The organism is Paraburkholderia sp. BR13439, from assembly GCF_040948805.1.
Lineage (GTDB): Bacteria > Pseudomonadota > Gammaproteobacteria > Burkholderiales > Burkholderiaceae > Paraburkholderia > Paraburkholderia youngii.
In genome coordinates, this window is the sequence record NZ_JBFPKN010000010.1 from 230,687 (window position 1) to 286,644 (window position 55,958).

Here is a 55,958-nt window from a genome sequence, read left to right on the forward strand (position 1 = left end):
ACGCCGGCAAGTTCAGCGGCCTCGCTGACGCGCACGCCAGGGCAACCCATGCCCGCCGCGATCGTCACGAAGTCGAGCCCCGGCAAATCCGTGCCCTGCACGGTCTCGTTCGGCGCGAAACCGAACACCGGCGCGAAATCCTGCAGCGCCGCGTAGCGCGTGTTGTTCAGAACCACGAACGTGATCGGCAGTTGCATCTGCACCGCGCTCCAGATCGCCTGGATCGAGTACATGCTCGAACCGTCGCCGATCAGCGCGATCACGCGCTCGCCCGGGCGCGCCAGCGCGACGCCGACAGCAGCCGGCATGCCGTAGCCGAGGCCGCCGCTGTCCATCGTCATGAAAGTGCCGGGGCGCGCGATCGGCAGATAGGTCTGCATGATCGGCCGCGAACTCGGCGCTTCCTCGACGAGGATGCCATCGGGATCGCGCACTTCCGCGAGTGTCTGCAACGCGAATGCGACCGACATCCGCTCGCCTTGCGCCGGCGGCAGCGCGCGCGGCGCCGCCGCGCGCGGCGCGGGCAACTCGCGCGCTTTGGGTGCGGCGCGTGCGAGCAGGTCCTGCATACCGAGCCGCAGATTGCCGACCGCAGCGATGCCTTGCGGCGTCCATGCCGCGACGTCCGGATCGTCGGTCAACTGACACAGCCGCGCGCCCGGCGGCACATGCGGACCGCTGCCTTCGACGTGATACGTGAACGCGGGCGCGCCCATCACGAAGATCGCGTCGTGCGCGCCGAGCAGCTCGACGATGCGCTCGCGCATCGCCGGCAAAAAGCCCGCGAACAGCCGATGCGTTTCGGGGAAGCTGCAACGCCCGGTCATCGGCGCGACGTAGACGCGCGCCGCGTGCCGCTCCGCGAGCCGTACCACGTCTGTCGCGGCATTCGCGCGATCGACCGCGCCGCCCACCACGAATGCGGGCCGTTCGCACGCGTCTAGCACCGCGCCGATGCGCTCCAGCATCGCCGGATCGGGACGCATGATGTGCGCGACCTCGCGATCTGCCACCCGTTCGGCCGGCTGATCCCAGTCGTCGGCGGGGATCGATACGAACACCGGGCCGCGCGGCTCCTGCATCGCGATCGCGTACGCACGCGCGATCGCGAGCGGCACGTCCTGCGCGCGGGCCGGCTCGATGCTCCATTTCACGTAGGGCTTTGGCAATTCGGTCGCCTGTGTCGCGGCAAGGAACGGGTCGAACGGCAGGATCGAGCGGGCCTGCTGCCCCGCGGTGACGACGAGCGGCGTGCGGTTGCGAAACGCGGTGAAGATATTGCCCATCGCGTTGCCGACGCCCGCCGCCGAATGCAGGTTCACGAGCGCCGCGTTGCCGGTGGCCTGCGCGTAGCCGTCGGCCATGCCGACCACGACCGCTTCCTGAAGACCGAGCACGTAGCGGAAATCCGCGGGGAAATTGCGGAACATCGGCAGTTCGGTCGAGCCGGGGTTCGCGAAGATCGACGTCATGCCGGCGCGGCGCGCAAAGTCGATGACCGCGTCGCGTACGGTCCATTGGGTGCCCTGCTCTTTCGTGTGGGCTGGCTTGTGCTGCGGCGCGCTGCCTGTCATGCGAGGCCTCCTGTGTGATGAGCGCGAAAAATCGACAGGCCATTATCACGGCCGCCGGGGTAACCGAAAATTGCCTAATTCGCTAAAAGGCATTACCTTTTGGCATGACTTACAACCTTCAACAACTGCAGGCGTTCGCGGTGACAGTCGAGAGCGGCAGCCTCGGACGCGCCGCCGAAGCGCTGCACATCACTCAGCCGGCGCTGAGCCGGACCATCCGCCGTCTCGAGGAACAGGTCGGCGCGCCATTGTTCGAGCGGCACTCGCGCGGCATGCATCTGACCGCGGTCGGCGAAGCACTGCTGCCGCACGCGATCCTGTTGCAACGCGAAGCCGAACAGGCGCGCGAGGAAATCGACGCGATGCGCGGCCTTGCGCGCGGCACGATCCGGGTCGGCGCGGTGGGCAGCATCGCGAGCCTGTTGTTGCCGCTTGCGGTCAGCGGCGTGTTGACGAAGTGGCCGAACCTGCGCGTGGAGATCATCGAGGGCGTGTGGGACCGGCTCGCCGATGCGCTCGTCAAACGTCAGATCGATCTCGCGCTCAGCATGGCCGTGCCCGATACCGACGAGATCACCGCGATCGCCGATTGCCGCTGGGAAGACGCGAGCTACGTGGTCGCCGCGCTCGATCATCCGCTGCGCAGCAAGTCCGGCCTCACGCTCGCCGACACGCTGGGCGAGCGCTGGGCGATTCCGCCGCGCGGCACCGGGCCGTTCGAGCACATGCAGAGCGTGTTTGCGGAGCGCGGGCTGGGACTGCCGAACGTCGTCGTCGAAACGCGCTCGGTCACGGCGCTGAAGAGTCTGGTCGCGCGCTCGGGCTTTCTGAGCTGGATGGCGTCGACGATGTACGTGACCGAGAGCAAGGCCGGCGTGTTCGATACGCTCGGCGTGCCGGGCGTGGTCGGGCGGCGCACGTTGACCGCGTTCCGGCGGCGCCAAGGCATCCTGCCGAGTCCGGCGGTCAAACTGCTGGAGCAGTTGCGGCAGTTGACGTCGGAGGGAATCAACACGGGCTGAGCGCTTCCGGCACGCGCCGCCGATCGTGCATCAGTTCAACGGCAACCCAGCGATTCTCGGCGAGTCTCGGCGTGATCGGCGCGATCAAGCCGCAATGGCCGACCGCTTTACTATTGCCGATCGTCAACACCATACTGTCGTACCTGTTCGTATTGCGCTTCTGAGGAGCCGCCGATGACCATCCAGCTCACCCGCGAATTCGCGTCGAAATTCGCCAATGTCGCACTCGCTCACCTCACGCGCGAATACCCGAACAAGCTTACGCACTCGCTCGCAGGGCCTCAGGACGTGCAGGGTCCGCGCGCCCTGCATCCGATCTTCTACGGCAGCTACGACTGGCATTCGTGTGTGCACGGCTACTGGTTGATCCTGTATCTGCTCGAACGCTTCCCCGATCTGCCCGAGGCCGCGCGCATCGTCGCGGTGGTCGACGAGCATTTCACCGAGGCGAACGTCGCCGGCGAACTCGCGTATCTGGACCTGCCGCACAACCGCGGCTTCGAGAGGCCGTATGGCTGGGCATGGCTGCTCGCGCTCAGCACGCAGTTGCAGTCGATGAAAATCTCCGAAGCCGCGCGCTGGTCGAAGACGTTCGCGCCGCTCACCGAGACGTTCGTCGAACGTTTCGAGGAGTTCCTGCCGAAAGCGACCTATCCGCTGCGGGTCGGCACGCACTTCAACATGGCGTTCGCACTCGCACTGACACTCGACTTCGCGCGGCATACCTCGCGCGAATCGCTCGAAGCGCTGATCGTCAGCACCGCGGAGCGCTGGTATCTGGACGACGTCGCGTGTCAGGCGTGGGAGCCGGCCGGCGACGAGTTCCTGTCGCCGTCGCTGATGGAAGCGGAGTTGATGCGGCGCGTGTTGCCGTCCGCGCAGTTCGCCGACTGGTTCGGACGATTCCTGCCGGACCTCGGCGCGAAAAAGCCGGCGACGCTGTTCGAACCGGTCACCGTCACCGATCGCAGCGACGGCAAGATTGCGCATCTGGACGGCCTCAATCTGAGCCGGGCGTGGTGCCAGCGTGCGCTCGCGCGTGCGCTACCCGCCGGCGACGTGCGGCGCACCCTGTTGTTCGATGCGGCCGAGCGTCATCTGCGCTGCGCGCTGCCGCATGTGGCGGGCGACTACATGGGCGAGCACTGGCTCGCCACGTTCGCGACACTCGCGCTCGAAGCCTGAGCGACCGGAAGCGAACTGAACCGGCTTTAAAGAAATAAAGCCGTGTTGCTTGGGGCGCTTCAATGCGAAGCGCCCTTTTCTTTGCCCGCTCAAAGTCGTTGCCCGCGGCGGTAAAATCTCGCAAGGCGATTGCGCCGCTTAAAAGGTGGAAGTTTGACTGAGTTCGAGCAGGGTTTCATTTTGACCCGGCATTGGCGGGACACGGCCGCCGGCACGGAAATCGAGTTCTGGCTGGCGACGGACAGCGGGCCGCGCCACATCCGTCTGCGCCCTCAGCCGTCCGTTGCCTTCATTCCGGCCGAACATCGCGAACGCGCCGAAACGATCCTGCGCCGCGACGCGCCGCTCGATCTGCGTCCGCTCGAATTGCACGACTTCCAGCATCGGCCGGTCAGCGGGCTTTACTGTGCGCAATACCGGCAATTGAAGGGCTTCGAAAAGCGCTTGCGAGAAGGCGGCGTCGATGTCTACGAGGCCGATATCCAGCCGCCCGAGCGCTACATGATGGAGCGCTTCATCACCGCGCCGGTGTGGTTCAGCGGCGAGCCGCAGAACCAGGGCCCGTGGCTCGATGGCGAGCTCAAACCGGCCAACGGATATCGTCCGCCGTTGAAGCTCGTATCGCTCGACATCGAAACGAGCGCGCATGCCGAGCTTTATTCGATCGCGCTCGAAGGCTGCGGCGAGCGGCAGGTGTATATGCTCGGACCGCCGAATGGCAACCCCGCCGACGCCCTCGACTTCAAGCTCGAATACTGCGAAACCCGCGCGCAACTGCTCGAAAAACTGATCGAGTGGATGAAGCGGCACGATCCCGATGCGATCATCGGCTGGAACCTGGTGCAGTTCGATCTGAAGGTGCTGCAACAGCATGCCGAGCAGTATCGCGTGCCGCTGCGCCTCGGCCGCGGCGGCGCGGTGATGGAGTGGCGCGAACATGGCGTGACACGCAATCATTTTTTCGCGGGTGTGGCGGGTCGTTGGATCATCGACGGTATCGAGGCATTGCGGTCGGCGACGTGGAGCTTTCCATCGTTCAGCCTCGAATATGTGTCGCGTTCGGTGCTGGGCGAAGGCAAGGCGATCGACAATCCGTATCAGCGGATGGACGAAATCCAGCGCCGCTTCGACGAAGACAAGCCTGCGCTCGCGCGCTACAACCTGAAGGACTGCGAGCTCGTCACGCGCATCTTCGCGAAGACCGAGCTGCTGCCGTTCCTGCTCGAACGCGCGACCGTGACCGGCCTGCCCGCCGATCGCAGCGGCGGCTCGGTCGCGGCATTCACGCATCTGTACATGCCGCGCATGCATCGGCAGGGCTATGTCGCGCCGAATCTCGGCGACGTGGCCGGCGCCGCGAGCCCCGGCGGCTTCGTGATGGATTCGCGGCCCGGCCTCTACGACTCGGTGCTCGTGCTCGACTACAAGAGCCTGTACCCGTCGATCATTCGCACATTTCTGATCGACCCGCTCGGCCTCGTCGAAGGCATGCTGCATCCCGACGACGCGCACTCGGTGCCGGGCTTTCTCGGCGCGCGCTTCTCACGCACGCGTCACTGCTTGCCGTCGATCGTCGCCCAGGTCTGGCAGGCACGCGAAGCGGCCAAGCGCGAGCACAACAAGCCGCTGTCGCAGGCGCTGAAGATCATCATGAACGCGTTCTACGGCGTGCTCGGCTCGACCGGCTGCCGCTTCTTCGATCCGCGGCTGGCGTCGTCGATCACGATGCGCGGCCACGAGATCATGCATACGACGCGCGAGCTGATCGAGGCGCAAGGCTACGAAGTGATTTATGGCGACACCGACTCGACCTTCGTCTGGCTCAGGCACGCGCACGACGAGGAAGACGCCGCGCGCATCGGCCGCGCGCTCGTCGAACGTATCAACGCGGCGTGGCGGCAGAAGCTGCAGGCGCGCTTCGGTATCGACAGTGCGTTGGAACTGCAATTCGAGCGGCACTACCGGCGCTTTTTCATGCCGACGGTGCGCGGTGCCGAGGAAGGCAGCAAGAAACGCTACGCAGGCCTTACGGTATTGCCTGACGGGCGCGAGGACGTGGTCTACAAAGGTCTCGAAACCGTGCGCACTGATTGGACGCCGCTTGCGCAGCAATTTCAGCAGGAACTGTATCGGCGCATCTTCAAGCAGCAGCCGTATCAGGATTACGTGCGCGACTACGTGCGCGATACGCTCGCGGGCCGGCTCGACGATCAGCTGGTTTATCGCAAGCAGCTGCGCAGACCGATCGACGCCTACGAGCGCAACGTGCCGCCGCATGTGCGCGCGGCACGCGTCGCCGATGAGTTCAATCGCCAGCAGGGACGTCCGCTGCAATATCAGAACGGCGGCTGGATCAGCTACGTGATTACGGTGGCCGGCCCCGAGCCGCTCGAAACGCTGCGCTCGGCGATCGACTACGAGCACTATGTGACGCGGCAATTGCAGCCGGTCGCCGACGCGATTCTGCCGTTGCTGCGCGACGATTTCACGACGCTGATGTCGGGCCAGAAACAGTTGTTCTGATCGTGGCGGCGAGCGCGCGGCTGCGACCATGGACGAATTGCCTACTTCACCACGGACGGCGGCTCAGCCTCTTCATCGAAGGGCGCTTTTATGCCGGAGTTGTAACCGTGCCGCCACATCCGGGATGGCTAAATATGTCAATCAGGCATAGGTGATCCATGATTAAAGGCGGAAAAAAACTAATCCTTGGTTTTGATTTGCAATCCTATCAGCGGAATTGCGCCATCATAATTCGAAGTATTCTAAATCGTCGCTTGTCCGTGCAATTGACTGGATTTGCATTGTTTCTTGACCTAACCCTTTATTGTCCTATAGTGCCATTTGATCCGCCCCGGAAAGATTGCGGGGACGCTGTGCGATATACCTGAGCCTGTAGCCCAACGATCTGCAACGACAGGAGAAGATGCATGAAAGCAATCCAAGCCGTCAGACTGGTCAGTACCGCCCTTCTGATTTCGGGTTCGATTCACGCCTATGCGCAGGCGAGCAACGCTAACGCCCCTGAGTCTGCACCGACCACGACGCCTGAAGCCCGATCGCATTACAAGTCGATGAAAGCAGCGAACCGGGCGCTACAACGTCAGGTTCGAAATGCGCTGGTGAAAGACAGGAGTATCTCGACGGCCAATATTACGGTTCGCGCCCGCGATGGTGCTGTCACGCTGCAGGGCAGCGTACCGCTCCAGGCCCAGAGCGACCGGGCAACCGAGGTGGCGAAAGGGGTACCCGGCGTAACTTCGGTCAGGAACGCGCTGTCGATCCGTCCAGTCGGGACCTGAAGCGGCCCTGGACCGCACCTTGCAGGAAGATCGACTTTCTGACTGCGTATTCCATCGACCGTATAAGCCAACGCGGCACATGGCGGCGGGCCGGCTCAAAAGCCGGCCGTCGCCATGTCGATATCTGCTCGATTTCGAGCCCTTTCGTCTTCAGCCCCCGTCAACCCAATCGGCAGCATCGCGATCAGCATCGCGCCCGGACTCTACTGTGCTGCGGCGCAACAAGCCCTGTCTTTGGCAGGCGAAGCCTTCAATTGCGTCGCAGTGGTGAGAGTCGCGTGGCCATTATCGTGCTGGTGCCCGGCATGGCCTTCAGGCGCAGAAGCATCCGGATTCGTGTGGCGATCATGGGAACATTGGGTTGGAGACCGCGTCCTTACTGCCCTGTCATGTCGCTTGACCTTCCAACGATGGCAATGTGTACGCTCGGAACTCCATTTCAACGGGAGTTCTCCATGCAGTTCCACCTCGATAACATGACCTGCGGCGGTTGTGCACGCGCCGTGAGCCGCGCGATTCAGTCGATCGATCCGAGCGCGATCATCACGGCGGATCCGCCAACCCGGCTCGTGCATGTCCAAACCTCCGCGCCGCAAGAACAGATCGGTTCTGCGCTGCGCGAGGCGGGCTTCCCTCCGCGTGCGGGCAAGCCGGAAAGGGGGATTCGATGATGTTCAAGTCAATGCTTGCTGCCGCCGGTCTGTTGCTTGCCCTGGTGACTTCCACTGCGCTGGCCCACGGAAATGATGAAGCCTTATCCGTCGGCAAACCTGCCCACCCGAAGGACGCTACGCGAACGGTCACCGTCACGATGCTCGACTCCATGCGCTTCGAGCCGCCGACGATCGCTGTGAAGAAAGACGACACGATCCGCTTCGTTGTCAAGAACGTCGGCAACGTACGTCACGAGATGACGCTGGGCTCGAAACAGGAACTGAAGGAGCACGCCGACATGATGCGTGCGATGCCAGACATGATGGATCACGACGCCAATAGCGTGACGGTCGAACCCGGACAAACCGGTGATCTGACGTGGCGATTTTCCCACGCTGGCGTCTTCGATTTTGCCTGCCTGCAACCCGGGCATTTCGAGGCGGGGATGAAGGGGACGGTCACCGTCAAGTGACGCAACCGGCGGAAAGAGCGTCGTCTGAAAAGCGGAAGTATCCGGTGCGGTCGCTCGACTATGCCGCCGAGCGACCCTGTGCTGAGAGATCTTCTTGCCCTTCTATCTCGAGATTTTTTCCAGCTCAAGCCCTTTTGTACGCGGTCCCATCAAACCGATCGCCAGCATCACGATCAACATCGCACCCGCGATGAACACGAACACGCCGGTCGTCCCGAAGTAGCGCAACACGGCCGCGATCAGAAAGGCCGTGAAAATCGCGGAAAAACGGCTCCACGAGTAGACGAAGCCGACCGCGCGCGCCCGGATGCTGGTCGGAAACAGTTCCGTCTGATACGCGTGGTAAGTGTACGAAATGATGTTGCCGGCCAGTGTCAGGCACACCCCCAAGCTCACCAGTAGCACCGCACCCGATGCCTGACTGAACCACAACCCGCACACGATATTGACGCCGGCCATCACGACGATCACCGTCTTGCGCTCGAAGCGATCGCCGATAAAGAGCCCGATGATCGGACCGATCGGCGCAGCCAACGCGATCACGCTCGAATACATCAGGCTCGTCGTGATCGTGATGCCCTGCTTGATCAGCAGCGTCGGCACCCAGTTCGCGAAGCCATAGAAACCGACCGTCTGGAAGACATTGAAGATCGTCATCATCAGCGTGCGGCTGCGGTACGGCGGCACCCACATGTCGCGGAAGCTGCCGCGCGGTGCGACCGCCACCGGCGGCGCCGGCGGCGGCAACTCGCGGCCGTATTCGTGGCGTACCTTCGCCTCGAGCGCGTTCATTACGCGGTCGGCTTCGGCGAGACGTCCTTGCTGCGCGAGCCAACGCGGGCTTTCCGGCAACGCGCGGCGAATCCACCAGACGAATAGCGCGCCGTGCGCGCCGATCAGCACGACCCAGCGCCAGCCGTCCAGACCGAACAGCGTGCGCGGCACCAGCAGAAACGACAGAAACGCGACCACCGGCACCGCCGTGAAGCCGACCGCCTGCTCGCACGCGAACGCGCGGCCGCGAATCTGCTTGGGCACCAGCTCGGAGATGTAAGTGCCGATCGTCACCAGCTCGACGCCGATGCCGACACCGGCGACGAAGCGCCAGAAATTGAGGCCCGCCGCGGTCTCCTGGAACGCCATCACCACGTTCGCCGCGGTATACCAAAGCAGCGACCAGGTGAACACCGCGCGCCGCCCGAAGCGATCCGCGAGGAAACCGCACGCGATGGTGCCGATAAACAGGCCGCTAAACAGCGCGGCGATGAAACTCGCGACGCCGGTCGAGCCGAACAGGCCGCGCGTGGTCGCGCTCAGCAGGCCGCTTTTCACGAGGCCCGGCGCGACATAGCCGGAGTACAGCAGATCGTAGAGTTCAAAGAAGAAGCCAAGGCTCAGCAGCACCACGAGGTTCCAGATGGAGCGCGTGGCGGGCAAGCGGTCGAGGCGCGCCGAAATGCTGCCGGCGTCGAGCGCTGCATGGCCCGCCGCCTGAGCGGCGGTGCTGCGGGCGGCGCTGCCGGCCGCGTCGGTGGAATGCGCCGCGTTGCCGCCGCTGCGCGCGACGGACTCCGCTTGATCGGGGGATGCCATGTTGCCTGTCTCCTTCTGTTGCGACTGCTTTTGCGGCAACGCTGATCGCTCGCCGCGGCCGGTCCGATGCCGGCCTTGCGTTTGGTCGCGCGTCGCACGCGCCACGATGCCCCGGCCGGAGTTCGGCCAGCATTCTAGCCGTGCGCGTGCTGCAATTGTTCGAACGTGGTGATTTTCCCGGCCAGCGCGCTCGCCGCGACCGTATACGGGCTCGCGAGCCACACGTCGCCCGGCCCCGAACGGCCGGGGAAATTACGGTTGATCGCGCTGATCGTCACATCGTTCGCGTTGGCCGATTGTCCCGGTCCGCAGTTCGCACACGAGCCGCAGCCAGGCATCACGAGCGTCACGCCCGCGCGCTCGAACACCGGCAGATAGCCCTGCTCCTCGCAATACGCGCGCACCGCCATCGTGCCGAATTGCAGATACAGACGCGTGCGCTCGGGCACGCGCAGGCCGTGCTCGACGCCCCAGCGCAGCACCTCGTGATAGAAATCGAAGTCCTCGCGCTTGCCCGCGGTGCACGAGCCGCCGTACGCGATATCGATAGCGACGTCCTGTTCGAGCCGCGGCGCCGGCACGCCGTTGCCGGGGTCGCCCGGCCGCGCGAGCATCGGTTCGATCGTGTTCGCATCGATATGAATCGTGTCGCGATAGGTCGCGCCGGCATCGCTTTTCATCCAGTCTTCCAGCACGAAATCGACGCCGCGCCGCTCCTTCAGGAACGCGACCGTGTGCTCGTCCGGCTCGACGATACCGGCGAAGCCGCCGAGCTCCGCGACCATGTTGGTCAGCGTCGCGCGTTCGTCGATCGACATCGCGCGCACCGCCGCGCCGCCGTATTCGAATACGAGGCCGATCGCGCCGCCCGAGCGGATCGCGTCCATCCGCAGCAGATGCAGCACGACGTCCTTCGCGGTCACGCCGTCGCGCAACTGGCCGTCGATTTCGATGCGCAGCGTCTCCGGCACCTTGCAGCGCACGTAGCCGGTGACCCAGCTATTGGCGATTTCGGTCGCGCCCGCGCCGAACGCGAGGCAGCCGAGCGCGCCCGAATGCGGCGTGTGCGAATCGGTGCCGCACGCGACCTGCCCCGGCAGCGCGTATTGCTCGGCCATCAACGCATGACAGATGCCCTCGGAGCCGGGCACGCCATCGAGCGCGCCGTGCGAGCGCACCGGGTAGTCGCGTGAAAACGACGTGTGGCCTTCCATCAGATCCGCGACGCCCGGCAGCAGACCGTCGCGCACGTGCGGGATGCTCTGCGGCGCGAGCACCAGATGGTCCTGGAACGCGATGATGTAATCGGGCGCATGCAGCGGCGCGGGCTTGCCGAACGCGCGATGCATCAGATGCGCGCACATGCCGGTGAAATAGTCGTGGCTGAAGCGCCAGTCGGCTGCGATGAACACGCCGTCGCCGCGCTGCGCGCTGGCGGTACCGGGGTGCAGATGACGGTCGATGATTTTCTCGACCAGCGTTTTCGGCTCGGCGCACGGCGCGTCGTTCGGGGCAGCGCTCGCACGCTCTGCCGGCGCGGGCCAGTCCGCGAACTTGCTATACGCGAGCAAGCCGCCGCTGCGGATGATTTGCTGGGTGAGCGCGTCGCGGCCCTTCAGGAATTCGTCGATCGGCACCGCTTCGCCCGCTAGCAGGCGATCCAGCACGGAAAAATCCGTCGTGGTCAGAATGCCGATGTTGTCGCAGTTCTGCTGATAGATACGCTCGAAGCTTTCGGCAACGATAAGGCGAATACCTGCGGACAATTCCGCGAGCGGGCTCGATTCGCGCGACGAGCCCTTGCCGTAGCGCTTGCCCGCCACCGTCACGCGAAAGCCGCCGTCCTTCACCGCGTTGCGGCCGATCGGCAGACGTTCGCCCGCCTTGAAGCCGACGTACGGGTACCGGCCAAGGCGCTCGTCGTAGGTGAGCATCACGGTGACGGGCGTGATCTCGTCGGTCGACACGTTGTCGCGCAACGGTCCCGCCGTCTCGCGCGTGAAGTTTTCGCCGGCCAGTTGCGCCTCGATCACGGCCGGGTCTTGCGACAGGTACAGCACGCGGCCGTCCAAACGAATCGTATCGCTCATCACTGCATTCTCCTTGCGCCCACTATACGGCGCGCAAGGCCGCCGCCGAAGTGCCGGTGCGGCAACGCTGCCGTCTCGTTTCGCGAATGCTCGACTGTGAGCCGCGGCGCGGCGTGCGTGCGTGCGTGCGTGCGAGGGATTGTCTAAGGCTGATTGCCGAGGAACGACACCAGCGCGGCCGCGCTCGCGCTCAACTGCTCGCGCGCCTTGAAGATGATGATCAGATGACGCTCGGCCCAAGCATCGGCAAGCGGCAGCAGCCGCACGTCGAGCGTGTTCACGTAGAGCAGGCCGACTGGCTCGGGCACGATCGCGATGCCGAGCCCCGCATGCACCATGCGGCACAGCGCATCGAGACTGCTCACGCGCATCCGCACGTCGAGCTGCCGGCCCGCGCTCGCCGCCTGCTGCGCGAGCAAGCGTGTGAGCGCGCTTTCGCTGCGCAGGCCGACGAAGCTGTCGTGCAACAGATCGTCGAAGCTCACCCGTGCGGCGCTAGCGAGCCGATGCCCGCCCGGCACGAGCACCGCGAGCCGGTCCTGCCGGTACGGCACCTGCTCGAACGCCTCGCTGCCCGCGACCGGATTGCAGATGCCGAAGTCCGCGCCATGTTCGTCGACGATACGCAGCACGTCCGCGCTGTTTTCTTCTTCGAGTTCGATCGATACATCCGGGAACGCGCGGCCGAACGCGGCGACGTCTTCGGGCAGAAACTGCACGATCGACGACAGATTCGCGACCACCCTCACGCGCCCTTTGACGCCCGTCGAAAAGCGCGACAACTCCGCGCTCATCTGCTCGATATTGCCAATGATCGCGAGCGCGTAGCGCAGCACGGTCTCGCCGACCGGCGTCACGGTAATGCCGCGCGACTGCCGCTGAATCACCGGCAGGCCGATCAGCGCCTCGATCTCGGCGATGCGCCGGCTCACCGCCGACGACGCGATGAACTCGCGCTCCGCCGCGCGCGCGATATTGCGCTCGTGGCAAACGGCGACGAACAGACGCAGCGAAGTGAGATCGAGTTTCTTGAGCAGGTTTTCCATGGGACGAGATGACGGGCCTGACGACAATGGCGGCGGATCGCTGGAATCGTGGACCTTATCGTCTCACGGCGCGCAGTGTTGCGCCATTGCGCCGGCCTCGATCCTCACAGCGCATCATGAAAGATGATGCCGACCGTATGCCGATGCCCCGAACGCAAGCGGCTAACGCCATGCCGCAGATTCACGCGATACGGCCCGCGCGTGCCCTGCACCGGCCGGCTGTTCACGGTGAACACGACCGCGTCGCCCTTCGCGAGCGGCACGACTTCGGCGCGCGACTGCATGCGCGGACGCTGCTCGGTCATCACGAACTCGCCGCCCGTGAAGTCGCGCCCCGGCTCCGACAGCAGCACCGCGACCTGTAGCGGGAACACGTGTTCGCCGTACAAATCCTGATGCAGGCAGTTGTAATCGCCCTCGCCGTATTGCAGGATCAGCGGCGTCGGACGCACCTGGCCGGCGTCATGGCAGCGTCGAATGAATTCCGCGTGCTTCGGCGGATAGCGCACGTCGATGCCCATCGCCCTATTCCAGCGGTTCGCGACCGGCACGAGGTGCGGATACAGCGCGCCGCGCAAGCCGTCGACGAGCGGCGGCAGCGGATATGCGAAGTACTTGTATTCGCCGCGGCCGAAGCCGTGGCGCGCCATTACGATGCGGCTGCGAAACAGCGCATCGCGCGGATAAAGCGCGCTCAGCGCGTCGCATTCGCGCGGAGTCAACAGTTGCGGCACGGCGGCGCAGCCGTACTGATCCAGATCGTGTTCGATCCGCGGCCAGTCGAGGGCGTCGACGCGTTGGTCGATCGTTTGGGTGGGAGCGATTGCGTTCATCGTCGATGAGTGCGCGGCGGGGCTCGTTACCCGCGCCGTGAAAGTAGATAGCTCGATGAGCTTAGTGTACGAGCGTGGCGGCGGGAAAACACTCCGGGTCTTGCGGTCAAATTCGGCAGCACTGCACGGGGGCACGATTCACGCTACGCTGTCGGTATCGTTGCAGCCGCATTCGCACGGCCGCAACACGATTCGTTATCTCCAGGGACAACCATGAAACAGCAGCTCACCATCGATTTTGTTTCCGACATCGCCTGCCCGTGGTGCGCGATCGGCCTGTCGTCGCTGCAACTCGCGCTCGCGCGGCTTCAGGACAAGATCGATGCGCGCATCGTCGTGCATCCGTTCGAATTGAATCCGCAGATGGGACCGGACGGCGAAGACATCGTCGAGTATCTCGGCAAGAAATACGGCCGCACGGCCGCGCAGATCGCCGAAACGCAAGCGATGATCCGCGAACGCGGCGCGAGCGTCGGCTTCGATTTCGGTCCGCGCACCCGTACCTACAACACGTTCGATGCGCACCGCCTGCTGCATTGGGCCGGCCTGAAAGGCCAACAGTTGCCGCTGAAGCTCGCGCTATTGCGCGCGTATCACGCCGACGGCAAGAATCCGGGCAATCATGACGTGCTGGTCGAGGCGGCACAGTCGGTCGGACTCGACGCCAGTGAGGCGCGCGAAGTGCTGACGAGCGGCGCGTATGCCACTGAAGTGCGTGAAGCGGAAAAGAACAATCAGGAAATGGGCATTCAATCGGTGCCGTCGATCATTTTCAACCGCCGCTATCTGGTGACGGGCGGCCAACCGGTCGAGCAATTCGTGCAGGTGATCGAGGAGATTCTGGCAAAAGAGACGGCCTGAGACCCTGCCAATTGCGAATGGAGCCCACATTGCACGCGCTGACGGCTTTAACAAAAAGAAGCTGGAACGAGGTGCCCCGATGGGGGCTGATAATCGGCGGCGCGGCAATCATGTTTTTCGGGCAGATCGCGCTGGTATTGGCTCAATACGCGCTGTGGGGCGCGCCGGCGCCGCATAAAATCCCGCTCGCCGATAAACCGATCCTGGTTCAGCTGTTTTTTATCGTGATCCTGATGCCGTTGCTGGAGACGATCGTCGGACAATGGCTGCCCATTCGGCTCATTAACGGCGTTTTTCGTTGGTCGTGGCGGGTTGCCGCGGTGGGGTCGATTGCGTTGTTCACGCTGATGCACGGTTACGTCGATCGTACGGTCGTGTCGATTCTATTGGGTGCGGTGGTGCTGGCGGCGGTGTTCATCGTCGAAGCGAAGCGTAAGGGACGGCCCGTTCTGTGCACCTGGCTCACGCATGCACTCGCGAATGCTTGCGTGTTGTCGCTTCAACACATTTGAGCAGGGATGGCTCAGGCCCATTGCCCGAGCCATCACGCGCGCCTTAAACCGTTTACAGATAGCTGCAAACGTAGTCGAGCGTTTCGACCACATCGATATCGAAGCGGCTCTTGCCCGGCACCGAGAACGATTCGCCCGCGCCATAGGTCTTCCACTCGTCGCTGCCGTCGAGACGGATACGGCACTTGCCCGCCTGCACTTCCATCAGTTCCGGCGCGTCGGTGCCGAAGTTCAGCGTGCCGGGCAGGATCACGCCGAGCGTCTTACGCGTGCCGTCGGCGAACAGCACGGTGTGCGACACGCACTTGCCGTCGAAGTACACATTGGCTCGTTTGACAACAGAAACCTGATCGAATTGCGTTGCAGCCGTCATGGCGGTCTTCCTCTGGGTCATCGTGAATGGATGCGTTGCGGCCGACTGGGCGCGGCAGACGGCGCGCGGTCCGCGCAAGCCGCCCGCGCGAGGCTCCGGTCCGGGCGCGAGCCCGCCATCATACAGGCTATTGATGGCGCCAATACGGTAAAGTCTGCCAGAAGCATATCGACACCTACACAGACTCATTCGACCGATGCGCTCTTCCGCTCCTTCCGCCGGCGCCGTACTGTTGCTGATCGATCTGCAACGCGCGATCGATCATCCGAGTTGGGGCGAACGCAACAATCCCGCAGCCGAAAAGCAGGTGAGCCGCCTGCTCGAGCATTGGTGCAGCCGGAGTTGGCCGGTGTGGCATGTGCGGCACGACTCGACGGAGCCTGGGTCGCACTATTGGCCGGGTCAGCCGGGACACGAATTCAAGGCGTCGAACGTGCCGTTGCCCGGCGAGCCGGTGATCGCGAAACGCACCAATAACGCGTTCATCGGCACCGGATTGGAAGACCGCCTGCACGCCGCCGGCCACACGACCCTTGTCGTGGCGGGTGTCATCACCAACAACTCGGTTGAGGCCACGGTGCGGATGGCCGGCAATCTCGGCTTCGATACCTATCTCGTGGCCGACGGATGTTTCACTTTTGCACGGGCCGACTGGAACGGAACGCTGCGCAGTGCCGACGACGTCCATGCGATGTCGCTGGCGAATCTCGATCAAGAGTACTGCACGGTCGTCACCACGGACGCGCTATTGGACAACCGGCAACCGCATTAGCCGGAACCCATATACGGCCAATTTCCGGTACAGGAGGAGATGTGAGTAAAGTCAGCGTGAACAACATAATGGGCGCAATTGCCGCGGCAGCGATTGCGATCGGCACTGCGACCGGTGCGAATGCACAAACTGGTGGCGGCATGCCGAACGAGGCTTCCGCGCAAGGCCAATCCATCGCGGCGTCGCCGGCTCGCAACAGGCCCGATAGCGAACTCGCGCGCGACGTGCGGCGCGCTCTCGCACGCACACCGAACCTGCATGCGACGGCGATTCACGTGCAAGCCCGCCGCGGTATCGTGACGCTGACCGGTTGGGTGCCGCAGCGCGCCCAGGTGCAACGCGCGGGCAGTGTCGCGAGATCGGTGCGCGGAGTCCGGCAGGTGATCAACCATCTGAATGTGCGCACCAGAGGAGCCAGCGGTCACTAGCACAAAGCGAATAAAAGAAAGTACTCAGCCCGGCACGAATGCGCCGGGCTGAGTACTTTGTATCGACCATTCAATCGATGCGCGAGTATTCGCCGCAATACCTCAACGCCACATACGATAGCCATACACCGGCGGCGCGCGATACGCATAAACGCGCGGCTGCGCCCAATAGACCGGCGGATGATAAACCTGATAAGCGACAGGCGCGACTGGTTGAATCACCGTTTCCACGACCTGCGGCATTTCTTCGTATTGCGCCTGCGGATAAACCGGCACGTACTGCACGGGTGGCTGCGGGTAGTCCTGCCGCACATACACCGGCTGGTTGTCGTAGACCGGTTGCATCTGCGCGTAGGCCGGCGCCTGCTGGTATTGCATTGGCGGCGGCGCGTATTGCGGCTGCTGGTAGACCTGCTGATATTGCTGTTGCGGCGGCGGCGGTTGCGGCACCTGACGCTGCGCGTACGGGAGCGGCTGCGGCTTCTGAGGCTGCGGCGGAATGCTCGTGTACTTCGAGTTGTCGTCTTCGGGGACGCCCGGCGGCAGCGGCGGCACGTCGACCCGCGCGACGTCGGTCTTCGCGGGTTGCCGCTGACCATGATTGTGCGAATCGATCATTGCCTGGTAGTCGGCCTGATCCTGCTTGCCGCGATTGATATAGCCGTTGCGATATGCGCGGGCCACGTCAGACATCTTCGCATTCGGATCTTCTTTCATGCCGTCCGCATTGACCTTGTACTCGTTCGGACTGAGCGAGCCGGCCGGCACCGCGTCGTCGGACGCATACGCCGCTTCGGGTCCGTCGGCCCACGCTGGATAACACTGCAGCGTTAGCACCGAAGCGACCGTCGTCACCCCGAGCCCCCAAAGCGCACTTGTTCTCATGATCCACCTCGCGGCCGATTAAGAGTGTATTGAAAGCCGAATTTATACTTGCAGGCGTGGCTATTTCTCTGCGCGTGCAATTGTTATTTTCTAGCACATTCCTTTGACGCCGGCATTATTTTTTCTTTGCAAATGAGCGGTGTAGCGCACGACTGACACGGCGGGTCCCAATGCGAGGCAGGACAAACCCTGAGGGTCAAAGTTGCCGAAATGGACTGCCTGCTACGGCGACTCCGCCTGCTGCCGCGAAGCAATTCTTTTTGCCATGAATCACGTGGCACCTACACGGTCTTTTAACGCGCCAGCCCGCATCGAGCACTGCGCGACAACTCGGCTTTCCCTATTGCGCGACCTGCCATTCTCTGCTCGCGCGAAACTCAAACAATATGCATAAAGAACGCTCCGCAAATTCAAGTTGAATACCTTCCGAAAGATTCGCGGATTACGATCTACTTTATCGTTGCACGCGGCATTCGCTTTGCTGAGTACGGACATTTCCACTCTGCCCGGGAGGCAGCCCATGAAAGACTCCGTCACGCCACCCGCCGCGGATCGGGTTCCGCTGACCGCCGCGCCTGCATCGAGCACCGGTGACGAGGGCTCGCGGCCGCATCTACGCGAGATTGCGTCGTTCGGGCATCAGGTGACCGGGGTGGCCGTCGCCGCGGACGGACGCATCTTCGTCAACTTCCCGCGCTGGACCGAAGACACGCCGATCTCCGTCGGCGTACTCACGCCCGATGGCGACGTTCGTCCTTACCCCGACGATCGCTGGAACGGCTGGCGCAACGCCAGGCGTGACGAGTTGAACCCGCAGGATCGCTGGGTCTGCGTGCAGGCAATGCTGTGCGATTCGCAAAACAACCTGTGGGTACTCGACCCCGGCGCGCCGGCCCAGTCCTTCGTCGCGCCGGGCGCCCCCAAACTGGTCCGCATCGATCTTGCGACCGATAGCGTCGTCGGCTGCATCGCGTTCACGCCCGAGCTCGCGCCGCAGGGCAGTTATCTGAATGACGTGCGCATCAGTCCCGACGGCCGGTTCGCCTACATCACGGACTCCGGAACACGCGGCGCGATCGTGGTGGTCGATCTCGGCACCGGTCAAGCGCGCCGCGTGCTCGACGGGCATCCATCGACGCAAATGGAGCCGAGCGTCACCGTGCATGCAGGCGGCGCACCATTGCGGCGTCCCGATGGACGCGGCGTCGAATTTTCGGCCGACGGCATCGCGCTGACTCGCGATGGACTGTATCTGTACTGGCAGGCCTTGAAGGGCAAAACGCTTTACCGCGTCCCCACCGAAGCGCTTCGCGATACAGCGCTCGCGGCCGACGATGTCGGCAACCGCGTCGAGAAAGTGCTCGAGCATCGCCCCGCCGACGGGCTGCATATCGACCGCGCGGGACGCCTGCTGATTACCGCGGTGGAGGAACACGCGGTGAAGGTATGGGACGGCGCGACCTTGACGACGCTGCTGCACGAGCGCGGCCTGCGCTGGCCGGATACGTTCGCTGAAGGGCCGGACGGCACGATCTACCTGACCGATTCGCGCATTCCCGAGATGAACTGGTTCAAGCCGGGCCATCCGGACGCGCTGCCTTCGAGGCTGCTGATCATTTCGGACGCCGCTCCCTCAGCGTAGCCGGACACCAAACCGGGCACGCGCAATGCTAGTGGAGGAGATGGAGCTGGCGCGTGCCAGCGCGCCTGCCGTGCATTCACGCGCCAACTGGCGCCGGGGGTCGAGGGATGATCGGCGAAACCTCATTCGCAACGCACTGCCCGCCTGAAAACGGACAGCCGATGGAGAACGTCGCATGACGATCGGCTGCCCCGAATGCGGCGCGCTCGAAGACATCCCGCCGCTCGCCGCACATACCTACGCGCGCTGCCGCGCCTGTCACTTTCCGCTCGAGCGGCGTAACGGGCGAAGCCAGACCGCGGCGCTCGCCTGCGCGAGCGCAACCTTCGTGCTGCTGTTTCCGGCCAATCTCGCGCCGCTGATGTACGTGCACATGCTCGGCGCCGAGCACTCGTCAGTGCTGTCGTCGGGCATCGTGCAGATGTGGAACGACGGCTGGTTCATCCTCGCGGTACTGCTCGGCACCTTCGGCATCGTGCTGCCATTCGTCCGCTTTGGCGGCCTCGTGGCCGTCCTCGTCGCGCTGCAACTCGGCTGGCGTACCAGGGCAATCGGCGCGCTGTTTCGCTGGACCACCTCGCTCGATATCTGGGCCATGCCCGACGTCTATCTGGTCGGCTGCTTCGTCGGCTACGCGCGCGTGACGCAGAATCTGACCGGCACGATCGCCCCAGGCGGCTACTGTTTCATCGCCGCGGCGCTATTGTCGATGCTCACGCGCGCGGCGCTCGATCGAAGAACCGTGTGGCGCGCGATTGCCACGGACAACGATCTGCCGGAACACGAAGCGCCGCTGTCCTGCACGGTTTGCGATCTGGTCGTGCCGATGTCGCAGGAGGGCCGTCCCTGCCCTCGCTGCGCGCTGACGTTGCGCGCTCGCAAAACCGACGCCGTCGTGCGCGCGGCTGCGCTGTCGCTCGCCGCGCTCGTACTGACGATCCCGGCCAACGTCTTTCCGATGACCAGTTCGATGCAACTCGGACAGATCGAGTCAACCAGGATCATCGACGGCGTCTACCAGCTGTTCCACGTGGGCCTGTGGCCGCTCGGCATCCTGATCATCTGCACGAGCATCGTCATTCCGGTGGCGAAGATTGTCGGCATGGGCTGGTTCATCGTCTCCGTGCGGCGCCGTTCGCGCCGGCATCTGCGGGTCAAGGCGCATCTGTATCGCCTGATCGACGAACTCGGACGTTGGTCGTTCGTCGACGTGTTCACGATCGCCGCGTTCGTGCCGCTGATCCAGTTCGACGGCATTGCGTCGGCCAGACCGGCCATCGGCGCCACCGCGTTCGCGCTGGTCGTATTCCTGACGATGGCCGCTTCGCGCGCATTCGATCCGCGCCTGATGTGGGACGTTCACCCGCGGAGCAAGCGATGAGCGGCACGCGTCCCCGTCGTTCGCAAGCCCAGGTACGGCACAGCCCGTGGCCCGGCTGGATCTGGGCGGTGCCGATCGCAGCCTTCGCGATGGCCGGATGGCTCGGCGTTCGCGCGCTGACGCATCAGGACGAGACGGTCACGGTCACCTTCGACAACGCATACGGCATGAAGCCCGACGATACGATCGTCACGCTGCGCGGCGTGAAGGTCGGCGCCGTCTCGGAGATCACGCTCGCGCCTGATGGCCAGCACGTGCAAGCCGAGCTCAAGATAGATCGCGCCGAAAAAAAGTATCTGCGCAGCGAGACGAAGTTTTTTCTGCGCGGAGCCCACGTGGACCTCAACGACCCAGCGTCGCTCAAGGGCGTGCTGTCCGGCCCCGAGATCGTGATGGAGCCCGGACCCGGCAAACCGGCGTCGCGGTTCGACGGAGTCGATCGCCGCCCGGCGCTCGCACCGGGACACGGCCCGGTCGTCACTTATCTGGTGCGCTTCGACGGTGCGGTGGGCGACCTGAAGAGTGGTGCCGACGTGCAATTGCGCGGCTTCGACGTGGGCACCGTCACCAGCGTGCGCCTGAACTACGACGCACGCACGGGCGCGCTGAGCACCCCGGTGCAGATCGCGCTGAACCCGTCGCAGCTCGGCATCGTCGGCGCGCCGCCGCCGGCCAACGGCGACTGGCGCCCGCTCGTCGACGGCATGCTCGCCCGTCTCGTCGCCACGGGCTTGCGCGCGCGCCTGTCGCAGGATCCGCCGGTCGTCGGCGCGGACAAGATCACCCTCGACTTCGTGCAAGGCGCGCCGGTCGCGACGCTCGCCAGCGAGGACGGCCTGCCCGTCATTCCGAGTGTCGCCGCCGCGAATCTCGACACGACGATGGCGAAGGCCAACGAGGTGATCCAGAAAATCGACGATCTTCCGATCCGGCAAACCGGCGAACAGGTGCGCAGTATCGCCGCGCATATCAACGCGCTCAGTTCCTCGCCGCAAATCAAGGACAGCCTGACGCACATCGATCACTCCGTCGCGCAGATCGATCACACGTTGCAGCAGGTCTCGCCGCAAATCGGTCCGCTCGTCGCGCAACTGCGCGACACAGCGAACGCGGCGGATCGCACCGTTGCCGCGGCGAACCGTACGCTAGGCGGCGATGCGTCGAGCCAGAACGACCTGCCTGCCGCGATGCAGGAGCTAACGGACACCGCGCGCTCGATTCGGGCACTGGCCGACTATCTGGACCGCCACCCCGAGGCGCTGATCCACGGCAGGCAGCAGGAGATTCAATGATGACGAGGTCCACGCTTCGCATCGGACGCGCCGTCGTGGCATCGCTCACGACGAGCGTCTGGACGGCGGCGCTTGTCGTCTGCGTCGCCGCGATGACGCTCGCCGGATGCGGTCACAGCATGCCGACGCGCTATGTGACGTTGAACCCGATGCCCGCCGACGCCCCGCCAGCCACGGCGCCGATGCCGCCGATTCAACTGACCGCCGTGCACATTCCCGCGGTGCTCGATCGGCTCGAAGTCGTCACGCTGGCTTCGCAGAACCGTCTCACGATCGACGATAGCGACCGGTGGGGCGCACCGCTCGCTCAAATGATGCGCAAAACGCTTGCCGAGGACTTGCTCACGCGGCTGCCCGCCGGGTCGTTCGTCGTGCCGGATGCGCCCGCGCCACCAGGCACGCGCAGGCTGGTCGTCACCGTGTTGAACGCGACGGCCAACGCGAGCGGCACGCTGACCTTGCAGGCGGAGTGGACCCTGTTGAACGGGCATTCGGATCAGGCGCCGCTGCGGCAGCAAGTGACGCTCGATTCTGCGATCGACGGACACGATGCGCTCGCGCAGGCGGCCGCGTTGAGCCGCATTCTCGCCGACCTGGCCGACCGGATCGCGGCGTCGGTCGTCGCGCATTGAGCGAAGCGGTCTGGTTCGCTTCTCGGTCGATCACTGGGTACCGGTACCGCCTTTCATTGCGGAAATCCGGTCGAAACGCTGCTCGACGACGCGTGTTCCCCATTGCTCCCCTTCCGATTCGTCGCTCAGCCGAAAGCCGAACGACTCGTACAGATGACGCGCCGCGTCGAGCCCCTGGAAAGTCCATAAATAGGTTTCGTCAAAGCGCTCGTCGACGAAACGCATCGCATGCGCCAGCAATTGCCGCCCGATCCCGGAGCCGCGCAAGGAATCGTCGACGATGAACCAGCGCAAATGCGCGACACGGGTGCCGCCATCCCCATCGATCACGACAGACGCGAGCGTTCGGCCGTTTTCGACGTAAAGCCAAAGCCCTTTCCCTTCTGCCGGCAATGCGGCCGCGAACTCCGCCAGTTCCGTCGCGACCTTCTTTTCGAAGAATGCGCCGAAACCCCAGTGCTGCGCGTAATAGCGCCCATGCAGACTCGCGATATCGCCGATACAGCCGGGTTGGTAGCCTTCCACGATTCCCGCGGACCCCGCTTCCGTCGCAGGAAGCTTGCTGACCTCGCCATGCGCGAGGGCGTCCGCATAAAGCGCGAGAGAACGGATCAGCGCCTGCTGGTCGGCGGGAACCATGCGCCGCAGCGCGCCGGACACGCGATCGGTCGCGAACCGGTCGATCTTCTTGCGCAGCTTCTGACCTTCGGCCGTCAGGTACAACTCGGAAGATCGGGCATCGTCGGCGCAGATCGTACGCTCGACCAGTCCGCTCGCTTCGAGCTTTGCGATCTGCCGGCTCGTATTCGATTTGTCGAGCCGCAGGATGGTCGCGAGATCTTTGGCGCTGATGCCCGGCGACATGCCGATCTCGATTACCGCATGCACGGCCGAGGGCGCCAGGTCGCTGTCGGCGAGCGTCGTACGCATGAAACCGAGTTCGCGAACCAGGCGGCGGGAAAACTCGCGCAGTTCGAGAATCGTCGTGTCGCGAGGCTTGGCGGGGGCTTCGATCAGATCCATGATGGCGCTCACATATCAGTTGCGTTGCGCAATTAATATAGTTGCGACCCCGCAACTTAAGCAAACGCTAAGTTGCAATCGGAAGCGTTGCAACGCAGCATCGAACCCGGCTTGCTTTTGCGTACAACCTCATCAATAGTGCCGCTCTTCCATCATCCGCTTGACGGTCAACGCCAACGGCACGGTGAAGAAGATGTGCGACATGAACCCGCCGATAATCACGGCCGGGTCGAAATAATCCGGATGGTTATCCGACGCGATCATGATCGCGGCATGCATGACGATCCACGCAAATACCGCATAGAACAGCGCAACCAGCGTCGCTTCATAGCCGCGCCGCCGGAAGTACGGCCAGATCGCGGCGAACAGCACGCCCCACGCGATCGCGAAGAAAAAATGAATGCCGGTGCCGACGATATACGCCCAGATGCCGAGCGAGGCCTGCACGTCTTTGCCGAACACGAGCCCCGTCGCATTGCGCGGAATGCCGGCAAGCGGCATCAAATGCTGAGCGCCGACCCAGACGAGCGCTTCGTAAATCCAGATCACCACGGCGCCGACCAGGCCGCCGATCACGCCGGCGCGCAACATCGCCCCGCGTTCGAGTGCACCGGACTCCGCGAGTCTTGGCCGCCGGTCCAAATTCCCTTCGCTGATGCCGAACTTGCCGACCATCTCTACTCTCCTCGAACGGACTACACATCGGAACTTCAAATCGGAATGCCCAGCGGACAGTGCTGCTTCGTTGCGCGCCTTCGATGCCCGGCCTTTAAACGGCGTCGGGTACCTGGCGGGTCTTCAGAAACTCTTCGAGCGTTTCGCCACGCATGCTTGCATACACGCCGAGATTGGTGATCTTCACCACGCGCGCGAACTTCTCGAGCACGAAGAAAGACACCCCATAGCGGATCAGACCGATCCAGTCGGTGTTGTCGACCAGCGCGCGCTCTTCCGGCGTCAGGCCGGCCGCATCGTAAGCGGCGGTGCGATTTTCGAGCCACAGCGCGCGCGCCGATGCTTCGCGCATCTGCCAGAAAAAGCGGTTCAGGCGCATCGCCTTCATGCTCTGGCGGATATCGAACGGATACGTGCCGGTCAATTCTTCGACGCCAACCAGTTGCGGATTCATTACGCCACCTCTCCTTCGTAGATCGTCACGGCCATCGCGGTGCTGGTCGCAAGGTAGTAGCTGCGATGCAACTCGCGGACCTTCTGGCCGAGCGCGCCGCGCATCGCGAGCCACATGATCGTCTCGACGCTTTCCGCGCCGCCGAGGCGCACGTAGTCGACGTGCTTCATCCTGGCAAGACGCTCCGGATCGTTGACGATCAGGTCGAGGAACTCCATGTCCCATTCGGTGTTGTTGAAGCCGCTGCGCTCGCCATGCACCTGGTGCGACAGCCCGCCCGTGCCGACCACCGCGACCTTCAGATCCTGTTCGAACGATTCGATCGCGCGACGCAGCGCCTGGCCGAGCCGGTAGCAGCGATTCGCGGTGGGTAGCGGATACTGCAGCACGTTGACTTCGAGCGGCACCAGCGACAGCGGCCAGCCGCCCTGATGCGGCAGCATCAGCGAGAGCGGCGAATTGACGCCGTGATCGAGCGCGCGGTCCTGGAAGACGGTCAGATCGAACTCGTCGGCGACCAGTTGCTCGACGATATGAATCGCCAGATCCGGGTGGCCGGCGATGTCCGGCAGCGGACGCTTGCCCGCGCCTTCATCCGCGAATTCGTGATTGGGCGACACGCCGAGCGCGAAAGTCGGATAGCAATCGAAGAAAAAGCTGTTCGCGTGATCGTTGTAGAACATCACCATCACGTCGGGCTTCTGCTCGGCCAGCCACTGCGCCACCGGTTCATAACCCTTGAACATCGGCGCCCATGCCGGTTCATTCTGCTTGCCCTTGTCGTACGCCAACCCGATCGTGGGTACATGGGACGTGCCAATACCACCGATGATCCTTGCCATATTCGTTCTCTTCCGTCACTTCGTGCTGCTGCCAATCGGATAGGTCGCCTGGCTTACCGCGCTAGTCACCGCGACCGTCTTGGGATACAAAGATAGAAATTGTGCCTCGATACGTGAAGTACGGGTATACCTCGAGTCGTGCCGGAATGGTGGGTAAAAACCCGGTATGCGGGCGCCCGGCGAGCCGATGAACCCCGTCGCGACCCACGCCGCGCACGGCTCCCTCGGTATCCCAAGCCCGTGCGGCGTGCCTTCCGCGGCCTCCTCTCGCTCCGGCAAGCGATAAATAAAACAGATGACCCGGAAAACAACTCGCAACGCACTTTTCAAAGGCTTGGAGCGATGCTGCACGCGTGGCTATACTGCGGTGCTTTCGACGAGCGACGAAACGATGAACGAGACGACCCAGCAAGCGATCGTGCAGACCTTACGCGAGAAGATCCTGTCGGGCGAATTGTCGCCCGGGCAGCGACTCGTCGAAGCGCAGCTTGCGCAATGGCTCGGCGTGTCGCGCACGCCGCTGCGTTATGCGTTGAGCGTGCTGTCGGCGGAAGGCCTGCTCGATCGTTCGGGCTCGCGCGGCTATGTGGTGCGCCGCTTCAGCGTGCGCGACGTCCTCGATGCGATCGACGTGCGCGGCGTGCTCGAAGGGCTCGCCGCGCGCTCGGTCGCCGAAAACGGCGTGAGCCCGGCGCTCGCCGCCGCGCTCGACGACTGTCTGCGCGAAGGCGACGAAATCTTCGAGCAAAAGCATCTACAGCCGGGTGACGACGTGCGCTACGCGCAGATGAACGGCCGCTTTCATGCGCTGATCGTCGAAGCGGCGCAGAACCAGGCGATCACGGCCGCGCTCAGCCTGAACGACAAGGTGCCGTTCGTGTCGCCGTTCACGATCGCGTTCGACGAATCCGCGCGCGAGCGTCAGTTCATGATGCTGATGTACGCGCATCGCCAGCATCACGCGATCGTCGACGCGCTGAAGCAAGGCGAAGGCGCGCGCGTCGATGCGTTGATGAAAGAGCACACGCATATCTCGAAGGAAAGTCTGAATTTGTCGCTGCCATCGTTGCATCTGATCGCGGGCGCGGCATGAGCAACGACGCACTTTCCGCCGAAGCCAGCCAGGCGGCCGCCAAAGCGCCGCTGTCGGTCAGCAGCAAGGACCTGCTCAATCTCGCGCAATTGCGCGCCTTCCGGCTCGTCGCGGACATGGGCAGCGCGACGCGCGCGGCAGCCGCGCTGTTTCGCGCACAGTCGGCGGTCACGCGCTCCGTGCAGGAACTCGAGTCGGCGCTCGGCGTGCCGCTGTTCGATCGCGGTCCTTCGGGCATGCTGCCCACGCCGGTCGGCCGCGCGGTGCTGCACCGCTGCGAGCGGATCTTCGCCGAACTCGAAGAGCTCGCGCAATGGTGCGCCGCGCGACAGACGCGCCGCCGGCCCGTATCGGAGGGCGCATTGCCCGCGTACCTGCTCAATACGCGGCGGCTGCAACTGTTCGCGGCGCTCGCGCGGCATCGGCATATGCCGAGCGCGGCAAAAACCTTCGGCATCAGTCAGCCCGCGGTGAGCACCGCGATCCGCGTACTCGAAAGCGGCTCGGGACTGAGCCTGTTCCATCGCAGCCCGCGCGGCATTCTGCTGACGGCCGAGGGCGAAACGTTCCTGCTACACGTACGCCGCGCATTGAACGAACTACGGCACATCCCCGACGATATCGCCGCATTGCACGGCAAGATTCAGGGCTCGGTGACGGTCGGCGCGTTGCCGCTCGGACGCACGCTGATCCTGCCGAAGGCAATCGCGCGAATGACCTCGGAAAATCCCGGCGTGCGCGTGGTCACCGACGAAAGCGCGTACGAGACGCTGGTGGCCGGTCTGCGCGCCGGCGACATCGACTTCATTCTCGGCGCGCTGCGCGACAACGACGCGACGAGCGGCCTGAAAAACGAGCGGCTGATGTCGGAAAACATGGTGGTGCTGGTGCGCCGCGGTCACCCGCTGACTCAAGTGCACAATCTGACCGTCATGGGTCTGCGCGACGCGCAATGGATTCTGCCGCGCAGCAACGCGCCGGCGCGTGCGCTGTTCGAAACGCAATTCAGGCGGATGAAGGTGAAGCCGCCTTTGCCGACCGTCGAGACCGCCGACCTCGCGGTGATTCGCGGGCTGCTGCTCGGCACCGACATGGCGGCGGCGTTGTCGGCGCAGCAGCTGCATCACGAGGTTCAATCCGGGCAACTGGTGGTGCTCGACGTACCGCTGCACAACACGCGGCGCGAGATCGGCCTGACGATGCGCGCGGCGGGTACGCCATCGCCGGCCGCACGGGCATTGATCGACGCGATCCGGCTGTCGGTCGTCGATGTGACGCGCACGGTCAGCATCGGCGCGACCTGAGCGTTGCCATCGATCAGTTCGCTCAACTGTTTCTGTCCGGGTCCGGCAGGCTGTCGAAAAACGCGCGCCACAGCGTGTCGGCGACGCGGATCTTCGCCGCGCGCGCCTTCTCTCGCAGCGCATCGCGCCGCAGGTCGAACATCGACACCTGCGCGCTCTTCGCGGCCAATGCCGCACCTAGTATGCCGCCCGCTTCATCGAAGCCGATGAATGAGATGCGCGTGAGTAGCACTTCTTCATAAACCTGCGAAGACATGCACCGCATTGGAGCGCCACGCGACGAAGCGTGCCAGTTCCGCTGTGAATCGCATGCGGAAAGAGCATAGCGAATGACGCGTAAATGAAGCATCGCCGTATCATCTGCGGCGGCAATTCTCCGACAATAGAAGAGCGCTCAAATGACCCCGCCAAGCCTCATCGACACCCGGAGAAAACGTAATGAACAAACGCCAGTTCCTGACCAGCACCGCGGTGCTGGGCGCGGCGGTCGCGCCCGCATTCGGCGCAAAGCGTGAGCATGCCGAATGCGCGCCGTCTCCAGTTCTCCTGACGATCTCCGGTGCGATCAGGAACAGCAATCGCGGCGCGCTCAATCCGGCTTTCGATCAACTGCTGGCGAAGCACCAGGTGAAGTTTTCGCAAGCGTATGGCGTCGATCTGCCGTTGCTCGCCAGCATGAAATCCGTGACCATCCATCCGACGATCGAATACGATGCGCACCTGCATACGTTCAGCGGCCCGCTGCTGACCGACGTGCTCGCGCATATCGGCGCACCGGATGCAGGCAGTACGCAAATCGTCATGCACGCGGTCGATGGCTACGCGGTGCAGACGACGCTCGACAAGGTGCGCGAGTATCACTTCATCGTCGCGACGCAAATGGACGGCAAGCCGCTGGCACTCGGTGGCGTGGGGCCGCTATGGGCGATCTACGACGCGGATCAGATTCCCGAACTCGCGGCCAAGCCGCTGAAGGACCGCTTCGAACTGTCGCCGTGGGGCCTGTATCACATGCAGCTCACCGAGGCGTCATAGCGCGCCGCCGAATCGCTCGACGCACGCCTGCCGCACGCGCTCGACCGAGCTCGCCCAGTCTTCCCCTGGCGCGCGCCGGAACAGACGCAGCGTGTGCGGATACCACGGCGAATCGTCGCGCTCGTGCATCCAGCGCCAGTCCACATCTCTTTCGGGCAGCATTACCCAGCACGGCTTGCCGATCGATGCGGCCAGATGCGCGATCGACGTATCGACGCAGATCACCAGATCGAGTTGTGCGACGATCGCCGCGCTGTCCGCGAAGTCCGTCACGCGCACGCCCAGATCGAGCAGCGGCTGCGCGAGCGGCGGATTGCGCGCTTCGTCCTCGCCCTGCCCCTTCTGCAAGCTCACGAAATTCAGACCCGGCACGCTCCACAGCGGCGCAAGCGTGGCGAGCGACCGCATCGACCGATTCGCGTCGTTGTGATGCTTCGCGTTGCCCTTCCAGACCAGACCGACCCGGTGGCCGGAAGGCAGCGCGTCGAGCGTGGGGCGCCAGTGTTCGATGAGCGCGGGCTCCGCGCTCAGTCGCGCGGGGCGCGGAAGCGTATCCAGCGTCGTACGTAGATGCAACGGCACGCTAAGCGGACTGGTCCAGCAATCGTAGGTCGCGACGCGCGTGAGCGCTCCGGGGTGGTCGAGCACCGCATCGACGCCATCTACCTTCGCGATCAGCCGATGCAACGCCGGCGCACACGCAAACGCGATATGTGCGGCCCCAAGCGCCTTCAGCAGCGGAACATAGCGGCTGAATTGCAGCATGTCGCCGAGGCCGTCTTCCTGCCACAGCAGCACCGACTTGCCCGCGAGCGGCTCGCCTTGCCATTGCGGACACCTGAGCATCGTCTGCGACTGTCGATGAACGAAATGGGGCTGCTGATAGCGGCACTCGTAGAGTGGCCAGCCCTCGTCGAAGCGGCCGAAGCCGAGCAGCAACACGGCCAGGCTGAAACGCGCCTCGGCATAGTCGGGTTTTAATGCAATAGCCCGCCGATACGCGCTTTCTGCCTCGGCAAATCGCCCGAGCTGGGTCAGCGCATTGGCAATGTTCGAGTGAGCCTCGGCGAGTTGCGGCGACACCGCGAGCGCTTGCTGGAACGCGTCGAGCGCTTCCGGAAAACGCTCGAGCACGCGCAGCACGCAGCCGAGATTGTTGTGCGCATGGGCAAGCAGAGGTTGGCAGCGAATCGCGTCTCGGTAAGCCTGCCCGGCTTCCTCGTAACGCTCCTGCCTGAACAGTGCCACGCCGAGGTTGTAATGCGCCTCCGCATAATCCGCCCGATGCGCGAGCGCTTCGCGGTACGCCGCCTCGGCCTCGCTCACGCGATCGAGATCGACGAGCACCGCGCCAAGATTGAGATGCGCTTCCGCATAGTCAGGCCGGATTGCGATCGCAAGCCGGCAAGCCATCTCCGCTTCCGCGAGACGCTGGGTCGCCTTTAGCACACCGGCAAAATTATTGAGCGCTTCCGGATATTGCGGCCTGAGCGTCAGCGCTTCGCGATACGCGGCATCCGCTTCCGCGAGACGCCCGAGTTCCATCAGCACGCTGCCGAGGTTGTTGTGCAATTCGGCGTGCTCACGCAAGCCGCGCAATGCATGACGATAAGCCGCTTCTGCTTCCTGCGGGCGTCGCAGGTCGCGCAGCACGATGCCGTGGTTGTAATGCGCTTCGGCGTGGTCGGGGTGAATCGTCACCGCCTGCCGAAACGCCGCCTCCGCTTCGGCACGATAACCGAGCCCGTAAAGCACGTTGCCGAGTTGATAATGCGCGTTCGCGTCAAGCGGGCGCAGCGACACCAATCGCTGATACGTCGATTTCGCGGCCGACAGGCGGCCGAGCGAACCGAATAGCGAGCCGAGGCTCGCGTAGACGTCCGCGTAATCCGGCTTCAGATACAGGCACTTGCGCCAATAGTTCTCCGCGTCCGCCCACTGACGCAGCGCGAACGAACACGCACCAGCAATATTCAACGCGTCGGCCCGCTGATCGTTCGGCAAAGTGGCGTTTTCGAGCAGCGGCGCGACGACCGGCAACGCGTCGGCGAACTGTCCGGCCGAACATAGCGCCACGGCCCACTGGTTGATGTCGGCGATCGAAGAAGCAGGCGTCTGCGTGAGTGTCATGTGTCGGGGTGATGTTCAGCGGCGCGGTCGTGCGGCGGGTGCGCCGCTGTAGCGCTGTTGATTCGATACGCGCACCTTGCGCGCTTGCACAGCATAAGTGAGTCACCTCGGCCTCAGCGCTCCGAACTAAGCGCTTTTTCACCGTCTAATCCGCCGCTATACCTGACATTACGAATGAGAGGATCGCGTGGTGATGCTAGAATCGCCCCCGTCTTTTCTTCGACGCTCATGACTCGACGCTCCCGCAACCACCTGACCGCATGGCTTGGCCTCGTCGCCATGTGGCTCGTCGTGTTCGCGCCGCTCATCAGTCAGTTGCTCGAATCGGGCCGCGGCCACGAGCCGATTGCCGTGCTGTGTTCGGCGCTTCATCCGACCGGCGCGAGCGATATCAGCGATGCGAGCGTCGTCGCTCAAACCAGTCCCGCCCCCGTGCATCTGAGCCACGACGATGCATTCGGCGCCTGCGGATACTGTCATCTGCTCGAACATCACGTCGCGATGCCGACGCTCGCCGCCGCGGAGCTGCCGGCCTCGCTGCCGCTGGCCGGCACCGCGCCGCCCACGCTGTCCACCCGCTTCACGCCGCTGGGCGCGTTCCCGTCGGGACGTCCGCGCGCGCCACCTGTCGTTTCCTGATCGCTGCCGGTTCTGATCGCGCCTTCGTCGCTCACGTCGACGAAGCCTGCGATTGCCTGTTCAATGCATCGAGGAAACGCTCATGTTCAACTTCGCGCTGCGAAGGCTGTCTTTTTGCGTCCGTCGTGACGCTGTCTGTTCCGCTCATCGCGCGGCTCGTCGTTCCGTTCGTTGGCCCGCGCTCGTGCCTGCTTTCGTGCCGGCTTTGGTTGCAACACCCGCGCAGGCCGCCGACGCGGATGCGACGCTGCCCGCCGTCAGCGTCAATGCAAGCGCTAGTGCGAGCGCCGCACCACGCGCCGTCGACCCGAACCTGGCCGCCTCCATCGAAACCGTCACGCGCGATCAGTTCGCGAACTGGAACGTCGTCAACACCGAGGACGTGCTCAAGTACCTGCCGAACCTCGCGGTACGCAAGCGCTTCATCGGCGACCTGAATTCGATCATCGCGGTACGCGGCACCAGCAATACGCAGAGCGCGCGCGGCCTCGTCTATGCGGACGGTTTGCTGCTGAGCAACCTGCTCGGCAATAGCTATTCGTTTCCGCCGCGCTGGTCGATGGTGTCTCCCGACGAAATCCAGCAAGTCGACGTAATCTACGGGCCGTTTTCCGCGCTGTACCCTGGCAATTCTTTGGGCGCGACCGTGCTCATCAGCACGCGCATGCCGAAGCAGTTCGAGGCCAACGCCGACGTCAAGGCATTCACGCAGCACTTCAGCCTGTTCGGCATGAACCAGAGTTTCAACGGCAGCGAAGCGAGCGCGTCGCTCGGCGATCGGATCGGCAAGTTCTCATATCTGCTCGGCGTCAATCATCTCGAGAACACGAGTCAGCCGCTGCAATTCGCGACGCTCGCGCAATCGACCACGCCCGCGAAGGCCGGCGACACGCTCGTCACCGGCGCCCATTTCTACAACAACCAGACCAATACGCCGACGGCCGTGCTCGGCGTGAACGGCGAAGGCATCGAGCACACGGTGCAGGACCAGTTCAAGCTGAAGATGCAGTACGACTTCACGCCGACGCTGCAGGGCGGCTTCACGCTCGGCTACTGGCACCAGACCTACAACAGCGAAACGTCGACGTTCCTGCGCGACGCGAACGGCAACCCGGTGTACAGCGGCAACCTATCGATCAACGGCTACCACTACACGATTCCGGCGGCAGCGTTCGCGCCGAGTCTCGGACACAGCGAGAACTGGCTCTACGGCGTGTCGCTGAAAACGCGCAATGCGACCGGTTGGAACGGTGAGGCGATCGCGTCGTATTACGACATCGGCAATAGCGTCGCACGCACCGCGAATGCGGGCGGTCCGGGCAATGGCCCCGGCACCGTGCTGTTCGGCGACGGCACCGGCTGGAAGACGCTGGACCTGCGCGGCACCTACACGCCCGCGACGAACCAGCCAGGGCTGGCCAATCACGCACTGAGCTTCGGCTACCACTACGACAACTACTTCGTCGACAACCAGACCTACAACACGCTAGCTTGGCGCGACGGCGACGCGGCCTCGTTCGCCAACGCGTTCACCGGCAAGACCCAGACGCAAGCTCTTTATGCGCAGGACGCATGGCGCTTTCTGCCGCGCTGGAAGCTCGTCTACGGCGTGCGCTATGAAGACTGGCTAGCCTACGACGGCGCACAGTCGCTGCCCGGCGCGACGATCGCGTACAGCGACGCCAGCCAGCGTCACTTTTCGCCGAAGGCGTCGCTGTCGTTCGATGCCAGCGACGATTTGACTTTGCGCGCGTCGATCGGTCGCGCTTATCGCTTTCCGACCGCGAGCGAACTGTTCCAGGGGCAAATCAATGGCTCCGCGATCGTGAACAACAATCCGCATCTGCAGCCCGAGGACGATCTGTCGAAAGAACTGAGCGCCGAATGGGCGCACTGGAATGGCGTGTTCCGCTTGTCGCTGTTTCAGGACGACGTGAAGAACACGATCTTCAGTCAGACCGACACCACCGTGATCCCGAACGTGACGAACTTCCAGAACATCGGCAAGGTTCGCTCGCGCGGCGTCGAAACGAGCTATTCGGGCGAAGACGTGTTCGTGCGCGGACTCGATCTGCTCGCGAGCGTCGCGTACACGCAGTCGAAGATCCTCGAAAACGCTCAGAATCCGGCCTCGGTCGGCAAGTACTTTTACCGCATTCCGCTGTGGCGCGCGAATCTTGCCGCGACGTATCACTTCGACGCGCGAGCGGCGCTGACGCTCGCCGCGCGTTACTCGGGCCGTCAGTACAACACGCTGACGAATACCGACACGAACCCGAATGTGTTCGGCGGCACCAGCACCTACACGGTCGCCGACGCGAAGTTCACGTTCAAGCCGACGAAGCTCAGCGAACTCGGCATCGGCGTCGACAACCTGTTCGACGCGCGCTACTTCGTCTACCACCCGTATCCGGGCCGCACGTTTTATGTCGAAGCGAAGCTGCGTCTCTGAGCAACCCATCGCCCCATTTGCCCGACGAGGATTTCATGTCCACGACTCCAACCGCCGAACCCGTACGTGCGCAGAACAGTACGGCCGCTGCCGCCGCCAGCGGCCCCGCACATCCAGGCTATAGAACACTGTGGCGCTGGCATTTTTATGCGGGCCTCTTCGTGATGCCGTTTCTGCTCGTGCTCGCCATCACCGGCACACTGTATTGCTTCCAGCCGCAGATCGAGCCACTGCTGTATCGGCAGCAAATGGTCGTTGCACCGCAAGCGGTGCCGAGACTGCCCGACAGCGTGCTGCTCGCGCGAGCGCGCGCGGCGATGCCGCCCGGCTCGGTCGCGACGACCGCCGTGATCACACGCGATCCGCAACGCAGCGCCGAATTCGTGTTTCGGCTCGCGGACGGTACGCAGCAGAGCGTCTATCTGAATCCGTACAACGGCGATGTGCTGGGCACGCTGAGCGTCGAGCGTCGCTTGATGCAGGTGGATCGCATGATTCATCGCAAGCTGCTGCTCGGCAAGCCCGGCGAGCTGCTGATGGAACTGGCCGCATGCTGGACGCTCGTGATGATCGGCACCGGCATCGCGCTATGGTGGCCGCGCCGCAAAACGACCGCGCGCGCTGTGCTGCTGCCGCGCCTGGCGCTGAAAGGACGTCCGCTATGGAAAAGTCTTCACGCGGTGATCGGCATCTGGTTCGCGCTGGGCGCGCTGGCGTTCGTATTGACCGGTCTGCCGTGGACCGGCTCATGGGGCAAACAGTTCAAGGCGTTTGCGACCGCGACGAAGCTTGGCGCGCCGCCGGGCGCGTGGGGCGGTTTGCCATTGCGCTCCATCGTGCCAGGAGCGCAATCAGAACAGGCCGACCACGCGAGCGGCACGAGCGCACATGCCACGCATGCCGACATGGACTCGATGGCCGGCATGGTAATGGACGATCTGCCGTTGCCGCTGACGCCGTGGGCCGCGGGCAACTCCAGCGTGCCCTCTTCCTCGAACAGCGACGCGGCACAGCCTCTGTCGCTCGGTCATATCGTTGCGCTCGCCGCGTCGCTCGGCATCTCGGACGGCTACAGCATCGTGCTGCCGAATTCCGCAACCGGCGTCTACACGCTTTCCTGGTTCCCCGCGAATCCGCGAGACGAACGCACGCTGTACGTCGACCAATACAGCGGCGCGATCCTGAAGGACATTCGCTACGGCGATTACGGGGCGATCGCGAAGGCGGTGTCGTACGGCACGTCGCTGCATATGGGGCGCTACTTCGGCGTCGCGAATCAGATACTGTGCGCGGCCATTTCGCTCGGCCTTGCCGCGCTCGCTGTGACCGGCTTCGTGATGTGGTGGAAACGCCGGCCGCAACGCTCGCTCGGCGCGCCGTCGCGCGAGCGCGCCGCGCCGCCGATGCGTGGCTGGAAAGCCGGCCTCGTGCTGCTCGGCGTCGTGTTCCCGCTGATGGGCGCGACGCTCGTCGCGGTGTGGCTGCTCGATCCGCTGGTTTTCGGCCGTGGCTCGCGACCGGAATTGAACGAAGTCGCCTGAAGCCAGGGCAAGCCGCGTCAGGCTGCGCTTGCGCTTCACGAGCGTTTGCGATACATTTTGCTCGTTTATGATCGGTTTGCACCGAAACGGAGACGAGACCCATGCAGCGAACCCGGGAAGAAGCGATCAACGGGCTATTGCCCGAGCAGCGCGAAGCGCTGATTCTGGAGCGATTGCGCACGCATGGTCGCGTGCTCGCGGCCGAGCTTGCCGCCGAGCTGCAGATCTCCGAGCACACGGTGCGTCGCCATCTGCGCGATCTCGCAGATCAAGGCCACTGCAAGCGGGTGTATGGCGGTGCGCTGCTGATGTCGCCAGCAGACAAACCCGCGGCGCTGCGCATGCACGAGGCCGTCGATCGCAAGGCACGCCTTGCCGCGGCGGCCGTGTCGATCGTTCGTCCGAAGCAGATTGTGCTGCTCGACGCGGGTTCGACGAACGTCGCGATCGCGGCGGCGCTGCCCGACAACGCCAGCCTGACCGTCGTCACCAATTCGCCCGAGGCGTGCGCGCGGCTGCTGAACCGACCGGGGATCGACGTGATACTGATCGGCGGCCGCATCGCCGGGGGCGCGGCGGGCTCGCTCGGCGCGACCGCGCTGCTGCAGGTCCAGCAGATCCGCGCGGATCTCTGTTTTCTCGGCGCCTGCGCCTTCGATCCCGACGAAGGCGTCGCCGCATTCCACGCTGAAGATGCAGAACTGAAACGCGCGATGGTCAAAGCGAGCGGCCAGATCGCCATCGCGCTGACCTCGGAAAAGCTGATCACGGCGGCGCCGTTCGCGGTAGCGCCGGCTTCGTCGGTCGATTATCTGTTCGTCGAAGCGGACGTACCGGGCGCGCGTATCGCGAGCCTCAAGGCCGTCTGCGATAACGTGATGGTGGCACGCCCATGAACTCACTCGTCAGGGAACGCATCGCGACGCTCGCCGTCTTTCTCGCCAACGGTTTCGGCATCGGCGCATGGGCGGTCGAGGTGCCGCGCATCAAGGAAAGCCTGGCGCTCAGCGACACCTCGCTCGGCATCGCGCTGTTCTGCTTCGCACTCGGCGCCATCGTTGCGATGCCGCTCGCGGGACAGCTCGCGCCGCGCGTCGGCAGCGGCCGCGCCACCGCGCTGCTCGGCGCGGCATTCGCGATCGCGCTGCCGTTGCCCGCGGTCGCGCCCGGCATGCTGACGTTGTGCGTGGTGCTGTTTGCGCTCGGCGCGTCGAATGGCGCGCTCGACGTGTCGATGAACGGACATGCGAGCGCGATCGAAACACGCTGGCGCGCGCCGATCATGTCGTCGTTTCATGCCGCGTGGAGCGCGGGCGGCCTGCTTGGCGCGGCGAGCGGCGCGATACTGCAGAAAGGCGGCGTCGGCGTCCTGGGCGGGCTGCTCGTCCCCGATCTGTTCATCGCGGCCCTGATCTTTTTCGCTGCATGGTTTGCGTTGCGCGATATCGGTCCGCGCGCGGCCGCCGCGTCGAGCGGCTTCGCATGGCCCGACAGCGCCGTGATGAAACTGGCGCTGCTCGCGTTCATGTGCATGCTCGTGGAAGGCGCGGTGGCCGACTGGAGCGCGGTGTACCTGCGCTCTGCGTTGAACCAGGAAGCGAGCATTGCCGCGATCGGCTACTCCGCGTTCGCGTTTTCGATGGCGGCGTGCCGGATCGCAGGCGATGCGTCGGTGCGACGCTTCGGCTCGAGCAAGGTCGTCGCGCTCGGCGGTCTCATCGCGTTCGCCGGACTCGCGCTGGTGCTGAGCCTGCCGACGGTGCTGACCGCCTGCGTCGGCTTCGCGATGGTCGGCATCGGTCTCGCGAATATCGTTCCGGTGATTTTCAGCGCAGCGGGCCGTTCGAGCGCGACGCCGGCGATCGGCGTGTCGATGGCGGCCACGTTCGGCTATGCGGGCTTTCTGGTCGGGCCGCCGCTGATCGGTTTCGGCGCCGGCCTGCTCGGCTTGCGCGCGGCCTTGGGTGTGCTCGTAATGGCCACGCTGATCGTGTCGCTGCTGGGCGGCAAGGCGGTGCGCGGCGCGCAACCCGCTTAGCCAGTGCTATTTCGCTTTCTTGTCGAGCACGGCAAGCGGCTTGCGAACGGGTAACGCATCGCGTCCCGCATGCTGACCCAATGGCCAGCTGAACGCGCCGAGAAGTGAGGTCGGCTGCGTGCCATCGTCGAGACCGGTGGCGGGCCACTCGTGTTTCGCGGGCACCCAGCGCGTGCCGAACACGTGATCCCACATCGGCAATAGCTGCGTGAAGTTGTGATTGAGATGCTCGGCGCGAATCGAGTGATGCAAACGGTGATACTGCGGATTGTTGACCCACGTGACGTAGCGGCCGAGGTCCACGCGCAAATTTAGATGCGCGAAGTAGTTGCCGAACATGAACACGATCGACGTCGCACCGACGATCCCCGGCTCGACCTTGAACAGTACGCCGACGAGCGGATAAAGCAGGCAGCCCTTGATGAGCACTTCGATCCAGTGATGCCGCAACGTGATCGTCACGTTGAAATCCACCGCGCTATGGTGCAGCGAATGCAGCTTCCACAAGATGGGCCACGTGTGCTGCAAGCGATGAAATGCGTATTCGAGGCAATCGATCGTCAACAGTACGATCACGAATGAAGCGAGCGCGCCCCACCCGTGCGACACCAGCACCACCATGCCGCCGCCGAGTGCATTCACGATCGCGACGCTTGCGGCCGCGGTCAGCGGCTTCGTGGCTTCAACCAACGCCAGATACAGGCCCGCGTACGCCATGTTCAGACGCTGCCCCGCGCGCGATTGCAGCAATGCGGCCGGCCAGCGGCGCTCGAGCAACGCGCCGAGTCCCATCATGACCAGCACGAGCGCATAGCCTTGCAGCCACAGGCTCGCGTGGTGCAGCAATGCCGGAAACGGGCTCGACGCTAACATGGCATTCCCTGATGCAGCGGCTGCATACCGTGTAGAGGAGCGTTAGCATGATCTTCGCAGTCCGCTGGTCCGCGCGCAAGCGCCCTTTCGCTCCGGCCGCCGCGCATTCGGCTGCACCCGCAAGCACGGAAAAAATGGCGGGGTCATCGCTTCACGCCGTCACGATCGCGAGCGGACGTTAAATACAGCCGTATCGTCCGCTTGCGTCGTCGTTGTTTGTCGACATCCGTTTGGTGGTGGCCCCGCCGTACTTCGCATGTTGCGCCAAGCTCCCCGAGCGCGAATCGCGAAGACGTTTGCTGCCGTCGGCATTTATTCACTGCGTGAAATTCCGGCTGCAACATGTGTAGTTCTTGTGCCGGACTTATTGCAACGGCTATGCCATGCTGGGACAAAGCGTTGCCACGTATGGACGGATGCGTACCGATGCACTTCGAAGCGGGCCTGATCGCACGCGATGCATCGGAAATGAAACGCCGCGCGAATGTTCCGACGAGTTCGTGCTGGCTCGCACACGTCGTTCGACGCGCGCGGGAATACCCGAACGCGGATTGACAGGTCAAGGTTTGCGACACGTATCGGCCAGAATCGCCGGAGCGCGATGCGACGAAAGAGTACCTGGGTCAGGCGGACCGGTGTGTCGCAAAGTTGAGACGACAAATGGCTTACAGCAGCGCGGTCAATTGCGCGACCCGCAACTCGAACTGCCGCAATTCATCGGCCGCAAGCGCCTTCTTCTGCGGCAGGTCGACCTTGAGCGGGTCCTGCGGCACATCGTTCACGTGAAGGCACATCGTTCACGTGAACCTCGAAGTGCAGATGCGGCCCGGTCGTCCAACCGGTCTTGCCGACATAGCCGATCATCTGATCGCGCATTACGCGGCTGCCGGTGCGCAGTCCTTTCGCGAAGTGCGACAGATGCGCGAACGTCGTCGAAAACGGTGCGGGGTTCTGAATCACGACCACGTTGCCATAACCGGACTGACGGCCGATAAAGCGGATCACGCCACGCGCGGTCGCACGCACGGGTGTGCCTGCCGGCGCAGCAAGGTCGACACCGTCATGACTTTGCCAGCGATGCACTACCGGATCGAAGCGGCGCAACGAGAAAGCCGACGACACGCGCGTGAAGTCGAGCGGATAGCGCTCGAACGCGGGCCCCGTGCTGACGCCGTCTTTCGAGTAATAGAGCGGTTGACCTTGCGGATTCTTGTGAAGGAACACGTCGTGCGCGGTCGAGCTCCGCCGGGTCAAGACAACGAAGCAAGCATGTTCGACAGACGCCGGACATGGGCCTTGAATGCGTCGCTCGTTTCGCGGTTCGTGGTGGGATTCAGATGCGAGCTTTCGGCGAGTTCCGCCTGCTCGTGAAAATCGTTGGCGATTTTGCGCTTGATGTCGTCAGGCAGCGACCGCACGATGGAGACCAGCAAAGCCTCTTCGGCATGCAGCATGCCGAGAATCGAATGTGTGTCCATACGAGAAACCTCCGGGGGGAACATTGTCGGTGCCGGCCGGCAGTGGCGCCGGCGCTCTTCATGTTACCCCGTTGATTCCGCGTCGTCGGACGTGCGCGTTACTCGGCGATCGAATAGCGCGACGGACGGGCGCGCGGCTGTTGTACCTCACGCTCGACGCGCGGACTCGCGCCGCGGATGAACAGGACCGCGCAAAACGCGACCATGGCCCAGATGCAAAGAAGGACGGTCAAAGCGCTCATGTCAGCTTCCGGAACTTCGGGACTGCGGGTTAGTACTGTGTTTGCTGCCGCGTTCGCCGTCAATGCAGCGTGGAGCGCTCGGGCGCGCCGAACAGCAGCTCATCGATCAGGGCGGTGGTGAACGTCAGCTGCGTTTCGAGCGATTGGCGCGCGGCTTGCGCACCCGCTTCGTCGCTTCGGGCGACGGCCGCGTGTGCCTGCGTGGCGAGACGCAGGATGGCTTCGGAACCGCGTTGCAGTTCGCGCATTGCGAGGTCGTCAGGACCCAGCGTCGGCTGATCCCATTCCGAGGTGGTGAGTTCAGGCAGGTCGGCGTCGAACCGGCGGGGTTTGTTGTGACGGGAAGACATCCGGGGCTCCTGACGGAAAAGCGCGATATACGCGACGGGACGAACTCAGTGTGCGCCGCCCCCCGGCGTTTCAATTCGCCGAACAGAAGCCGAATCTGAAGCTAATCCGGGGGGTTCGAGAAAAACGAGGGTTTTTACCGGGCAATCAGCACTGGCAGGCCGCCAATCCCGTCGCCGGGGCCTCGGAATTTGCGGCAGCGGTAGGAAAACGTCTAGCTTGTGGAAGCGGAAAAGACTCGAGCGGCCTTAAGCTGCCGGAACCACGTCGATGCGCAATGCCTCGCCGCCGGCGGCAATCGCCAGCAGGTGATCGACGTTCGGATGGGCGCCCGGACGGTTGCGCGCGTCGGCCGTATGCTCGGCGAACAGCGCGAGGCCGTGTTCGGCCGCCTTCGCGTCGAGCGTGCCGAACGCGCTGCGCAGGTAGTTGTACACCGCGAGCGAGCCCTGCTTGCCCGGTTTGTTCTCGATGCTAGCGACCACGGCACCGCTGCCGTTGATCAGATCGATGCGTGCGATGCCGTCGATTGCCGGCATTCTGGCGAGATTTTCCTTGAAGACGTTGCTCGGTTCGATCATTGAAACCACTCCTTCCGTTCTAAAAATGCATGGCGGGCCGTATCTTATCCGATGGGCGGCGAGCGGGTGAATCTGCGGCCGCGACCTGGTTTTCCCAGCGAATGTTTCGCACGGGCGATGACCTCGACAAACCAGAGATACGGGTAGCAGCAATACCCCAATCGGAAACTCTTCACGCAACATGCGGTAGAACGTTCCGCGTCAATGGAAATCGTTCACGTGCCGCAAATTTGGACACTGTTTCGCAGCAGTGAGATGCGCGCATGCTTAGCGGCGATCGCATCGGCGACGAAAGATGCGTATGCGGCAGGCGCGAGCGTCGTCGCGTTTGCTCATCCGTGGATGGCTCAGGCCGCGGACGTCGCGAGCCAGGCGAGCGAAGGCAAGCGGCCCCTCGATAGTGCGCGCGCAGCGTTGAATACCGTTATGCGGCGGCTCAACCAGGCGTCAGCTGAAAAGCGTTGATGGATAAGCCAGCGGGCGGGCAGCAATCGAGCACGAAAAAAAGCCCGCTTGCGCGGGCAACCCTTCTCTGCGCAGCATCGCCACGCGCCAACATCTTCACCCCTTCGTCGCGCCAAACGTCAGTCCCGCGACAAAATGCTTCTGCATCGCGAAGAACATCATCACCGATGGCAGCGCCGCCAGAATCGATCCCGCCGAAACGAGATTCCACGCGGTCGTCCACTGCCCTTTCAGCGCGGCCACGCCGACCGTGATCGGCGCGGCGTCATCGCCTTGCGTCAGACACAGGGCCCAGAAATAGTCGTTCCACACGAACGTGAACACGAGGATCGCCAACGCCGCCAACGCGGGTCGAATCAGCGGCAGCACGATCCTGAAGAACACGGTCCATTCGTTCGCCCCTTCGATGCGCGCCGCCTCGACCAGTTCGAACGGCAGCTGCTTGATGAAGTTGCGCAGAAACAGCGCGCAAAAGCCGGTTTGGAACGACACATGAAACAGAATCAGCGCGCTCACGGTATTGAACAGCCCGAGTTGCAACGACAGATCGCGCACCGGAATCATCAACACCTGGATCGGCACGAAGTTGCCCGCGACGAACGTCGCGAACAACGTCGAATTGCCACGAAAGCGATAGATCGCCAATGCGAAGCCCGCCATCGCCGCGAGTGCGATCGAGCCCACTACCGAAGGCACCGTGATCAGCACGCTGTTCCAGAAGTAATGCAGCATCGGCGACGTCGTCAACGCCTCGCGATAGTTGTCGAACATCGCGAAGTGCTTCGGCCATCCCCAGTAGTTGCCCTCGCTCAGTTCGTCGGTCGAACGCACGGACGTGATCAACACCGCGATCATCGGCAGCAGCCAGATCAGGAGTGCAATCGGCAACGTCAGTTTGTATGCACGGCGCGCGGCCGGCTTCCATTTGTCGATCGGAATCGGAAACATCAGCGGCTCCTTATTGCTCGGCGCGCAGCATCCGCCGCAGGTGATAGACGATGTACACGAGCATGATGCCGAACAGCACCACCGCGATCGCCGCCGAATAGCCGATGCGGTAATACTTGATTGCCTGGTCGTACATGAAATAGGCAAGCACCGTCGAGCTTTCGAACGGACCGCCGCCCGTCATCACCGAAATCAGATCGAAGCTGCGCAGCGCGCCGATGATCGTCACGACGATCGCCATGAACGTCGTGGGCCGCAACTGTGGCAGGATCACATGCCACAGCATCGACCAGCCCTGCGCGCCTTCCATTCGCGCGGCTTCGATCTGCTCGGCGTTCAACGTGGTCAAGCCGGTCAGATAAAGAATCATGCAATACGCCGTTTGCGGCCACAGTGCCGCGAACACGATGCCGAAGGTCGCATAGCGCGGATCGCCGAGCACCGGCACGCCGCGGCCGAGCATCATCGCGAGCAGGCCGAAGGTCGGATCGTAGAACCACGAAAAGATCAGTCCGACCACGACGCCCGACAACACGAACGGCGCGAAAAACAGCGACTTGACGATCCGGATGCCCGCCACCGCCTGGTTCAGATACAGCGCGACGGCGAGCCCCATTGGCGGTGCGAGCAGGAACAGTACGAGCCAGATCAGGTTGTTTCTCAGTGCCGTGTAGAACGTCGGCGTATGGACCAGCTCGATATAGTTCGCGAGACCGATGAAGGTCGGCTCGGTCATCCCGTCCCAGTTGAAGAAGCTCAGGCGGATCGTCGAGAGAATCGGCCACACCACGTACACGGCCACCATGAAGCAGGCCGGCGCGAGAAACAGGAACGCGGCGCGCCGCTGCCGCCGCGCGGTCGGCGTCGGGCCGCGCCGGCGCGACGCGACGGGTGCGCCGCCCAGCGCACCGCCCGGCGCCGGCAAGGTCGGCCCACCGGATTCAACAGGACCGTCGACGCTATGACGGCTGACGGAATGCGACACGATCAATCTCCCGATCCGATCTGATACAACGCAATGCGTCGGACAGCGGCCTTGCGGCCGCCGCCGCTCACTTCTTGTAGATACGCTGACGCGTCTGCTCGAGCTGCGCGAGGATGTCGTCGAGTTTCGACGGATCGGAGACGAACTGCTGCATCCCCTTCATCCCTTCGTCGGCCATTTCCTTCGTCATGTCGCGATCGTAGAACTGCGCGATACCGCCCTTCGTGTTCGACAGGATCTGGAAGCCGATCTTCGAAATCGGATCTTCCGGCTCCGGCGACTTGCTGTTCGCCGACAACGAGCCGAGTCCCTTTGCGAGTTGCGCGCCGATCTCGGGCGTCTCGACGAATGCAAGGAACGTGTGCGCATCGGCCTTGTTCTTCGCTTTCGACGGAATATGCAGCGATTCGACCGGTCCATCCTCGGCGGTCGGCACCTTGGAGTCGATGATCGGGAATTGGAAGTAACCCATTTGCGGCTTCACGTTGTCCGGAAAACCGGCCGCAATGAACGTCCCCATCAGCATCATGGCCGCCTTGCCCTGGAACAGGAACGGCTGCACCGCGTCGAGATCGTAGGACAGTGAATTGTTGATGAAGTAGCCGTCGTCGATCAGCTGCTTCCACGTCGTATAGACCTTCTTCACGCGCGGATCGGTGTACGGAATCTCGCCGGCCATCAGCTTCTGATGGAACGCATTGCCGTTCAGACGCAGATCGAGGTAATCGAACCAGCCCGCCAGCGTCCACGCATCGCGGCCCGCTACTGCGATCGGCGTAATGCCGGCGGCTTTCAGCTTTTTCGCGGCGTCGAGAAACTCGTCCCACGTTTTCGGCTCGCCCTTGATGCCGGCCTTGTCGAACAGGTCCTTGCGATAGAACATCCCCCACGAGTAGTACACGGTCGGCGCGGCATACTGCTTGCCCTTGTACGACGATGCTTCCTTCGTCGACGCATACATCTCGTTCCAGCCGTTCTTCTGCCAGTCACCGGTCAGATCCTCGAACAGGCCGCGCTGCGCGTAATACGCCATACGCTCGCCGTCGTGCCAGTTGACGATATCGGGCGCGACAGTCGAAAGCCAACCCGGCAACTGCACCTTGTAAGCCTCCTCGTCGATGAACGACACCTTCACGTCGATCCCGGGATGCGCCTTCTTGAACTCGTCGACCACCTGCTGCCACACCGCGCGCTGGCTCGCGCCCTTGAACGCGATGTTCATCGCGAGCGTGCTCGCCTGAGCGGTGCTGACGACCGTGGTCCCCGCGGCAACCGCGGCCAGCGCGAGCGCCACCAGAATCTTGCGTGGTTTCAGTTTCATCCTGACTGTCTCCTTCATTCCATGGTTTTTACGTCGTTGTCGCTTCTGTTTCGAATGACTGCGTGGAATTGCCCAGGCCAGACTTCTATCACGAGCGGTAGACCGCTACCCCTTGCGGCGCCACCTCCCGGGAGCCGATCACGAATGGGTCGTCGGAAATGTTGTCGAGCGTGTGGCTTCGATCGCCATAGTTGAACACATAGGTCAGTCCGCCGCGACGGCTGACGCGCACGCTGTCGCCGAGTGCCTGGGTTTCGAGGCCCGCTTCCTGCGCGATCCGTGCGAACAGGCGCACGGTCAACGCGTCGTCGAACAGGCTCGCGAGGTAGTGGAACGCGCCGCTTCGCACGTACGCGGGATGACCGTCCGCGAAACGCGCGCGCACGTCGAATGAGGATGATGCATCGCTGTCGATGAAATCACGCCAGTGTCGCGCGAAGCCATCGGCGGCACCGCCCTGCTGGTCCAGCACCACCGCTTCGGTCACGTTCGGTCGCATCGATTCGACACGCCACACCCGCAGCGGCAACACCGACGTCAATGCGCCAGGCGGCAGATTCGCCGGAATCCGCAGGTCGCGCGTCTTCGATCCAGTGCGCGGGCCGAGCGCGACTTGCGCGCCCGAGCGCGCGAGACGATCGGCGAAATCGTCGGGCACCACCGGCAGCGGCGGCACGACGACGAGGCTATAGCCATCGAACGATGCATCGGCCGGCACGACATCGACGTCGAGCCCCAGCGAGCGCAAAGCCGAGTAGTACTCGAACGCGAAGCGCGGATAGTGAAAATCCGCGCCCTGCGGATGAATCTCGAACAGCCACTTCGCTTCGTAGTCGTAGACGAGCGCGACTTTCGAGCGGATCGACGCATTCGCATCGGCATTCGCCGCGAGCACCTTGTGAATTTCCGATGCCACCTGCGAGGCTTCATTGCCGCCGACGTCGAGCCGGTTATCGGGCGTATTGAGCCCCGCATGCATCTGCTCCTGCGCGAACGGCGCCTGACGCCAGCGGAAATACGACACGCAGCCCGCGCCGTGCGCGAACGCTTCCCAGCTCCACAGCCGCACCATGCCCGGCAGCGGCGCCGGGTTCCACTGCGCCCAGTTCACCGGCCCCGGCTGCTGCTCCATCACCCACAGCGGCAGCTTCGACATGCCGCGATACACGTCGTGATTGAACGACGCGAAATCCGGATGACCGGTACGCAACCAGCGCGCCTTGATGTCCGGCGCGAACCACTGTTCTTCGAGCGCGCCGAGCGGATAGCTGTCCCACGTCGCGACGTCGAGATCGGCCGCGACCTTGTAGTGATCGAACTCGGTGAAAAGCTGCATGAAGTTGTGCGCGACCGGCCGGCCCGGCGAATGCGCGCGGATGATCTCGACCTGCATGCGGTTGTAGCGCGCCACTTCGTCGGATGCGAAGCGCCGGTAGTCGAGCCGATGCGACGGATGCGCCTCGGTCACGGTGCCGACCGGCGCGTCGATTTCTTCGAAACCGCGGTACTCCATGCTCCAGAAGACCGTGCCCCATGCTTCGTTCAACGCCTCGATCGTCTGATAACGCGCCTTCAGCCACTCGCGAAAGCGTGTGACCGCGGCCGGCGAATAGCTGACCACCGTGTGATGACAGCCGAATTCGTTATCGGTCTGCCAGAAAGCGACCGCCGGATGCTTGCCGTAGCGCTCGGCCACCGCCGTGCAAATACGACGCGACGCCTCGAAATACGCGGGCGACGAGAAGTCGTAATGACGCCGCGAGCCGAACGCGCGGGGGCGTCCATCGGCGCCGACCGGCAGGATGTCCGGATGACGATCGATCAGCCACTTCGGCGGTGTCGCGGTTGGCGTGCACATGACGACTTTCAGGCCAGCCGCGCCGAGCACGTCGACGGCTCGATCGAGCCAGCCCCAATCGTATTCGCCGGGCGTCGGCTCGATGCGGCTCCACGCGAATTCTGCAATCCGCACCTGCTCGATGCCGAGCGCTTTCATCCGGCGCGCGTCGTCTTCCCACATCGACTCGGGCCAGTGCTCCGGGTAATAACAGACTCCTAAACGCATCCCTGTGTCCCCAATGTTCTTCAAGCGTAGTGTTCGACGGATTCGAGCGACGCGGCCGCGAAGCCGTCCTCGGTAAACAGATGACAGGCGGTACGCGGCACCCGCAGGCTCGCGCGATCGCCTGGGGCGAGGCGCGTGTTGCCCGGCGCCTTCGCGATCAGCACGGCCCCGCCGGGTTGATCGAGGTGCACGTAGCTGTGCTCGCCAAGCTGCTCGACGAGCGCTACGGTGCGCGCGAGCACGCCGTCTTGCGACGCGGCCGATGCATCGACAAACTCCAGATGCTCGGGACGCACGCCGAGCGTGACCGGCTGCGCTGGCTGCAAGCCCGCGCTGCTGACTGGCACGCGCACGTTCTCGCCGGTGTGATCGAGCGTGACGAGCACGCCTTGCGCATCGAGCGAGGCCACCTTGCCCGGCAGGAAATTCATTCGCGGCGAGCCTATAAAGCCGGCCACGAAGCGGCTTTTCGGGCGGTGATACAACTCGAGCGGCGCGCCGATCTGGGCGATGCTGCCGTAGCGCTCGGTGTCCTTGCCCGAATGCAACAGCACGATCTTGTCGGCGAGCGTCATCGCTTCGATCTGATCGTGCGTCACGTAGACCACGCTCGCCTTCGCGAACTGCTTATGCAGGCGTGCGATCTCGACGCGCGTTTGCCCGCGCAAGGTTGCATCGAGATTGGACAGCGGTTCGTCGAACAGAAACACGCCGGGCTCGCGCACGATCGCGCGGCCGATCGCGACGCGCTGCCGCTGCCCGCCCGACAGCGCCTTTGGCTTGCGCTCGAGCAGTGCCTCGAGTTGCAGGATGCGCGCGGCTTCACGCACCTTGCGCTCGATTTCATCCTTCGGGGTCTTCGCGAGTTTCAGGCCGAACGCCATGTTCTCGAACACGCTCATGTGCGGAAACAGCGCATAGCTCTGGAACACCATTGCGACGCCGCGTTGCGCGGCCGGCACGTCGTTGACGATCTTCCCGCCGATCGACAGGTCGCCGTCGGTCACGTCTTCGAGTCCGGCGATCATGCGCAGCAGCGTGGATTTGCCGCAGCCCGAGGGGCCGAGAAACACGCAGAACTCGTTTTCGCCGATCTCCAGATCGACGTTGCGAATCACTGGCGCACCGTCGCCATACGCCTTCTGCACGCCTCGTAACGAAATGCTCGCCATTGCATCGACTCCGTGATTTAATCGGCGCGAAGTCGGAGATTAAGCGCTTAATCAGCGTGACCGAAAAAATCGACCGCAAGGCGATCGTTGGGTCTGTCTCCGATATCGTTTTGTACGTTGGTTCGACGACAGATGTTGCCGCGCCTCGCGCCGCGACGCAAATGTCGGACAGCCATCCCAAATATTGACCTTATCATGCCTACACTCAGCGAAGTCGCGCGTCATGCCGGCGTCACGCCTGCCACGGTGTCCAATGTGCTGCGCAATCGCGGCCGCGTCGGCGCAACGACCCGACAACGCGTGCTCGACGCGGTCGCGGCGCTCGGCTATCGCCCGCATCTCGCCGCGCGCGCGCTCGCCGAAGGCCGCGCGCCGACGCTTGCGCTGATGGTGTCGAGCATCGCGAATCCGTTCTATCCGGAGTTCGCGCTCGCGGTCGAACGCGCCGCGCGCGCGAGCGGCCACTTCGTGATCATCTGCAATACGAACGAGGATCCGCTGAGTGGCCGCGCGTACCTCGACCAGATCGCCGGCACGCTTTCCGAAGGTGTGCTCGTGACCAACGCGAACCTGGATTTCGCCGATCTGCACAAGACCGAAGCGCGCGGCACACCGGTCGTGCTGTGCATGTGGGAGCGGCCCAGCGAGCCGCCCGGGTTGCCGTGCGTCGCGGTCGATTTCCGGCTGGCCGGCAAGCTGGCCGGCGAGCATCTGCTCGAACTCGGGCATCGGCGCTTTGGTGCGATCGTCGGCAGCAAGGCTTCCGGCATTCACGCGGCGCGCTATGAAGGTTTCGTCGACGCGTTGCGCGCGGCCGGCGTGACGAGGAATCGCGTGCGGCACGCGGTTGACACGATCCACGGCGGCTACCTCGCGACGCGCGCGCTGCTCGAAGCCGATCCACAGCTGAGCGCGGTCTTCGCGACCAACGACCTGCCCGCGCTCGGCGCGATGCACGCGGCGGCGGACCTCGGCCTGCGCGTGCCGCACGATCTGTCTGTGATCGGCATCACCGACATCCAGCTCGCGCGCGAGTCGCGTCCCGCGCTGACGACGGTGGCAGTACCGACGGTCGAGGTCGCAGGACTTGCAGTGGAACTACTGCGCGAGCTGATCGAGACGTCGTACGGACAAGCTGGACGCGCCGTGGGGGACGTGCCAGCTCACGTGCCGATGCGGATTTCGTCCGAGCCGAAACTGGTCGTGCGCGCATCGACGGCCGCGCCCCGCTCGCGTTGACGTGGCAGTAGCAGCCAAGACGCAACGTGTAGTCGCCGACGCTCAGCCGGCTTGCCGCGCATCAACTCGCGTGACGAGGCACACGCGCACCGACCGCCAACGCAATGCAGGCCAGTACCGCGGACACCGCCGCGAACGCGACGTTCGCCCACAAATGCCCGACCCGGGTCGACAGCAGCGCTATGCCGACCGCCGGCAACGAGTTGCCGGTGTAACAGCACAGCAGATACGCCGATAGCAATTCGGCGCGTTGGTCCGCGGGCGCGATCCGGTTGACCTCCTGCAAGCTGCCGCGAAACCCGAACGCGGCTGCGATGCCACACAATGCCGTCGCCGCGCTCAACACCACGATCGACGCGGTGACCTGCGCCCACAGCAGCAACGCCAGACTCGGCGGCAACAGCCACAGACCGGCGAACATCGCGGTGCGGGCGGCGAGTTTCGACGTAACCATCACCGTGATCGTGCTCGCGGCGAACAGTTCGGCGACGAGCGCCCCGCTCAGCGCGGGGCTGTGCAGATACATGCTGTTCGCGATCAGATTGGGCAACAGCGCCGCGAAAAATCCGAGCAGCGCGAAGGTCGCGAATGCGGTGACGGCAGGCACGACGAATGCCACGCGCAATCGCGCGGGCACACCGATACGTGGCGCGAAAGACAGTTGTGCAAACGACCGTGAGCGTGCTTGCACCGTTTCACGCGCGAGCGCGGTCAATGCCGTAGTGACCAGAAGCGCCAACAGATAAACGACAAACACCGTGCGCAGGGGCGAAGGTGCGAATTGCGCGAGCAGACCGGTGAGCAGCGACCCCACGCCGAGCCCACCCAGATTGACCGCCGCGGCAAGACGGCTGGCCGGCCCCTTGTCGGCACCAGCGTGCAATTCGGCGATCCACGCGGTCGCCGTGGCGGCACCGACGCCGATCGCGAGACCGCTCGCCGCACGGGCGACGAAAAGCCACGACGCATGCGTGGCAAACAGAAAACACAGCGTGCTCGCGATCGCCGCTGCGAGCACGACAAGACTGACCGAGCGGCGTCCAGCCCGGTCGGACACGCGACCGAATAGAAACAAGGCGCCGAGATTGCCGATCACGTAGGTCGCGTACACGAGCGTGATCGTCACATCGGACAATCCGAAGCGGTGCTGATAGAGTGGATAAAGCGGTGTGATCATCGTGCTGCCCGCGTACAGAACGCCGATCACGCCAGCGGCGGTGATCAGTGATGCGCGGGCGCCGAGTCGTCGCTGCCACCAATGCGAATGCATGGGTCACTCCGAAAGGTTCACGTTCTGGCTATGCGAGCAAGCGCTATTCCGCCGGGCTGTCTCCCCGGCATTCAGCGGTCAGCGAAAAGAGGGGGCGCCGCTTGGACAGGGTCCGGATTTATTTAAGGGGAACTACAGGGGCGCTCTTTGGGTAAGTTCCGCTCCCGTCATCTGCCGATTCTTCTTCGTCTATCTGGGCCCCGCCTGCTCCCAATTCGCGTCCTGAACACGTCTGAATATTGGCCGGAAAATTCGACCCGACCTCGTAATATTGTCGTGTGGCTCACGAAGCATCCCGCTAGTGAATTGTCGAGCCATGTGCGCGTTTCGGCCGCCTCCATGCACCGCTCCTCCTTCTGCGCTCCCCCTGTGCCTCCGAATAAACACAGTGCAGGCGGGGCGGCCCCCCCGGACCTCTTAGTCGTCAAACAGGAGATGAAAAATGACCCGCAACTGCTGGAAAATGGCGGTGCTTGTAAGCGCCGCATTGCTGACCGTGGGTGGGACGGCGCGTGCAGAAGATGAGTGTTCGAACGCGACGCTCAAAGGCCTCTACGGCTTTTCGCTTCGTGGCGAATTCATCGGCTTTGTCGACGCAGGCGGCAATCCACACCGAATACCCAATCCCGACATCGTTGACGCAGTGTTTATCCAGAAGTTTGATGGCACTGGCGCCTTCACCCGGTCTGACTACGTCTCCAGCGACGGGTTTAAACGGCCCGGATTGACCGACCCAACGACCGGATTTGATACGGGCGAGACCGGCACATACACCGTCTTTCGGAACTGCACGGGCATCATGCACATTACATTTCCTGCTCCCATCGCTTCCACCGTCATCGACGTCAGATTCGTGCTGACCGAAGGGGGCCACCGACTTCACGGTGTTGTAAGCCATCAGGAAATTGCCGGACCTTTCACCGCGTTGGACGGAACAACAACGTGCGGCCCAACGCCGGCGTGCAACATGCGGGCTCAGGAAAGCGTGGTTGGCGAAAAGTTCGACGTGGAAGGAGGAACCCGCTGAGGAAGCGTTGGCGACTACGGGGTCGCTTTGCTCAAGAGGTAGGGCGCACTGTTACGACAGCACGCTCGTAAGGATCGAGCATGCGATGCAGGGCAGATATCAGGAAAATTGAACAGGTCACTGCTTTACAGGCGGGAGGCAGCATGTCCTCGTCCCGGGACGTCGCAATCCTTGTCGCGGCGATGTATGACGCAGCGCTGGAACCCGGTTGCTGGCCCGACGTTCTTCGGCTCATCGCCGACCGGACCGGCTCACCTGTTGCCAGGCTATCGCTGGAGTGCCCGGGCCGACGCATCGAGATGCAGACCTGGGTCGGGGCCGAGACATCTTTTACGCAGTCCTATGAGAACCATTTTGTGGAAGTCGACCCGGTGATGCAGGCCGTAAGGGCGACAGCGTCCGGCACCGTGATTGTCGAAGGTGCAATTTCCGGCAGTACGCTGGAGCGCAGCGAGTTCTATCATCAATGGATGCGCCCACAGGGCCTGTACAGCGCCGCCATGACGAAATTCCTGGACGAAGGCGACGACCTCGGCGTGCTTGTCTGCGCCTCAGGACTCAAAGCCGAACGGAAAAGTGGCTCGAATACGCCGCAGTTGCTGTACCAGCTCGCACCACATTTGCAGCGCGCCATGCGGATGCATCTACGCCTTGGTCGGCTCGGCGTTGAACGGGACGTGGTAACAGGGGCACTGGACCTGCTCAGACCGGCTATTGCGGTGGTGGACGGAACAGCCCGCATCGAATTCGCCAATCGGGCGGCCGAGTTGCTGCTGGCGAGCGCAGACGGCGTTTCGTACGACGCGCAGGGTTTGTCAACGGTCACCGTCACGCAGACAAGCCGCCTTCGCGCGCTGATTGCTCAGGCGGCAGGCACTGCACCCGGCATCGCAGCAGGAGGTGCGATGGTCATCGAGCGCCCATCGCTCAGGCGACATTACCAGGTGCTGGTCTCACCACTGAGCGTGCAAACCCCCTGGGCGGCTATCGTGCCGCATGGACCGGCTGCCGTGGTCCTTATCATCGACCCGGACATGGAACCGGCGAACGTTGAACAACGATTGAGGTCACTGTACGGCCTGACTTCAGCCGAGGCACGCGTCGCCACGGCGATTGGTAGCGGCGAAAGTCTATACACGGTTGCCGAATCGCTCGGGGTGCTGCCGTCAACCGCACGGACTCACCTGCACCATGTGTTCCTCAAGACCGGCACTCAACGCCAGGCGCAACTCGTTCAGCTTCTCACACAGACAGCGCTTTTCGCGCAAGGGTAACGGCCGGAGCGCCACAGTCACCGTGGCCATGTGGCACGGGACAGCGCCGCTCGACGCCACGCGGGGTCGTCTCCCCCAAATGATGGAGGCGGGTTCGGCTTGCGCAAAATACATTCGAAACGAAAGATGGATTCGGCGAAGAGGCGTGCCGTTGACCGGAACGCAAACGGGTACGCGCAGCCAGCACGGGACTCCGTGTACGGTTGGGGCCGTCCTGCGACATCGACCAGGGTAACTGATTGGACCCGTACGTACGGGCCGTCGCCGAGGCAGGGTCGAGATTATCCGACCCCTCCTGCGTGGTTCGCGCGACCGAACCACATTAGATGGAGTACATGGAGATGAAACTGCTCAAACTTGCAGCATGTAGCGTCGCCGCTCTCGCTTTCGGGTACGTTCAGGCTCAGGAGACGTCGCCTGCACCGCAGGCCACCAGCCCTGCCGTGTCTTCGACAGATTCTGTTGGCGGTGTCTCCGCCACGACCAGCGAGTCAGGCGCGTCGAAGGGCAAAACGCGGGCGCAGGTCAAACAGGAACTTGAGCGCGCGCGCCAGTCGGGTGAACTTGACCGGATAAACGCGGAGTATGGCGGGGAGTAAAGACAGAGTGCGCGATTCCGGCGCAGCGGGCGGCCGCCGCCTCGTCACCGTCGAGTTGCGGACCCGCCCGTGTACCGCGCTGAATTGTGAGCGCCACGATTCAGCGCGGCGAAGTCGCGACCGCGGTCAAAAGGTGGCGACCGCCGTCTGCATGAGAGGAGGCTCTGCGGCCAACTTCCGCCTGCTGGCAGGCTGCGGGAATACGTACCAACTGCCGTCATCGTGTCTGAAGAAGAATAATGCGCGTGCTCCGGCCGGGGAAGACGTCTCGACGCACACGTAGCGTCGCCCGCCCTTTCCCGTGCGGCTGAGAGCGGTCACATGAACAGGCGTCGCGGGCCCCGGTGCGAGCCATTTTTCGACCTGACAGCGCAGGGATTGCTCATTCGTGTTCTTCATGTCCCCCTCCAGTAAGTCTGAGGACAACCGACGTTGGAGAGCGCGGGCCGCCAACGCCAGCGCTGCATCTTGACTCCCGCTGTCGCTAGCGTTGGCGTTGACGTTAGCGTTGGCAATAGGCGCTATTGCCCGATTTGCCGGCTTACGCTGTTTTCCTGCTGGTTCAACGCATGGTCTTCCCGCCTGGTGACGTGGCTGCCGTTCTGACTTGCCATGTCACGCTCCTCCTGCCGAATCTGATGGTCATCGCGATGCAGTCTCGCCGCCGTGGCCTGCGACATTTCGCCTTCCCTGACTTCCTGATGAATACGACGGTCCTGATTCGCGAGTCGCTGGTTCATTTCCACGCGGCGGGGATGAGTCGCGTCCCAGTTCGTTTGCGCCGATGCAATGCCCGTGAACGACATCGCAAGTGCTGCAACAGCGGCGATTTTGTACACAGCGTTGTGCATGTTCATCTCCGATTCGGTGGAAGGGACGGCTTCTGGCCGTTCATCTGCTCAACGTCCTGGGCTAACGCGATGTTGACCCCCGAGTTGTGAGTTCTGAAACCGAATATTTCGTGTCGGCTGGACTTCTCAGAGTCGTGCAAACGGAGCGGGGTGTTTCAGGTCGCACGCCTCGTTACGCAAGAAAAACATCGATATTCCGTGTGGAGACGGACGGAGTGGAACTGTGCAGAAGGGTGCGGTACCAGCCTGCGTATCGACGACACCTGTGCGCGACAGCGGGGCCGCCGTGCTGGACAGCGAGTCAGCGACACAAGGCACGAACTATGCGGCGCCCAAGTCATGCGAGCGGCAGACGCTTGCATGAGATATTTTCTGAGGGTGAGCCATGAAACATATCGGCAAGACGTTTTGCGCTTCGGCTCTCGTGATAGCACTGTCGGCAATAACCTACGCGCAAGCCGGCGGCAATGCTGGCGGGAAGACAACACCTAGTGTCGGCGCCGATTGGACGAAGACCGCGAATGAGAGGGGATACGGGTCTCCGGATGCCACGGCCAGTGGCGTCGGTGAGGCGCGCAGTAGCCCTTCGACGGGACGTTCAAACCGCAGCAAGGCCAATGGTCTAAATATGGGTACACGTAGCGGCGCGAACAGCGACGTCAACAGACCACGGAACGGCCCAAGCCAAGACGGCCAGTAGCGATGACAACCGGTCGCACGCGGCGTCAACGTCGCTACAGGCCACGGCGACGAGGCATGGAATCGCCGACTTTTCGACTCAGGCAGGTGCCACGCGCCAGGTCAGGGGCTGGCGACTTTCGCGCCGCTGGAGCGCGCCGAAAACGTCGCATGGCTTTGGCCGTCCCGCGTCCCAGGACGCACCTCCCGTTCGCCGCGCTCTGCTTCACGAACGAAGCGCTTTTCCTATACTGATTGTGTCGCAATCTGGTTAACGCGACGTTGGTCGGATATTCGGAGGAATGCATCATGAACAAGGACCAGGTCAAAGGCGTTGCTCAAAAGATGAAGGGCAAGGTCAACCAGGCAATGGGCAAGGTCACCGGCAGAGCGTCCCGGGAACTGAAAGGCGATGTCGAGCAGGCCGCAGGACAAGCGAGGAAGGATGTCGGTGACGCCAGGGAAGCGGGGAAGGATCGCACGACCCGTCATCATTAACCGCCTGCCTGCGGGGCTTGGGTGAGCGCATTGACGCAGCGTCGAAGGCTTCGTAAGACGGTGGACCTGTGAAGTTGGTCGCCGGTCCGTTTCCTGAGAGAGACTTCGCCGTCGACGATGCTATGGCCAAGGCTCGGCGGGGCGCGCTGGCGACCTTGAATCCGGCCTGGAGCGCCACGACGACGGCGGTGGTCAGGTCGTCGTCTTTTCGGGCCGGCGCCAACGCTTTCGCGCCCCGGACGCACTCCGCCCGGCGGACGGCGTGGCCC

55 protein-coding genes (1 of these 55 cut by a window edge) are annotated in these 55,958 nt (G+C 63.7%); 28 read left to right on the plus strand and 27 right to left on the minus strand.

What is annotated here, in order from left to right; genetic code table 11:
* Window positions 1–1,574, minus strand: the 5' portion of a protein-coding gene (mdlC, locus tag AB3X96_RS21205) for a benzoylformate decarboxylase (RefSeq protein ID WP_368591235.1). Its footprint begins 70 nt before the window's first position; only the first 1,574 of its 1,644 coding nucleotides appear in the window; the start codon lies at window positions 1,572–1,574; its stop codon lies beyond the left edge, outside the window.
* A gap of 104 nt (window positions 1,575–1,678) precedes the next feature.
* Between mdlC and AB3X96_RS21210 the strand changes: the two genes are divergently transcribed.
* The 6 genes from AB3X96_RS21210 to AB3X96_RS21235 all read left to right on the plus strand — a co-directional run bounded on the left by AB3X96_RS21210 (window position 1,679) and on the right by AB3X96_RS21235 (window position 8,209).
* Complete coding sequence (locus tag AB3X96_RS21210; RefSeq protein WP_368591236.1) at window positions 1,679–2,596, plus strand: LysR family transcriptional regulator; 918 nt, start codon at window positions 1,679–1,681, stop codon at window positions 2,594–2,596.
* A 174-nt stretch (window positions 2,597–2,770) separates the two neighbouring features.
* Window positions 2,771–3,781, plus strand: a complete 1,011-nt coding sequence (locus AB3X96_RS21215; RefSeq protein WP_368591237.1) for a DUF2891 domain-containing protein — start codon at window positions 2,771–2,773, stop codon at window positions 3,779–3,781.
* A gap of 153 nt (window positions 3,782–3,934) precedes the next feature.
* Window positions 3,935–6,304 carry a DNA polymerase II gene (locus tag AB3X96_RS21220; RefSeq protein ID WP_368591238.1) on the plus strand — a complete coding sequence of 790 codons (2,370 nt, stop codon included), beginning with the start codon at window positions 3,935–3,937 and terminating at the stop codon, window positions 6,302–6,304.
* Between the two features lie 407 nt (window positions 6,305–6,711).
* The gene (locus AB3X96_RS21225) at window positions 6,712–7,083 is read left to right on the plus strand and encodes a BON domain-containing protein (RefSeq protein ID WP_176106485.1); all 372 of its coding nucleotides are present in this window, start codon (window positions 6,712–6,714) and stop codon (window positions 7,081–7,083) included.
* A 455-nt stretch (window positions 7,084–7,538) separates the two neighbouring features.
* On the plus strand, window positions 7,539–7,754 hold the full coding sequence (locus AB3X96_RS21230; RefSeq protein ID WP_176106486.1) for a heavy-metal-associated domain-containing protein: 216 nt from the start codon (window positions 7,539–7,541) through the stop codon (window positions 7,752–7,754).
* Window positions 7,751–8,209 (plus strand): plastocyanin/azurin family copper-binding protein, encoded by a 459-nt coding sequence (locus AB3X96_RS21235; protein WP_368591239.1) that lies wholly within the window; start codon window positions 7,751–7,753, stop codon window positions 8,207–8,209. The genes AB3X96_RS21230 and AB3X96_RS21235 overlap by 4 nt, the downstream gene beginning before the upstream one ends.
* A 102-nt stretch (window positions 8,210–8,311) precedes the next feature.
* Here the strand turns inward: AB3X96_RS21235 and AB3X96_RS21240 are convergent, their stop codons facing one another.
* From AB3X96_RS21240 to AB3X96_RS21255, 4 genes are all read right to left on the minus strand, one after another.
* Entirely contained in the window at window positions 8,312–9,802 is a 1,491-nt protein-coding gene (locus AB3X96_RS21240; protein WP_368591240.1) for an MFS transporter, read from the minus strand.
* 134 nt (window positions 9,803–9,936) lie between these two features.
* Window positions 9,937–11,892, minus strand: coding sequence for an aconitase family protein (locus tag AB3X96_RS21245; RefSeq protein WP_368591241.1), 1,956 nt, complete (start codon window positions 11,890–11,892; stop codon window positions 9,937–9,939).
* A gap of 143 nt (window positions 11,893–12,035) precedes the next feature.
* Window positions 12,036–12,938, minus strand: a complete 903-nt coding sequence (locus tag AB3X96_RS21250; protein WP_368591242.1) for a LysR family transcriptional regulator — start codon at window positions 12,936–12,938, stop codon at window positions 12,036–12,038.
* A gap of 104 nt (window positions 12,939–13,042) precedes the next feature.
* The gene (locus tag AB3X96_RS21255; protein WP_368591243.1) at window positions 13,043–13,771 is read right to left on the minus strand and encodes a 2OG-Fe(II) oxygenase; all 729 of its coding nucleotides are present in this window, start codon (window positions 13,769–13,771) and stop codon (window positions 13,043–13,045) included.
* A 213-nt stretch (window positions 13,772–13,984) separates the two neighbouring features.
* Here AB3X96_RS21255 and AB3X96_RS21260 point away from each other — a divergent pair, with 213 nt between their 5' ends.
* Together AB3X96_RS21260 and AB3X96_RS21265 are read left to right on the plus strand one after the other, a co-directional pair.
* The gene (locus AB3X96_RS21260; RefSeq protein WP_368591244.1) at window positions 13,985–14,632 is read left to right on the plus strand and encodes a DsbA family oxidoreductase; all 648 of its coding nucleotides are present in this window, start codon (window positions 13,985–13,987) and stop codon (window positions 14,630–14,632) included.
* Between the two features lie 29 nt (window positions 14,633–14,661).
* Window positions 14,662–15,144: a hypothetical protein gene (locus tag AB3X96_RS21265; RefSeq protein ID WP_368591245.1), complete on the plus strand. Its 483-nt coding sequence runs from the start codon at window positions 14,662–14,664 to the stop codon at window positions 15,142–15,144.
* Window positions 15,145–15,196: 52 nt separating this feature from the next.
* Here the strand turns inward: AB3X96_RS21265 and AB3X96_RS21270 are convergent, their stop codons facing one another.
* Window positions 15,197–15,517: a pyrimidine/purine nucleoside phosphorylase gene (locus AB3X96_RS21270; RefSeq protein ID WP_008917257.1), complete on the minus strand. Its 321-nt coding sequence runs from the start codon at window positions 15,515–15,517 to the stop codon at window positions 15,197–15,199.
* Window positions 15,518–15,713: 196 nt separating this feature from the next.
* On the opposite strand from AB3X96_RS21270, the gene AB3X96_RS21275 reads away from it, so the two are divergent.
* Together AB3X96_RS21275 and AB3X96_RS21280 are read left to right on the plus strand one after the other, a co-directional pair.
* Entirely contained in the window at window positions 15,714–16,289 is a 576-nt protein-coding gene (locus AB3X96_RS21275) for a cysteine hydrolase family protein (protein WP_368591246.1), read from the plus strand.
* 41 nt (window positions 16,290–16,330) lie between these two features.
* A complete protein-coding gene (locus tag AB3X96_RS21280; RefSeq protein ID WP_368591247.1) occupies window positions 16,331–16,717 on the plus strand; it encodes a BON domain-containing protein in 387 nt (128 codons plus the stop codon).
* A 102-nt stretch (window positions 16,718–16,819) separates the two neighbouring features.
* On the opposite strand, the gene AB3X96_RS21285 is transcribed toward AB3X96_RS21280, so the two are convergent.
* Complete coding sequence (locus AB3X96_RS21285; RefSeq protein ID WP_368591248.1) at window positions 16,820–17,602, minus strand: hypothetical protein; 783 nt, start codon at window positions 17,600–17,602, stop codon at window positions 16,820–16,822.
* Between the two features lie 520 nt (window positions 17,603–18,122).
* On the opposite strand from AB3X96_RS21285, the gene AB3X96_RS21290 reads away from it, so the two are divergent.
* The 4 genes from AB3X96_RS21290 to AB3X96_RS21305 all read left to right on the plus strand — a co-directional run bounded on the left by AB3X96_RS21290 (window position 18,123) and on the right by AB3X96_RS21305 (window position 22,549).
* On the plus strand, window positions 18,123–19,244 hold the full coding sequence (locus tag AB3X96_RS21290; RefSeq protein WP_368591249.1) for an L-dopachrome tautomerase-related protein: 1,122 nt from the start codon (window positions 18,123–18,125) through the stop codon (window positions 19,242–19,244).
* A gap of 175 nt (window positions 19,245–19,419) precedes the next feature.
* Window positions 19,420–20,625, plus strand: coding sequence for a paraquat-inducible protein A (locus tag AB3X96_RS21295; protein WP_368591250.1), 1,206 nt, complete (start codon window positions 19,420–19,422; stop codon window positions 20,623–20,625).
* Window positions 20,622–21,917, plus strand: coding sequence for an MlaD family protein (locus tag AB3X96_RS21300; protein ID WP_368591251.1), 1,296 nt, complete (start codon window positions 20,622–20,624; stop codon window positions 21,915–21,917). The genes AB3X96_RS21295 and AB3X96_RS21300 overlap by 4 nt, the downstream gene beginning before the upstream one ends.
* A complete protein-coding gene (locus AB3X96_RS21305) occupies window positions 21,914–22,549 on the plus strand; it encodes a membrane integrity-associated transporter subunit PqiC (RefSeq protein ID WP_368591252.1) in 636 nt (211 codons plus the stop codon). Before AB3X96_RS21300 ends, AB3X96_RS21305 begins: the two co-directional genes overlap by 4 nt.
* 30 nt (window positions 22,550–22,579) lie before the next feature.
* On the opposite strand, the gene AB3X96_RS21310 is transcribed toward AB3X96_RS21305, so the two are convergent.
* From AB3X96_RS21310 to AB3X96_RS21325, 4 genes are all read right to left on the minus strand, one after another.
* Window positions 22,580–23,572 carry a GNAT family N-acetyltransferase gene (locus AB3X96_RS21310; RefSeq protein ID WP_368591253.1) on the minus strand — a complete coding sequence of 331 codons (993 nt, stop codon included), beginning with the start codon at window positions 23,570–23,572 and terminating at the stop codon, window positions 22,580–22,582.
* Between the two features lie 132 nt (window positions 23,573–23,704).
* Window positions 23,705–24,247, minus strand: a complete 543-nt coding sequence (locus AB3X96_RS21315; protein ID WP_368591254.1) for a hypothetical protein — start codon at window positions 24,245–24,247, stop codon at window positions 23,705–23,707.
* A 94-nt stretch (window positions 24,248–24,341) separates the two neighbouring features.
* Entirely contained in the window at window positions 24,342–24,701 is a 360-nt protein-coding gene (locus AB3X96_RS21320) for a protocatechuate 3,4-dioxygenase (protein WP_176106500.1), read from the minus strand.
* A complete protein-coding gene (locus tag AB3X96_RS21325; RefSeq protein WP_368591255.1) occupies window positions 24,701–25,543 on the minus strand; it encodes a gallate dioxygenase in 843 nt (280 codons plus the stop codon). The genes AB3X96_RS21320 and AB3X96_RS21325 overlap by 1 nt, the downstream gene beginning before the upstream one ends.
* Window positions 25,544–25,934: 391 nt before the next feature.
* Between AB3X96_RS21325 and AB3X96_RS21330 the strand changes: the two genes are divergently transcribed.
* Together AB3X96_RS21330 and AB3X96_RS21335 are read left to right on the plus strand one after the other, a co-directional pair.
* A complete protein-coding gene (locus tag AB3X96_RS21330) occupies window positions 25,935–26,636 on the plus strand; it encodes a GntR family transcriptional regulator (RefSeq protein ID WP_368591256.1) in 702 nt (233 codons plus the stop codon).
* Window positions 26,633–27,940 (plus strand): LysR family transcriptional regulator, encoded by a 1,308-nt coding sequence (locus AB3X96_RS21335; RefSeq protein ID WP_176365944.1) that lies wholly within the window; start codon window positions 26,633–26,635, stop codon window positions 27,938–27,940. Before AB3X96_RS21330 ends, AB3X96_RS21335 begins: the two co-directional genes overlap by 4 nt.
* 22 nt (window positions 27,941–27,962) lie before the next feature.
* On the opposite strand, the gene AB3X96_RS21340 is transcribed toward AB3X96_RS21335, so the two are convergent.
* Window positions 27,963–28,196: a hypothetical protein gene (locus AB3X96_RS21340; RefSeq protein WP_368591257.1), complete on the minus strand. Its 234-nt coding sequence runs from the start codon at window positions 28,194–28,196 to the stop codon at window positions 27,963–27,965.
* 182 nt (window positions 28,197–28,378) lie between these two features.
* Here AB3X96_RS21340 and AB3X96_RS21345 point away from each other — a divergent pair, with 182 nt between their 5' ends.
* Window positions 28,379–28,975: a molybdopterin-dependent oxidoreductase gene (locus AB3X96_RS21345; protein WP_368591258.1), complete on the plus strand. Its 597-nt coding sequence runs from the start codon at window positions 28,379–28,381 to the stop codon at window positions 28,973–28,975.
* On the opposite strand, the gene AB3X96_RS21350 is transcribed toward AB3X96_RS21345, so the two are convergent.
* Window positions 28,970–31,105: a tetratricopeptide repeat protein gene (locus tag AB3X96_RS21350; RefSeq protein ID WP_368591259.1), complete on the minus strand. Its 2,136-nt coding sequence runs from the start codon at window positions 31,103–31,105 to the stop codon at window positions 28,970–28,972. The two genes, AB3X96_RS21345 and AB3X96_RS21350, sit on opposite strands and share 6 nt — an antisense overlap.
* Window positions 31,106–31,333: 228 nt before the next feature.
* On the opposite strand from AB3X96_RS21350, the gene AB3X96_RS21355 reads away from it, so the two are divergent.
* From AB3X96_RS21355 to AB3X96_RS21375, 5 genes are all read left to right on the plus strand, one after another.
* The gene (locus AB3X96_RS21355) at window positions 31,334–31,744 is read left to right on the plus strand and encodes a DUF2946 domain-containing protein (protein WP_368591260.1); all 411 of its coding nucleotides are present in this window, start codon (window positions 31,334–31,336) and stop codon (window positions 31,742–31,744) included.
* An 82-nt stretch (window positions 31,745–31,826) separates the two neighbouring features.
* The gene (locus AB3X96_RS21360) at window positions 31,827–34,196 is read left to right on the plus strand and encodes a TonB-dependent receptor (protein WP_368591261.1); all 2,370 of its coding nucleotides are present in this window, start codon (window positions 31,827–31,829) and stop codon (window positions 34,194–34,196) included.
* A gap of 35 nt (window positions 34,197–34,231) precedes the next feature.
* Window positions 34,232–35,737: a PepSY-associated TM helix domain-containing protein gene (locus AB3X96_RS21365; protein ID WP_368591262.1), complete on the plus strand. Its 1,506-nt coding sequence runs from the start codon at window positions 34,232–34,234 to the stop codon at window positions 35,735–35,737.
* Between the two features lie 101 nt (window positions 35,738–35,838).
* Window positions 35,839–36,633, plus strand: a complete 795-nt coding sequence (locus AB3X96_RS21370; RefSeq protein WP_368591263.1) for a DeoR/GlpR family DNA-binding transcription regulator — start codon at window positions 35,839–35,841, stop codon at window positions 36,631–36,633.
* Window positions 36,630–37,775 carry an MFS transporter gene (locus AB3X96_RS21375; protein WP_368591264.1) on the plus strand — a complete coding sequence of 382 codons (1,146 nt, stop codon included), beginning with the start codon at window positions 36,630–36,632 and terminating at the stop codon, window positions 37,773–37,775. Before AB3X96_RS21370 ends, AB3X96_RS21375 begins: the two co-directional genes overlap by 4 nt.
* A gap of 6 nt (window positions 37,776–37,781) precedes the next feature.
* On the opposite strand, the gene AB3X96_RS21380 is transcribed toward AB3X96_RS21375, so the two are convergent.
* From AB3X96_RS21380 to AB3X96_RS21405, 6 genes are all read right to left on the minus strand, one after another.
* Window positions 37,782–38,648 carry a sterol desaturase family protein gene (locus tag AB3X96_RS21380; protein ID WP_368591265.1) on the minus strand — a complete coding sequence of 289 codons (867 nt, stop codon included), beginning with the start codon at window positions 38,646–38,648 and terminating at the stop codon, window positions 37,782–37,784.
* 714 nt (window positions 38,649–39,362) lie between these two features.
* On the minus strand, window positions 39,363–39,872 hold the full coding sequence (locus AB3X96_RS21385) for a M23 family metallopeptidase (protein WP_368591266.1): 510 nt from the start codon (window positions 39,870–39,872) through the stop codon (window positions 39,363–39,365).
* Window positions 39,873–39,898: 26 nt separating this feature from the next.
* Window positions 39,899–40,126, minus strand: a complete 228-nt coding sequence (locus AB3X96_RS21390) for a hypothetical protein (protein ID WP_176106509.1) — start codon at window positions 40,124–40,126, stop codon at window positions 39,899–39,901.
* A 98-nt stretch (window positions 40,127–40,224) separates the two neighbouring features.
* Window positions 40,225–40,368 carry a hypothetical protein gene (locus tag AB3X96_RS21395; protein WP_368591267.1) on the minus strand — a complete coding sequence of 48 codons (144 nt, stop codon included), beginning with the start codon at window positions 40,366–40,368 and terminating at the stop codon, window positions 40,225–40,227.
* A gap of 59 nt (window positions 40,369–40,427) precedes the next feature.
* Window positions 40,428–40,718 carry a hypothetical protein gene (locus tag AB3X96_RS21400; protein ID WP_176120235.1) on the minus strand — a complete coding sequence of 97 codons (291 nt, stop codon included), beginning with the start codon at window positions 40,716–40,718 and terminating at the stop codon, window positions 40,428–40,430.
* A 246-nt stretch (window positions 40,719–40,964) separates the two neighbouring features.
* The gene (locus AB3X96_RS21405; protein WP_368591268.1) at window positions 40,965–41,297 is read right to left on the minus strand and encodes a DUF2322 family protein; all 333 of its coding nucleotides are present in this window, start codon (window positions 41,295–41,297) and stop codon (window positions 40,965–40,967) included.
* A 255-nt stretch (window positions 41,298–41,552) separates the two neighbouring features.
* On the opposite strand from AB3X96_RS21405, the gene AB3X96_RS21410 reads away from it, so the two are divergent.
* Window positions 41,553–41,762 carry a hypothetical protein gene (locus tag AB3X96_RS21410; RefSeq protein ID WP_368591269.1) on the plus strand — a complete coding sequence of 70 codons (210 nt, stop codon included), beginning with the start codon at window positions 41,553–41,555 and terminating at the stop codon, window positions 41,760–41,762.
* A 96-nt stretch (window positions 41,763–41,858) separates the two neighbouring features.
* Here AB3X96_RS21410 and AB3X96_RS21415 read toward each other — a convergent pair whose 3' ends face one another.
* From AB3X96_RS21415 to AB3X96_RS21435, 5 genes are all read right to left on the minus strand, one after another.
* Window positions 41,859–42,710, minus strand: coding sequence for a carbohydrate ABC transporter permease (locus AB3X96_RS21415; protein ID WP_368591270.1), 852 nt, complete (start codon window positions 42,708–42,710; stop codon window positions 41,859–41,861).
* Between the two features lie 10 nt (window positions 42,711–42,720).
* A complete protein-coding gene (locus tag AB3X96_RS21420) occupies window positions 42,721–43,701 on the minus strand; it encodes a carbohydrate ABC transporter permease (protein WP_176106514.1) in 981 nt (326 codons plus the stop codon).
* A 61-nt stretch (window positions 43,702–43,762) separates the two neighbouring features.
* Window positions 43,763–45,016 (minus strand): ABC transporter substrate-binding protein, encoded by a 1,254-nt coding sequence (locus AB3X96_RS21425; protein ID WP_368591271.1) that lies wholly within the window; start codon window positions 45,014–45,016, stop codon window positions 43,763–43,765.
* Between the two features lie 88 nt (window positions 45,017–45,104).
* Window positions 45,105–47,081: a beta-galactosidase gene (locus AB3X96_RS21430; protein ID WP_368591272.1), complete on the minus strand. Its 1,977-nt coding sequence runs from the start codon at window positions 47,079–47,081 to the stop codon at window positions 45,105–45,107.
* A gap of 20 nt (window positions 47,082–47,101) precedes the next feature.
* Window positions 47,102–48,253, minus strand: a complete 1,152-nt coding sequence (locus AB3X96_RS21435; RefSeq protein WP_368591273.1) for an ABC transporter ATP-binding protein — start codon at window positions 48,251–48,253, stop codon at window positions 47,102–47,104.
* A gap of 195 nt (window positions 48,254–48,448) precedes the next feature.
* Here AB3X96_RS21435 and AB3X96_RS21440 point away from each other — a divergent pair, with 195 nt between their 5' ends.
* Complete coding sequence (locus AB3X96_RS21440) at window positions 48,449–49,492, plus strand: LacI family DNA-binding transcriptional regulator (protein ID WP_368591274.1); 1,044 nt, start codon at window positions 48,449–48,451, stop codon at window positions 49,490–49,492.
* 61 nt (window positions 49,493–49,553) lie between these two features.
* Here the strand turns inward: AB3X96_RS21440 and AB3X96_RS21445 are convergent, their stop codons facing one another.
* Window positions 49,554–50,762: an MFS transporter gene (locus tag AB3X96_RS21445; protein ID WP_368591275.1), complete on the minus strand. Its 1,209-nt coding sequence runs from the start codon at window positions 50,760–50,762 to the stop codon at window positions 49,554–49,556.
* Window positions 50,763–51,204: 442 nt separating this feature from the next.
* On the opposite strand from AB3X96_RS21445, the gene AB3X96_RS21450 reads away from it, so the two are divergent.
* The 3 genes from AB3X96_RS21450 to AB3X96_RS21460 all read left to right on the plus strand — a co-directional run bounded on the left by AB3X96_RS21450 (window position 51,205) and on the right by AB3X96_RS21460 (window position 53,662).
* The gene (locus AB3X96_RS21450; protein ID WP_368591276.1) at window positions 51,205–51,789 is read left to right on the plus strand and encodes a hypothetical protein; all 585 of its coding nucleotides are present in this window, start codon (window positions 51,205–51,207) and stop codon (window positions 51,787–51,789) included.
* A 143-nt stretch (window positions 51,790–51,932) separates the two neighbouring features.
* Window positions 51,933–53,063 carry a hypothetical protein gene (locus AB3X96_RS21455; protein ID WP_368591277.1) on the plus strand — a complete coding sequence of 377 codons (1,131 nt, stop codon included), beginning with the start codon at window positions 51,933–51,935 and terminating at the stop codon, window positions 53,061–53,063.
* Window positions 53,064–53,404: 341 nt separating this feature from the next.
* Window positions 53,405–53,662 (plus strand): DUF4148 domain-containing protein, encoded by a 258-nt coding sequence (locus AB3X96_RS21460; RefSeq protein ID WP_368591278.1) that lies wholly within the window; start codon window positions 53,405–53,407, stop codon window positions 53,660–53,662.
* A 126-nt stretch (window positions 53,663–53,788) separates the two neighbouring features.
* On the opposite strand, the gene AB3X96_RS21465 is transcribed toward AB3X96_RS21460, so the two are convergent.
* A complete protein-coding gene (locus AB3X96_RS21465; protein WP_368591279.1) occupies window positions 53,789–54,061 on the minus strand; it encodes a hypothetical protein in 273 nt (90 codons plus the stop codon).
* A gap of 122 nt (window positions 54,062–54,183) precedes the next feature.
* A complete protein-coding gene (locus AB3X96_RS21470; RefSeq protein ID WP_368591302.1) occupies window positions 54,184–54,468 on the minus strand; it encodes a hypothetical protein in 285 nt (94 codons plus the stop codon).
* A 1,032-nt stretch (window positions 54,469–55,500) separates the two neighbouring features.
* On the opposite strand from AB3X96_RS21470, the gene AB3X96_RS21475 reads away from it, so the two are divergent.
* Entirely contained in the window at window positions 55,501–55,689 is a 189-nt protein-coding gene (locus AB3X96_RS21475; RefSeq protein WP_368591280.1) for a CsbD family protein, read from the plus strand.
* The last annotated feature ends 269 nt before the right edge of the window (window positions 55,690–55,958 follow it).

Bases quoted from the DNA above. Each gene is read 5' to 3' on its own strand.
- AB3X96_RS21210 (WP_368591236.1), top strand. From the start codon at position 1,679: ATGACTTACAACCTTCAACAACTGCAGGCGTTCGCGGTGACAGTCGAG.
- AB3X96_RS21215 (WP_368591237.1), top strand. From the start codon at position 2,771: ATGACCATCCAGCTCACCCGCGAATTCGCGTCGAAATTCGCCAATGTC.
- AB3X96_RS21225 (WP_176106485.1), top strand. From the start codon at position 6,712: ATGAAAGCAATCCAAGCCGTCAGACTGGTCAGTACCGCCCTTCTGATT.
- AB3X96_RS21230 (WP_176106486.1), top strand. From the start codon at position 7,539: ATGCAGTTCCACCTCGATAACATGACCTGCGGCGGTTGTGCACGCGCC.
- AB3X96_RS21235 (WP_368591239.1), top strand. From the start codon at position 7,751: ATGATGTTCAAGTCAATGCTTGCTGCCGCCGGTCTGTTGCTTGCCCTG.
- AB3X96_RS21240 (WP_368591240.1), bottom strand. From the start codon at position 9,802: ATGGCATCCCCCGATCAAGCGGAGTCCGTCGCGCGCAGCGGCGGCAAC.
- AB3X96_RS21245 (WP_368591241.1), bottom strand. From the start codon at position 11,892: ATGAGCGATACGATTCGTTTGGACGGCCGCGTGCTGTACCTGTCGCAA.
- AB3X96_RS21250 (WP_368591242.1), bottom strand. From the start codon at position 12,938: ATGGAAAACCTGCTCAAGAAACTCGATCTCACTTCGCTGCGTCTGTTC.
- AB3X96_RS21255 (WP_368591243.1), bottom strand. From the start codon at position 13,771: ATGAACGCAATCGCTCCCACCCAAACGATCGACCAACGCGTCGACGCC.
- AB3X96_RS21260 (WP_368591244.1), top strand. From the start codon at position 13,985: ATGAAACAGCAGCTCACCATCGATTTTGTTTCCGACATCGCCTGCCCG.
- AB3X96_RS21270 (WP_008917257.1), bottom strand. From the start codon at position 15,517: ATGACGGCTGCAACGCAATTCGATCAGGTTTCTGTTGTCAAACGAGCC.
- AB3X96_RS21275 (WP_368591246.1), top strand. From the start codon at position 15,714: ATGCGCTCTTCCGCTCCTTCCGCCGGCGCCGTACTGTTGCTGATCGAT.
- AB3X96_RS21285 (WP_368591248.1), bottom strand. From the start codon at position 17,602: ATGAGAACAAGTGCGCTTTGGGGGCTCGGGGTGACGACGGTCGCTTCG.
- AB3X96_RS21290 (WP_368591249.1), top strand. From the start codon at position 18,123: ATGAAAGACTCCGTCACGCCACCCGCCGCGGATCGGGTTCCGCTGACC.
- AB3X96_RS21295 (WP_368591250.1), top strand. From the start codon at position 19,420: ATGACGATCGGCTGCCCCGAATGCGGCGCGCTCGAAGACATCCCGCCG.
- AB3X96_RS21300 (WP_368591251.1), top strand. From the start codon at position 20,622: ATGAGCGGCACGCGTCCCCGTCGTTCGCAAGCCCAGGTACGGCACAGC.
- AB3X96_RS21305 (WP_368591252.1), top strand. From the start codon at position 21,914: ATGATGACGAGGTCCACGCTTCGCATCGGACGCGCCGTCGTGGCATCG.
- AB3X96_RS21310 (WP_368591253.1), bottom strand. From the start codon at position 23,572: ATGGATCTGATCGAAGCCCCCGCCAAGCCTCGCGACACGACGATTCTC.
- AB3X96_RS21315 (WP_368591254.1), bottom strand. From the start codon at position 24,247: ATGGTCGGCAAGTTCGGCATCAGCGAAGGGAATTTGGACCGGCGGCCA.
- AB3X96_RS21320 (WP_176106500.1), bottom strand. From the start codon at position 24,701: ATGAATCCGCAACTGGTTGGCGTCGAAGAATTGACCGGCACGTATCCG.
- AB3X96_RS21325 (WP_368591255.1), bottom strand. From the start codon at position 25,543: ATGGCAAGGATCATCGGTGGTATTGGCACGTCCCATGTACCCACGATC.
- AB3X96_RS21330 (WP_368591256.1), top strand. From the start codon at position 25,935: ATGAACGAGACGACCCAGCAAGCGATCGTGCAGACCTTACGCGAGAAG.
- AB3X96_RS21335 (WP_176365944.1), top strand. From the start codon at position 26,633: ATGAGCAACGACGCACTTTCCGCCGAAGCCAGCCAGGCGGCCGCCAAA.
- AB3X96_RS21340 (WP_368591257.1), bottom strand. From the start codon at position 28,196: ATGTCTTCGCAGGTTTATGAAGAAGTGCTACTCACGCGCATCTCATTC.
- AB3X96_RS21345 (WP_368591258.1), top strand. From the start codon at position 28,379: ATGAACAAACGCCAGTTCCTGACCAGCACCGCGGTGCTGGGCGCGGCG.
- AB3X96_RS21350 (WP_368591259.1), bottom strand. From the start codon at position 31,105: ATGACACTCACGCAGACGCCTGCTTCTTCGATCGCCGACATCAACCAG.
- AB3X96_RS21355 (WP_368591260.1), top strand. From the start codon at position 31,334: ATGACTCGACGCTCCCGCAACCACCTGACCGCATGGCTTGGCCTCGTC.
- AB3X96_RS21360 (WP_368591261.1), top strand. From the start codon at position 31,827: ATGTTCAACTTCGCGCTGCGAAGGCTGTCTTTTTGCGTCCGTCGTGAC.
- AB3X96_RS21365 (WP_368591262.1), top strand. From the start codon at position 34,232: ATGTCCACGACTCCAACCGCCGAACCCGTACGTGCGCAGAACAGTACG.
- AB3X96_RS21370 (WP_368591263.1), top strand. From the start codon at position 35,839: ATGCAGCGAACCCGGGAAGAAGCGATCAACGGGCTATTGCCCGAGCAG.
- AB3X96_RS21375 (WP_368591264.1), top strand. From the start codon at position 36,630: ATGAACTCACTCGTCAGGGAACGCATCGCGACGCTCGCCGTCTTTCTC.
- AB3X96_RS21380 (WP_368591265.1), bottom strand. From the start codon at position 38,648: ATGTTAGCGTCGAGCCCGTTTCCGGCATTGCTGCACCACGCGAGCCTG.
- AB3X96_RS21390 (WP_176106509.1), bottom strand. From the start codon at position 40,126: ATGGACACACATTCGATTCTCGGCATGCTGCATGCCGAAGAGGCTTTG.
- AB3X96_RS21395 (WP_368591267.1), bottom strand. From the start codon at position 40,368: ATGAGCGCTTTGACCGTCCTTCTTTGCATCTGGGCCATGGTCGCGTTT.
- AB3X96_RS21400 (WP_176120235.1), bottom strand. From the start codon at position 40,718: ATGTCTTCCCGTCACAACAAACCCCGCCGGTTCGACGCCGACCTGCCT.
- AB3X96_RS21405 (WP_368591268.1), bottom strand. From the start codon at position 41,297: ATGATCGAACCGAGCAACGTCTTCAAGGAAAATCTCGCCAGAATGCCG.
- AB3X96_RS21410 (WP_368591269.1), top strand. From the start codon at position 41,553: ATGCGCGCATGCTTAGCGGCGATCGCATCGGCGACGAAAGATGCGTAT.
- AB3X96_RS21415 (WP_368591270.1), bottom strand. From the start codon at position 42,710: ATGTTTCCGATTCCGATCGACAAATGGAAGCCGGCCGCGCGCCGTGCA.
- AB3X96_RS21425 (WP_368591271.1), bottom strand. From the start codon at position 45,016: ATGAAACTGAAACCACGCAAGATTCTGGTGGCGCTCGCGCTGGCCGCG.
- AB3X96_RS21430 (WP_368591272.1), bottom strand. From the start codon at position 47,081: ATGCGTTTAGGAGTCTGTTATTACCCGGAGCACTGGCCCGAGTCGATG.
- AB3X96_RS21435 (WP_368591273.1), bottom strand. From the start codon at position 48,253: ATGGCGAGCATTTCGTTACGAGGCGTGCAGAAGGCGTATGGCGACGGT.
- AB3X96_RS21440 (WP_368591274.1), top strand. From the start codon at position 48,449: ATGCCTACACTCAGCGAAGTCGCGCGTCATGCCGGCGTCACGCCTGCC.
- AB3X96_RS21445 (WP_368591275.1), bottom strand. From the start codon at position 50,762: ATGCATTCGCATTGGTGGCAGCGACGACTCGGCGCCCGCGCATCACTG.
- AB3X96_RS21450 (WP_368591276.1), top strand. From the start codon at position 51,205: ATGACCCGCAACTGCTGGAAAATGGCGGTGCTTGTAAGCGCCGCATTG.
- AB3X96_RS21455 (WP_368591277.1), top strand. From the start codon at position 51,933: ATGTCCTCGTCCCGGGACGTCGCAATCCTTGTCGCGGCGATGTATGAC.
- AB3X96_RS21460 (WP_368591278.1), top strand. From the start codon at position 53,405: ATGAAACTGCTCAAACTTGCAGCATGTAGCGTCGCCGCTCTCGCTTTC.
- AB3X96_RS21465 (WP_368591279.1), bottom strand. From the start codon at position 54,061: ATGAAGAACACGAATGAGCAATCCCTGCGCTGTCAGGTCGAAAAATGG.
- AB3X96_RS21470 (WP_368591302.1), bottom strand. From the start codon at position 54,468: ATGTCGTTCACGGGCATTGCATCGGCGCAAACGAACTGGGACGCGACT.
- AB3X96_RS21475 (WP_368591280.1), top strand. From the start codon at position 55,501: ATGAACAAGGACCAGGTCAAAGGCGTTGCTCAAAAGATGAAGGGCAAG.